The following is a 57,175-nucleotide window of genomic DNA, read 5'->3' as shown; positions in this document are numbered from 1 at the left end:
CAGCCGCCGCACCCGATGCGGCTCGGCGAGAACGAGCAGGACTACTACGTGAACGGCCCGCAGCTCGAAGCACGCTTCTCCGCTGAGAGCTCATCGACACAGCTGGCTCGCGGGGAGGGCGTCAAGTGATCACCGCCCTCTTGGCCGCGGCGCCGAACGCGTCCGCGGGTGTCTCCACCGGCGAAGCGATCGCGTTCTGGGTCCTCGGCCCGGTCTCGCTGCTCGGCGCGCTCGGCATGATCTTCTCCCGCAACGCCGTCCACTCGGCGCTGTGGCTGGTGCTGACCATGCTGAGCCTGGGCGCGCTGTACATGATCCAGTCGGCGCCGTTCCTGGGCTTCACGCAGATCATCGTCTACACCGGCGCGATCATGATGCTGTTCCTGTTCGTGCTGATGCTGGTCGGCCGGGAGAGCTCGGACTCGGTCGTCGAAGTCCTGCGTGGACAGCGGCTCGCCGCGACGGTGCTCGGCATCGGGCTCGCCGCGCTGCTGGCCACCGGCATCTACCGGGCCATGGAGAACGTCACCCCGGCCATCCCGCTCGACTCGGCCACCCCGGCGGGCGGCGGGCCGAAGGGCCTCGGCCGGCTGATCTTCACCGACTACCTGTTCCCGTTCGAGCTGACGTCGGCGCTGCTCATCACCGCCGCCATCGGCACGATGGTGCTGGCCTTCACCGACCGGCACGGCAAGGGCGGCAAGCTCACGCAGAAGGAGCTCGTCCTGCTGCGCTTCCGCGGCGAGCACGACCGGCCGTCGCCGCTGCCCGGCCCGGGTGTCTTCGCCACCGCCAACTCGGTGGCCACCCCGGCGCTGCTGCCGGACGGCTCGATCGCGCCGGAGTCGCTGTCGGCGATCATCGAGTCGACCTCGGCGATCGAGCTGGCGAAGGAACGCAAGCTCGTCGCCGACGAGGGTCCGCACGCGGACGCGCACGCGCTGGTCGGCTCCGAGGGTGCTTCGAAAGCCCCGGAAGCCTCGGAAGGGGAGAAGGCATGACCCCCACGTACTACCTGCTGCTGTCGGCGCTGCTGTTCGCGCTCGGCGCGGTCGGCGTGCTGGTGCGGCGCAACGCGATCGTCGTGTTCATGTGCATCGAGCTGATGCTCAACGCCGTGAACCTGTCGCTGGTCACCTTCGCCCGGATCAACGGCGGGCTCGACGGCCAGATCATGGCGTTCTTCGTCATGGTCGTCGCGGCCGCCGAGGTCGTGGTCGGCCTGGCGATCATCATGGCCATCTTCCGCACCCGGCGCTCGGCCTCGGTCGACGACACCAACCTGCTGAAGTACTGAGGGAGAGACCGAGTGACCGCATCATCGTGGCTGCTGGTGGCCCTCCCCGGCCTCGGCGCGCTGATCCTGCTGCTGGCGGGTAAGCGGGCCAAGGCCTGGGGGCATCTGCTCGGCTGTGCCACCGTCACCCTCGCCTTCGTCTACGGCCTGATCCTGTTCTTCACCGCCGACACGGGCACCACGACCGACACCAAGGTGTACTCGTGGATCCCGGTCGGCCAGCTGCAGGTGGACTTCGGGCTGCGGATCGACGCGCTGTCGCTGACGTTCGTGCTGCTCATCACCGGCGTCGGCATGCTGATCCACTACTACTCGATCGGCTACATGGCCGACGACGAGGGCCGGTACCGCTTCTTCGCGTACCTGAACCTTTTCGTCGCCTCGATGCTGATCCTGGTGCTGGGCAACAGCTTCGTGACGCTGTACCTCGGCTGGGAAGGCGTGGGTCTCGCCTCCTACCTGCTCATCGGCTGGTACCAGGGCCGCCCGTCCGCCGCGACCGCGGCGAAGAAGGCGTTCCTGATGAACCGCGTCGGCGACGTCGGGCTCGCGCTGGCCATCTTCATCATGTTCAAGTACGCCGGCTCCACCGGCTACGCGCAGGTCTTCCAGGCGGTTGCCGACGGCAAGTTCTCGACGGGCGCGATCACCGCGATGGCGATCCTGCTCCTGCTGGGCGCCTGCGGTAAGTCCGGCCAGTTCCCGCTGCAGGCGTGGCTCCCGGACGCGATGGAGGGCCCGACCCCGGTGTCGGCCCTGATCCACGCGGCGACGATGGTGACCGCGGGTGTCTACCTGGTGGCCCGCTCGAAGGACATCTTCAACGCCACCGAAGACGGCCGCCTGATCGTCACGCTGGTCGGCACGGTGACCCTGCTGCTCGGGTGCATCATCGGCTGCGCGTACGACGACATCAAGAAGGTCCTCGCGTACTCCACGGTCAGCCAGATCGGCTACATGATGCTGGCCGTCGGGCTCGGGCCCATCGCCTACGCGCTGGGCATCATGCACCTGGTCGCGCACGGCTTCTTCAAAGCCGGGCTGTTCCTCGGGGCCGGGTCGGTCATGCACGGCATGAACGACGAGGTCGACATGCGGAAGTTCGGCGGGCTGCGCAAGCACATGCCGATCACCTTCATCACCTTCGGGCTCGGCTACCTGGCCCTGATCGGCATCCCGCCGCTGTCGGGCTTCTTCACCAAGGACGCGATCATCGAAGCGGCGTTCGGCCAGGGCGGCTGGCGCGGCTGGGTGATGGGCGGCGCGGCGCTGCTCGGCGCCGGGCTCACCGCCTTCTACATGACCCGCCTGATGATGATGACGTTCTTCGGCAAGGAGCGCTGGAAGGACATCAAGTCCTCCGACGGCCGGGACTTCCACCCGCACGAGTCGAAGGCGATCATGTGGATCCCGATGGCGGTCCTGGCGGTCGGCTCGGTCGGCGCCGGCGCGTTCTTCGCCCTCGGCGATCGCTTCTCCGAGTGGCTGACTCCCTCGGTCGGCAAGCTGGAGGAAGCGCACCACGCGCCGTTCGACGCCTGGGTGATCTCCGTCGCCGCGATCGTGTTCTCGGTGCTGGGTGTGCTGATCGCGGCCCTGATCTTCCGCCGTGACGTCCCGGTCGAGCAGCCCCAGCGGGTCTCGTTCGTCACCCGGGCCGCGCGCAAGGACCTGTACGGCAACACCCTCAACGAGACGCTGGTCGCCCGCCCGGGCACCTGGCTCTCGCGAGCGCTGGTGTTCGTCGACAACCGCGGCGTCGACGGCGCGGTCAACGGCCTGGCCGCCTCCCTCGGCGGCGGCTCCGGCCGGCTGAGGCGGCTCCAGACCGGGTTCGTCCGGTCCTACGCCCTGTCGATGCTGGGCGGCACGTTCCTGCTTCTGGCGGCTCTCCTGCTGGTGAGGTTCTCCTGATGACCTGGTTGCTCATCCTCATCCTGGTGCCGCTCGCCGGCTCCCTGGTGCTGGCGTTCCTCAAGGGGAACGACCGCGCCGCGGTGCTGGCCGCGCTGGCGTTCTCGATCCTCGAGTTCCTGCTGATCATCCCGTTCTGGCTCAGCTACTCGCCTTCGGGCGCGCGGCTGCAGATGACGTCGAGCTTCGACTGGATCCCCAGCTTCGGCGTGCACATCGCGTTCGGCACCGACGGCATCTCGCTGATCATGATCGCGGTGATCGCGCTCCTGGTGCCGATCGTCGTCGGCGGGCTCGGCACGCTGGACAAGCTCCCGGCGGGCCGCAGCGCGGGCGGGTTCCTCTCGCTGATCCTGCTGCAGGAGGCGCTCACGATCGGCGTGTTCGCCGCGACCGACGTCTTCCTGTTCTACGTGCTGTTCGAGATCATGCTGATCCCGATGTACTTCCTGATCGGCGGCTACGGCGGCGCGAACCGGCAGTACGCGGCGGTGAAGTTCTTCCTCTACTCGTTCCTCGGCGGCCTGATCATGCTGGCGTCGGCGATCGGGGCTTACTCGCTGGCGGCGGACAAGCTCGGCAAGGGCACGTTCGACTGGGCCACGCTGGTGACGGTGGTGCGCGACGCGCCGCTGTCCACGCAGATCTGGCTGTTCCTCGGGTTCTTCCTGGCGTTCGCGATCAAGGCGCCGCTGGTGCCGTTCCACACCTGGCTGCCGGACGCGGCGGGGGAGGCGCCGATCGGCGTCGCCGTCCTGCTGGTCGGCGTGCTGGACAAGGTCGGCACCTTCGGGTTCCTGCGCTACTGCCTGCCGATGTTCCCGGACGCGAGCCGGACCCTGGCGCCGCTGGTGCTGGTGCTCTCGGTGATCGGCGTCCTCTACGGATCGATCCTCGCCGCGGGGCAGCGGGACATGAAGCGGTTCATCGCCTACGTCTCCATCGCGCACTTCGGCTTCATCTCGCTGGGCATCTTCGCGTTCAACGAGCAGGCGATGGTCGGCTCGGCGACGTACATGCTGAACCACAGCCTCGCCACCGGCATGCTGATCGTGGTGATCGGCCTGGTGATCGCGCGCGGCGGGTCGTCCCGCATCTCGGACTACGGCGGCATGGCGAAGGTGACCCCGCTGCTGGCGGGCCTGTTCCTCCTCGCGGGACTGTCCACGCTTTCGCTGCCGGGTACCAACTCCTTCGTCTCGGAGTTCCTGGTGCTCATCGGATCCTTTGTGGACCAGCCGGTGTACACGATCCTCGCCACGGTGGGCATGGTCCTGGCCGCGGCGTACGTCCTGTGGCTCTACCAGCGGGTCTTCCAGGGACCGGTTCGCGGTGACGCTCTCGTGGGTGTCGGCGGCGGCCCGGGCACGGCGATCGCGCCGGAGCTGGGTGCGAAGAAAGCCATCCGCGACCTGAACGGCCGGGAGATCGCGATCCTCGCGCCGCTGGTCGTGCTGATCCTCGTTCTCGGCTTCTACCCGAAGCCGGTGCTCGACACAGTCACCCCGACGGTGCAGCAGACGCTGTCCGCGGTCCAGGGAGGCAAGTAAAAGTGCTCGACATCCTCCTGACCCAGGCACCGGAGCCGCCGGTGCAGGTGCCGTCGGTCGACTACAACGCCGTGCTCCCGGTGCTGATCATCTTCGGCGCGGCGTGCGTCAGCGTGCTGGTCGAGGCGTTCGCCTCGAAGCGCTCGCGGTTCGGCGTGCAGGTCGGGCTGAGCTTGCTGGCGATCGTCGCCGCGGGCGCCTGGCTGATCAAGTACGCGGTCTCCGACTCGCCGGCGGGCGGCGTGACGACGTTCAGCGGCGCGATCTCGATCGACCGGCCGGCGCTGTTCCTCTGGGGCACGCTGCTGGCGCTGGCGGTCGGCGCGGTGCTGCTCATTTCGGATCGGGTGGTCGAACCGGGCGGCGCGCTCGTCGCCCAGGCCGGCATCCGTCCCGGCACGGTCCAGGACCGCGCCCAGACGGCGACGGTCATGCAGACTGAAGTGTTCCCGCTGACGCTGTTCGCGCTCGGCGGCATGATGGCGTTCTGCGCGGCGAACGACCTGCTGACGATGTTCATCGCGCTGGAAGTGCTTTCCCTGCCGCTGTACCTGATGTGCGGCCTCGCGCGTCGCCGCCGCCTGCTGTCCCAGGAAGCGGCGGTCAAGTACTTCCTGCTGGGTGCGTTCTCCTCGGCGTTCTTCCTGTACGGCCTGGCGCTGCTGTACGGCTACGCGAACTCGGTGAAGCTGGGCGACATCGCGGCCGCGGCGGCGGGTTCGGACCGGTCGGACACGCTGCTGTTCGCCGGGCTGGGACTGCTGGTGGTCGGCCTGCTGTTCAAGGGTTCGGTCGGCCCGTTCCACACGTGGACCCCGGACGTGTACCAGGGAGCGCCGACGCCGGTGACGGCGTTCATGGCGGCGTGCACGAAGGTCGCGGCGTTCGGCGGGATCCTGCGGGTGCTGTCGGTGGCGTTCTCGTCGACTTCGTGGGAGTGGCGAGGGGTCCTCTGGGGCGTGGCGATCATCTCGATGGTGATCGGCGCGGTGCTGGGCCTGACGCAGACGGACGTCAAGCGCATGGTGGCGTACTCGTCGATCGCCCACGCGGGCTTCCTGCTGGTGGGTGCGATCGCGATGACCAAGGACGGGTTGTCGAGCACGCTGTTCTATCTGCTGGCGTACGGCTTCACGACGCTGGCGGCCTTCGGCGTGATCAGCCTGGTCCGGGATTCCTCGGGCGAAGCAACGCACCTCTCGGCGTGGGCCGGGCTGGCCAAGCGGTCGCCCCTGGTGGCGGGCGTCTTCACGTTCTTGCTGCTGGCCTTGGCCGGGATTCCGCTCACGTCCGGGTTCGTGGGGAAGTTCGTGGTGTTCTCGGCGGCGCTGTCGGACGGCATGGCCCCGCTGGTGGTGATCGCCCTGGTGTTCAGCGCGGTGGCAGCGTTCTTCTACTTGCGGGTGATCGTCCTGATGTACTTCTCCGAGCCGGCCGCTGACGGTCCCACGGTCACCATCCCGGGCTTCGGCACGGGAACGGCGATCTTCCTGGGCACGGCGGTGACGCTGGTGCTGGGCCTGGTCCCGGCGTTCGCGCTCGGCTGGGCCGGTTCGGGCGGGTTCGCTTTCTGAGTCTGTCTTTCTTGGGTTTTCTTTCTTCGGGCCGCCACTCTCTCGTTTTCCGGGGGAGTGGCGGCCCTATTTCAGTTTCTGGCTCAGTGTTTTGGGCTCACCGGGCAGAACGCTGATGTAGCCGTCGGCGAGGGCGATCCCGACGCGCCCGGCGGCCAGATCGAGGTAGCTGACGGTCTTGTCTCCGGTGTGGAGCTGCCCAACGCCGTAGTGCGGCTGCTGGAAGAGGGCGTCGAGTTCCTGCGCTTCCCGGCTGCGGGCGGGAGCGTCGTCGAAGACGTCGCTCTCCGGTTGTTTCCGGAAGTCTTCTTGGGGGAGCGAGAAGGGCTTGATGTCCGCGGGCCGGTACCGGGGCAGCTGCGCGACGAGGGCGTCGGCGGGGTGGGTGCCGACGTCGGTGAGTTCGACCTGGTCGTCCCGGCAGACAACGCACACCTTGTCCCGGCCGTTGACGGCTACGAGGACGCCGATTTGTTCGGTGGTGTCCCGGGCGTAGGCGAAGTATTCCTGGGCGGGGTGGCCGATGAGGCGCAGGCGCTCTTCGAAGTCGGGCGTGAAGCCGTCACCTTGGACGAACCCGTAGGGGCTGAGCTCTTCGAAGGCATCCCGGTCGACCCGTTTCGCGGCGGACGGCGGGACGTAGCGCAGTCCTTTGGCCAGGACGGGGTGCGGATCACCGCACCCGACGGAGCGCATGGCGGTGAGGAGGGTGGTCAGCGAGAAGGCGGCCATTATTGTTTTCTGTTCCGGTTTTCCCCGATGACGGGCGGCATGGGCTTTTCGATAAAGCCGCCGAAGGTTTCGTCGGGATCGGGGTTTTGCAAGTAGGGAGCCTTTTTCTTTTCCCGGTCTTCTTCTTTGCCGCCGCGGCCCGCAAGGGGGCCGCCCATGGGCAGGCCGTTGGCGCCACGGGCGCCGGCAGAGCCGCGGCCGGGGTTGGCGCCGGGAAGGCGTTCTTCGGGGAGCCGCGCCCCGGTGCTGCTTCCGGGGCCGGGCTGGTTCACTCGGCTTCCGAGTCCCGAGGTGGGTCCTGGCGTCCCGGGGCGTGCTCCGGTCCCCGTGCCGGTCCCCGTGCCGGTCCCCGTGCCGGTCCCTGTGCCGGTCCCTGTGCCGATTCCTGGAGTTCCGCTTCCGGGCTGGTATCCACCGCTGGCGTATGGCCCGGTCCCCGGCCCGAACCCGCCGGGAAAGTTCGTCCCGGTGCCGGTCAGGTTGCTGACGGGCTGTCCGGTAGGCCCGAACTCGTACCCGCCCTGGGCGGCGGGGAGGACGGGCTTGGGGACGTAGCTGTTGGCGTGGGTGTTCTCGGGGTTCGTGGTGCCGGGCCGAACCTGGTTCTGCTGGTTCTGCTGGGGTTGCGGGTCCTGTTGATGCTGTTGGTCCTGCTGGGTTGCCGCCTGCGTCCGGTTCCCATCCGTGCCGCGGGTTTGTCCGGGCTGAACGGTCTGCCGATCCTGAGCGGGAACCTGCGTCTGCCGGGGATTCCGGGCCCATTCCCCGGTATCGGTGGGCTCGGCTTTCCGTTCGGTGGAGGTGCTCATCGAGACGGGACCGCCGGTGTCGGCGAGCTGCGCGTATTGGGCGGGCATTTGGCCGCCATTGGTTGAGCTGGCGGAGTGGTAGGCGCTGAAGGCATCGATGTTGGCCTGGCTGTCAGCCTGCCACCCGGCAACTTTGGTGTGGTAGGAATCCCAACCCTTGTCACTGATGGCGTGCAGAACATCATCAACCCCCAACGCCGGCGGCTGCGCGGCAACAGGCTTGACGGAGTTCTTGGCAGTACCAAAGGCATCCATCTGAGCCCCAACGGCACTTTGAGCATTGTGAAGATGAACAGCATCATCAGCGGCGGCTTGCACAAGAGGCCGAGTGGCGTCGGCAGCGGCCTCCCCGGCGTCTCCGCGCCAGCCGGACATGGTTTTGGCCCGGAGGGCGCTGATCCGCTGGGCCCGTTCCACCATCCGAGTGGTCAGCTGGCTGGCACCATCATGGGCTGCATCCAGTGACTGAGTGCCTTTCCCGCCGGTGATCTGCTCATAGATCTGGGCGGCGGTCAACGGTCCTTCGGTAACCATAAATTCACCTGGCCCGGAGATTGTTCAACACGGTTGCCGTGACTTCGTGCGCCGCGGCACAAGGGTCCTTCTTACCGACATTGCCTTCGGAGAGGGCTACTGATACATCGACGACCTGCTGATCGCTGGTTCCCAGTGCAATCGCGCAACTGCCCTTAGATCGAAGATCGGCCTGCCCGTACGCGACCGTCGGATACCCATCGATCGGTTCCATCGGAACGAACAGGGGGAAGGATGTCCCCTGCTTCTCGTAAATCGCAGTGAGGCCGCGTTGGTTCTTGGTGTTGTAGATGACCGAGACGGTGGCCTGTGTCACTGATGTCGGATGCCAGAAACAGCTCGGGCCGGCCAGGTCGTTCGGATCTTCCTTCGGTTTCACGTCTGGACCGAGTAGTTCAGCTATCTGTGCGGCGGTGAGAGTGGCACAGGGCTTCTGCTGGAAGTCGGTTGTGTCGATCGGGGTCGCCACCTCGGGCGCGCCTGCATCGGGGAGCCCTGAATGTGGGCCGCCGGTCGGGGAGGTGATCGCCCCTGTGGACGAAGGCGAGGCTGTGCCGTTTTGAGGTGAAGTGCAAGCAGCTACGACGAGCAGTGTCGCACCTAACCCGACCAGGAAGGGGCGCTTCACAGACTGCCTCCGGCTTGCTTGATCTCTATCGAGTGCCTGTCTTCGGCGGTAGCGTATTTGCCAAGCGCTGCCTCGAATTTCGCAGCCATAGCCCGGCAGAACGCCGCGCGTTCATAGAGTGTGGTCGTGAGCGCCGAGCCAGACTGCCGAATCAGCTCAGCGTTGCCTCCGCTCGCGTACTCAAGGCCTGGGCCTTCGGCAGTGGCGATCAGGCGTGCTCGGCTCAGGTCGTCCTGGAACTCATTGGCCAGCTCGTTCCACTCGTGCATCAGCTCACGAAGGGTCTCCTCGTCATACTCGAACCCCGCACCCACATCACCCCCACCCCCGTAAGCCCCGGCAACCGGAACCCCGTTCGGCCCAGGTAGCCGCCAATCCCCGTCCGGGTCGTAAACCGGTCCCTCAACCACGACACACGTCCGTCGTCATCAGCTCTCCCCTAGCTTGCAGTGCGCTCCACCCCGAGCACCCTGCGTATCCGACGCTCCGCACCCTACCAGGGTTCCCACCACGGAAAACCAAGGTCACAAGGGCCGCGGCGGCCCTCTCGGTGCTCTCCCAAGCCGCGGCCCTCGTGACGTCTACGGGGTCGGGGAACAGCTGGTGCGGCCCAATTCCACCGCTCCGCTGAGGCCCGATTCGGGGAGGAAATCAATGCGCAGCATCGTCAAGCCGACACTTCCGTCGCCCGGGAGGTCCTGGATGTTGAACACCGCGTTCGCCAGGACCGTTCCGTCCGGTTTCCGGAGCGGCGACACGTAGCCCACCGGTACCGGGCTCGGCGGGTTCGCGATTCCCGACATCCCGCCGTACGTCCAGTTCGCGCTCGTCTGCCCCGGCGCCCTCTCGCACGTCACCGTGAAGCTCGACAGCCTCACCCGGGGCCCTCCCGCGCGCAGCAGCGCCGACAGCTCGAAGTCCTTGCCCGTCGCCGTCACCTTCGTGTCCGTGCAGGACGACGTGCCGCCGCCGAAGGTGATTTCCGGCTTCGAGACGATCTGGGCCGTTGCGGTTGCCGGGCCGCCGATCGCGCAGTGGCCCTGGGGTGGGATCTCGGCCGTCGTGAACGAAGCCGAGCCGATCTCCGCCGCGCCGGGTTGGGATGCCGAAGCAGCCGAAGTGGCCGTGACTGCCAGGCCCGTCACCACCACCGCCGTGACGATCGTGCTGCGCATCTCGCTGTCCTCCTCGCCGCCGGGAGCGGCCGTGGCCGGCGGCTCCTCCACGGTTGAATATCCGCCCGGCGGGGACGTCCGTTGCGCCCGGAATCTCCGATCACCCTTCCGAGGATCGCGAACCACCCGGTGGGTGACCGTGGCCGGTGTCATGTTCGTCACCGTTTCCGCAGGACAGCGGGTAAACGACCGCGCGGCGTAGCCACTACGCTCAAGGGGCAACCGACCGGTGCACGAGTAGAGCGGAGCCGACGTGTCTGTGCCTTCCCCAGCCCCCGGGGCGGGATCCCTCCCCGCTGCGCCGGGCGGCGCCCTCGACGACCTGCGGGCGTCGGTCGGGCTGCAGATCGCCGACGAAACCCTGCTGCGCTCGATCGCCGGCGGGCTGACCGAGGTCGAGAAGCTGCTGCGCGAGGTCGTCCGCAGTGACGTCCAGGCCGTCAACGACGCCGCGTTGCACCTGGTCGAGGCCGGGGGCAAACGCTTCCGTCCGCTGTTCACCCTCCTGTCGGCGCAGTTCGGGCCGAAGCAGGACGACCACGTGGTGATCGCCGCCGCCGCGGTCGAGCTGGTGCACCTGGCCACGCTCTACCACGACGACGTCATGGACGAGGCCGACATGCGGCGGGGCGCCGAGAGCGTCAACGCCCGCTGGGACAACACCATCGCCATCCTCACCGGCGACTTCCTCTTCGCCCACGCTTCGCGCCTCGTCGCCGACCTCGGCACGGACGCCGCGCGGATCATCGCCGAGACCTTCGGCGAGCTGGTCACCGGCCAGATGCGCGAGACCGTCGGCCCCGGACCGGGTGACGACGCCGTCGCGCACTACCTCACCGTGATCGCGCAGAAGACCGGCTCGCTGATCGCCACCGCCGGCCGCTTCGGCGGCATGATGTCCGGCGCCGCCGAGGAGCACATCCAGGCGCTGCGCCGGTTCGGCGACATCATCGGCACCGCCTTCCAGATCTCCGACGACATCATCGACATCGCGTCGCCGTCCGACGAGCTCGGCAAGGCGCAGGGCACCGACCTGCGCGAAGGCGTCCGGACGCTGCCCATGCTGTACGCGCTGGCCGACCCGGGCACCGACCCCCGCCTGGTGGAGCTGCTGTCCGGCCCGATCGCCGACGACGCGCTCGTGCAGGAGGCGCTGGAGCTGCTGCGCGTCAGTAGCGGACTCGATCGAGCACGCGTCACCCTTTCCGACTACGCTCAGCGCGCGCGAGCCGAGCTCACCGCGCTGCCCGCATCACCCGCCCGGGACGCGTGCGAGTCGGTCGCCGACTACTTGGTTGCGCGGACGCGCTGAGCACTTAACAGGGGCAGGAAAAGATGTCCATATTCGGACAGGTCTGGCTGTGGAGCCTCGCCGCGTTCTTCGTCGGCGTCCTCCTCACCTGGCTGGTGCTCGTGCTGCCGCTCCGCAAGAGCGTCCGCCGGCTGGAGAGCTCGCTGGCGCAGGCCCACGCTGACGCCGCGCGCACCCCCGCGAACGCGGCCGCGATGAGCGGCACCGAGACGTTCCGGCGACCGGAGCCGCGGCCCGAGCCGGAGCCCTCCCGCCAGGAGACGTCCTACCCGGGCACCCTGGTCGCCGCGCCGCCGATCCACCGCGACGACATCCACGACGACATCGACGAGGACTTCGCGGAGCTGGACGCGCAGGTGCCGTTGCGGATGCCGCCGACCGAGCCGTTCGTTCCCCCGCCGGGATCAGAGCTCGCGGAAGACGACTCGTACCGGAGCGCGGCCACTCAGTTCCTGACGACGGACGACGAGCCGGAGCCGGAGCCGGAGCCGGACAGCGCCACCGCGACCCAGTACCTGGCCCCGGTCGGGAATTCGTTCGACGACGACGAGGAGCCCGAGTCGCCGGCGTTGTCGCGGCTCGAGCAGAAGCTCGACCCGGGCCCGGGCTCGCTGTTCCAGCCGCCGTCCGGCGAGGCGACGCCGGACTGGTTCGACCACGAGCCGCCGTCCGAGCGGTCGGCGTTCGAAGAGCCGGTGGAGCGCACGCGCTACATCGGCGAGCACCCCGGTTCGGTGCGTGACGAGGAACCCGACGCCGAGCCGCCGCAGTACGCGTTCGGCGGCGACATCGCCGAAAGCGAGCTGGACGTGCCACCGGAGACCCCCGCCGAAGCAACGCAGGTGCTGCCGAAGCGGCAGCCGCGGGAAGCGGTGCGCGGCGGGTTCGACGCGCCGCAGCCGATCCAGCCGTCGATGCGCACGGTCGAGCGCCGCGAGCCCGACCTGTCCGGCGGCCACAGCGGCTCGCTGTTCGAGCCGTCGGTGCAGCCGAACCAGGCGGCGGCCACCGGCGTCGTGGCGCCGGAGCCGCCCCCGGCCCGTCAGGCGGCGGGCGACTCGGTCCCGCCGGGCCCGTTCGGCCCCGGTTCGGCGATGCCGCGCCCGGGTGGCGGGGCACCCAGCGACGGCTTCGCGGTGAAGGCCAGCGTCACGGCTTTGCGGTACTGCACCGAGGAATCGGCGCAGTTCCCGAAGATGGTCGCCGAGGTCTGGTTCCGGACGGCGGAGGACGCCGAACGCGTCGGGTTCCGGCCGCTCAGCTGAGTTCCTGGAACAGGACGAGCGCGGCGCCGCCGGGATCGGTGACCACCACCAGGGAGCCGAACGGCAGGTCGGTGCGCTCGCGCACGAGCGTTCCGCCCAGCTCCAGCGCTTTCGCCGCGGCGGCGTCCACATCGGACACCGGCGCGTAGGGCAGCCACTGCGGGGCCCGGTCGTCGCCCGGGGCCAGCTCGGTGAGGCCGCCCCAGGGTGCGCCGCCGGCCGTCAGCAGCGGGCCGTCCGCCTCCCAGCCCAGCAACTCGGCGAAGAACCGCTTGCTGCCCGCCGCGTCGGCGGTGCGGACGTCGAAGAACACGAAGGGTGATTCAGGTCGCATGGCCTAAAACTTAGGACAAGTGTCCCAACGAAGGCAACCCCGAAAACGCCGAAGGCCGCCATGCACCGGGCATGGCGGCCTTCGGGAGCAGCGGGGTTACGCGACCGTCCAGGTGTCCTTGCCGCGCAGCAGGCCCTGCAGGTCCGGCGTGCGGGCCGCGCGGGCCTCCTCGACCTGGGCGCGGGCGCCGTCGTCGTACGTCGGGCGCTCGACCTGGCGGAGGATGCCCGTCGGGACGTGGTTGAGGTTCTGGTCGCCCAGGCGCGACAGCGCGAACGCGTACGACGTGTCCGTGATCGCCGGGTCGTGCACCACGATGTTGTCTTCGCCGATGTCCGCGACCTTGGCGACGTCCAGGCCGCCCCAGTCGCCGCGCTTGACGCCGAACTCCTGGTTCGGGCCGAAGCGGATCGGCTCGCCGGCGCGCAACGGGATCAGCCGGGCGGCGGCCTCGTCGGCGTCCTTGAGGACGTCGAACGCACCGTCGTTGAAGATCGGGCAGTTCTGGTAGATCTCGACCAGCGCCGAGCCGCGGTGCTGCGCCGCCGCCTGCAGGACCTCGGTCAGGCCCTTGCGGTCGGAGTCCATCGCCCGGCCCACGAACGACGCCTCCGCGCCGATCGCCAGCGACAGCGGGTTGAACGGCGTGTCCACCGAACCCATCGGGGTCGACTTGGTGACCATGCCCTGCCCGGACGTCGGGGAGTACTGGCCCTTGGTCAGCCCGTAGATCCGGTTGTTGAACAGCAGGATCTTGATGTTCACGTTGCGGCGCAACGCGTGGATCAGGTGGTTGCCGCCGATGGACAGCGCGTCGCCGTCACCGGTGACGACCCACACCGACAGGTCCGGCCGCGTGGTGGCCAGCCCGGTCGCGATCGACGGCGCGCGGCCGTGGATCGAGTGCATGCCGTAGGTGTTGAGGTAGTACGGGAACCGCGACGAGCAGCCGATGCCCGAGATGAACACGATGTTTTCGCGCTTGAGGCCGAGGGTCGGCAGGAAGGACTGGACCGCGTTGAGGACGACGTAGTCGCCGCAACCGGGACACCAGCGGACTTCCTGGTCCGACTTGTAGTCCTTGGCCTTCTGCGGCTCGTCGGTGGTGGGCACAAGGTCCAGGCCGCCGAGGTTGGGTGTCCCCAAGTCGATTGCGGTCATTCTGCCGCCTCCGTAGTAACGCCGGTGATGATCTCCGAGAACAGGTTCTGCAGCTCTTCGGCCTTGAACGCCATTCCGGCGACCTTGGTGTGCGAGTGGATGTCCACCAGGTACTTCGCCCGCAGCAGCATCGACAGCTGGCCGAGGTTCATCTCCGGCACCACGACCTTGTCGTAGCTGCGCAGGATGTCGCCGAGGTTGGCCGGCAGCGGGTTGAGGTGCCGCAGGTGCGCCTGCGCGATCGGCAGGCCGAGCTTGCGCACGCGACGGCAGGCCGCGCCGATCGGGCCGAACGAGCTGCCCCAGCCGAGCGCGAGCACGCGGGCCTTGCCGCCGCTCGGGTCGTCCACGACGAGATCGGGGACGTCGATGCCGTCGACCTTCGCCTGCCGCAGCCGGACCATCTTGTCGTGGTTGACCGGGTCGTAGGAGATGTGGCCGGTCTTGTCGGCCTTCTCCAGCCCGCCGATCCGGTGCTGCAGCCCGGGGGTGCCCGGAACCGCCCACGCGCGGGCGAGGGTTTCGGGGTCGCGGACATACGGCCAGAACTCGCCGGAGTCGTTGTCCGCGTTGGGTTCGGTCGCGAACTCGACCCGCAGGTCGGGCAGGTCGTCGACGTCCGGAATGAGCCACGGCTCGGAGCCGTTCGCGATGGCGCCGTCCGAGAGCAGCAGCACCGGGGTGCGGTACTTCAGCGCGATCCGGGTCGCTTCGACGGCCGCGTCGAAGCAGTCCGCCGGCGACAGCGGCGCGACGATCGGGACGGGCGATTCGCCGTTGCGGCCGAACATCGCCTGCAGCAGGTCCGCCTGCTCGGTCTTGGTCGGCAGGCCGGTGGACGGGCCGCCGCGCTGGACGTCGATGACGACCAGCGGCAGCTCCACCATCACGCCGAGGCCGACGGCTTCGGACTTCAGCGCGACACCCGGCCCGGACGTCGAGGTGACGCCGAGCGCGCCGCCGTAGGACGCGCCGAGCGCGGCGCCGATGCCGGCGATCTCGTCTTCGGCCTGGAAGGTGATGATGCCGAAGTTCTTGTGCTTGGACAGCTCGTGGAGGATGTCCGACGCCGGGGTGATCGGGTACGTGCCGAGCAGGATCTGCAGCCCGGACCGCTGTCCGGCAGCGACCAGCCCATAGGCGAGCGCGGTGTTGCCGGTGATCTGCCGGTAGGTGCCCTGCTTCAGCTTCGCCGGGGCGACCTGGAACGTCGTCGCGAACGATTCGGTGGTCTCGCCGTAGTTCCAGCCCGCGCGGAAGGCCAGGATGTTCGCCTCGGCGATGTCCGGCTTCTTCGCGAACTTCTCGCGCAGGAACCGCTCGGTGCCCTCGGTCGGCCGGTGGTACATCCACGACAGCAGGCCGAGCGCGAACATGTTCTTGCAGCGCTCGGCGTCCTTCTTGCCGAGGCCGGTCTCCGCGAGCGCGCCCTGGGTCAGGGTCGACATGGCGACCCGGTGCACCTGGTACGCCTCGAGCGTGTCGTCCTCCAGCGGGTCGCTCGCGTAGCCGACCTTGGTGAGGTTGCGCTTGATGAAGTCGTCGGTGTTGAGGATGATCGTGCCGCCGTGCGGGACGTCGGCGAGGTTCGCCTTGAGCGCGGCCGGGTTCATCGCCACCAGCACGTCCGGCCGGTCGCCGGGGGTGAGGATGTCGTAGTCGGCGAAGTGCACCTGGAAGCTGGAGACGCCGGGGATGGTGCCCTGTGGCGCGCGGATCTCGGCGGGGAAGTTGGGCATCGTCGACAGGTCGTTGCCGAACGCGGCGGCTTCGGACGTGAAGCGGTCGCCGGTCAGCTGCATGCCGTCACCGGAGTCGCCGGCGAACCGGATGACCACCCGGTCCAGCTTGCTGACCTCGGTCGGCCTGGTTGCGGCGAGCGAGCCGTGACCAGCGCCGTTGCCGTTCGCACTCGTGCTCATGGGTCAGGGATTCCCTCTCTCCCGACGGTACGGCTTCCGTTCGCCTGCCGGTGCCGCGGCTGCGTTCACCAGGTCTACTCCCGAGGTTAGCTCGCCCTCAACACCGATGTTGGCGGTGTCCCGGCTGTTGGGCGACCTCATTGATGCTCTTCAATGTCTCTTCGCAGCTCCCTCAGATACCTGTAACTGATGGTAACGGGTAGCTGCCACGCGGCGTTGTGATGCGCGTCTCCCGGACGGTAGAGCGCTCCGGTCGAGTCACGGCCGAGAACGGATCCGGTCCCGCACCAGGGAAAGCCGTTCGGCGAACTCCGGTGACGCCAGCGAGGCCAGCTGCGGCCGCAGCTCCACGTCGACGGCGGCACTGTGCTCGGCCAGGCCCGCGGTGGTGCGGAGGCTGCGCTTGGTGTCGACCAGTGCCGCACGCGGCGCGGCGACGGCGGGGTGAGCGAGCTCACGCGCGGCCGTCAGTAGTTCGTCATGGCCGCCGTCGACCACGCGCAGCGCCAGCCCGGCGCGCACCGCGGCTTCGGCGTCCAGGGGTTGCCCGAACAACGTCAGGGCGGCGGCCTGCTGCGGGCCGGCGAGCCGCTGCGTCATCCAGGTCATCCCGCCGCCCGGGTGCAGGCCGAGTTCGAGGAACCGGGCGACGAACTTCGCCCGCGGCCCGGCCAGCCGGACGTCGGCGGCGAGGGCGAGGTTCAGCCCGGCCCCGACGGCGGCGCCCCCGACGGCGGCGATGGTCGGCAGCGCGCACCGCGCCACGGCGAGGAAGCCTTCGTAGATGGCCCGCAGGCCGGGCTCGTCGGCCGCGGCGAGCGCGGACAGATCGGCACCGGCGCAGAAGGCGGGCGGCGTCCCGGTGACGACGACGGCGTGCACGGACTCGTCCTGTTCCGCGGCCTCGACGGCGGCGGCGAGCTGCGCGGAGAGGTCGAGCGTCAGCGCGTTCCGGCTGCCGGGAGCGTCGACGGTCAGCAGGGCGACGCCGCCGGAGTGCTCGCTGACGATGCTGTCGGTCATGGGCCCAGGGTGGCACGGTGCGGTACGGGTGGACGCGTGGGGGAACGAGGCGTCACTGCTCCGGCGTCGGCGGCCGTTCCAGCAGCCGCGAGAGCACCACGGTCGACACCGTCCGGTCCACGATCTCGAGCCCGCGCAGCCGCTCCAGCGCCGTCTCCAGGTGGTGGATGTCGGCGGCCCGCAGGTGCACGATCGCGTCCGCCGCACCCGACACCGTGTACGCCGCCACGACCTCCGGCAGCGGCTCCAGCCGCGCCCGGATCCGGGCCGGCGTGATGTTCCCCTGGCACGTGACCTCGACGAACGCCTCCGTTCCCCAGCCCAGCGCCTCCGGGTCGACGACCGCCGTGAAGCCCCGCAGGATGCCCGTTTCGAGCAGCCGGTCGACCCGCCGTTTCACCGCCGGCGCCGACAGGCCGACCACCTTGCCGATCTCCGCGTAGCTCGAGCGCGCGTTCGCCACTAGGCACGAAACGATTCGCTGGTCGATGGTGTTCACACGCAACATGTAGCACAGATACGCGCAGCGAACAGCGATTGATTGCGATATTAGGCGCGCCTTACCCTGCAATCATGCAGGGATCACTGGCCACCCGCGTACCGACCACCCGCCGATACCTGATGTGCCCGCCGCGCTTCTTCGCGGTGGACTACGTGATCAACCCCTGGATGGACCCGACCCAGCCGGTCAGCGCCGACGTCGCCGTCGCGCAGTGGACCGAGCTGCGCGACACCTACCGCCGCCTCGGCCACACCGTCGAGGAGATCGAGCCCCAGCCCGGCCTGCCCGACATGGTCTTCGCCGCCAACTCCGGCACCGTCGTCGACGGCCGGGTGCTCGGCTCGCGGTTCCGTGCTCCGCAGCGCGCCGCCGAGGCCGAGCACTTCCGCCGCTGGTTCGTCGAACACGGCTACCGCGACATCACCATGCCGGAGAAGATCAACGAGGCCGAAGGCGACTTCGCCTGGACCGGCGCCCTGCTGCTCGCCGGCACCGGCTTCCGCACCGACCCGGCCGCGCACGCCGAGGCGCAGGAGGTCCTCGGCGTCCCGGTCGTCTCGCTGCAGCTGGTCGACCCGCGCTACTACCACCTCGACACCGCGCTGTTCGTGCTGGCCGAGGCGACGGACTCGACCCGTGCGCAGATCGTCTACCACCCCGAGGCCTTCTCCGCCGGCTCGCGCCGCGTGCTGGAGCGGGTGTTCCCGGACGCGGTGCTCGCCACCAAGGAAGACGCGGAGTGTTTCGGCCTCAACGGCGTCTCCGACGGCCGCAATGTCGTCCTCCCGGTGGAGGCCACCCGATTGGGTGAACTTCTGTCGGCTCGGGGGTACGAACCGGTCTACGTCGACATCTCTGAGCTGCGGAAAGCCGGCGGCGGCCCGAAGTGCTGCACGCTGGAGATCCGCAAAGGCTAATTGACGGCAAAAAAGTGTAACTCCCCCGTTTGCCATCGCGATTAATCGAAGTAACAAATCGACTACTCGCGGTGGCAGGCGGTGAGAGTGGTGACGGTGATCCTCGCCGTGCACGGGGTGGGCCGGCCGGCGCGCCAGCTCGACCCCGGGGAAGACGAGCGCTGGCTGACCGTGGAGCAGTTCGAACGCGTCCTCGACGTCGCCGCGGAGCGCGAAGACGTCCGCCTCACCTTCGACGACGGCAACGAATCCGACGTCGAGATCGTGCTGCCGCGGCTGGCCGACCGCGGGCTGACGGCGGAGTTCTTCCCCCTCGCCGGCCGGCTCGGGCAGCGCGGCTACCTCGATCGCGACGGGCTGCGCGAGCTCACGCGCGCCGGGATGGAGATCGGCTCGCACGGCTGGGAACCCCGGGACTGGCGGCGGCTCGACGACCGGCACGCCGACCGCGAGCTGAAGGACGCACCGAAGCTGCTCGGCGACCTGTGCGGCCGGCCGGTGCGGCGGTATTCGCTGCCGTTCGGCGCCTACGACCGGCGCGTGCTCGCGCGGCTGCGGCAGGCGGGCGCCACCCGCGTCTACTCGAGCGACGGCGGGGCGGCCCACCGCGACGGCTGGCTGCAGGCACGCACCGAGCTCCCGCACGACCTCGACGGCGACTGGCTCGACGGCGTGCTCGCCGGGTCCCGCCGGGCCGCCCACTGGGCGAACCGCTTGTTCCGCCGCGCTCTCCGCTAGGGCACCTCGCAGTCGCGAACCGCCTCGTTCGGCGCTCTCCGTCGGAGCGCGGTCCGTCAGGCCGCATTCGCCGGATCCGGTCCGGCCGGCGCCGTCCCGGCGACCGGGACACCGCCAGAACCGGTTCCGGCGGGTTCCGGACCGGTGAGCAGCGTTTTCGTCAACTCCGGCCATCTGATGGGAAATTCCCGGACCCGGAGGTCTTGAACGCCGCCGCGCCCGGGTGCATCCTGATGCCCCGCCGCCGTAAGGAAAGTTTCCTAACTAAAGGGAGCCCCAGGAATGCGGAAACTGATCCTGCTCGCGACCCTCGCGCTGGCGTCGGCCGTGATGCCGTCGGCCCTCGCGTCGGCGTCGCCGGCCCCGGCCGCTCAGCCGGCCACCGCCGAAGCCGCCCCCACCGCGGCCCAGCTGCTCGCCAAGACCTCCGGCTGCAAGCAGGTCTCGAACGGCAAGTACAAGACCGACGAAGACGTTTCGGGCAAGACGGTCGCGATCTGCGACGCCAACGGCGCGGTCTTCTGGAAAGCCGACATGGACATCGACTGCGACGGCCAGCGCAGCTCGCAGTGCAACGAGAACACCGACTGCTGCTACCAGGACGACACGGCGTTCCACCAGTCCGACGGCAAGCCGCTCAACGCCGCGAAGCTGCCCTACATCGTCGTGCCGAGCTCCAGCAGCATCTGGAAGTACTCCTCCTCCGGCCTCAAGGGCGGCGGCTCCTGCGCGGTGATCTACAACGGCAAGGTCGAGTACGCCGTCATCGGGGACACCGGCCCGTCGCAGATCATCGGCGAAGCGTCCTACGCGACGGCGAAGGACCTCGGCATCAACCCGGACCCGTCCAACGGCGGCACCGACTCCGGCGTCACGTACATCTGCTTCAAGAACTCGACCGTCTCGCCGATCGAGAACCACTCCAACGCGGTGAGCAAGGGCCAGAGCCTGGCCACCACCTTCGTGAACAACAACTGACACCTATTTTCCGCCCGGCGGCGAATCGTGGTTCCCGGCCACGGTCCGCCGCCGGTCCGCGTACCGGATCGAGACGCGATTCTCACTTGAATCCCTTGCGTCTCACCGTGGTCTCACGCCGTCCCCCGTTCGCCGCCCTCGTGGTAACGATCCAGGGGCGCCCGCCGACCAACTTGAGGGTCGCGCGGAATAGCGGAGGTTTTGGCGTGAAGATCAGTGTCTTCGGGCTCGGTTACGTCGGCTGTGTCTCCGCCGCGTGCCTGGCGGGGCAGGGACACCGGGTGGTCGGCGTGGACGTCAACCCGGTGAAGATCGACCTCATCACGCAGGGCAACGCCCCGGTGGTCGAGGAGCGGATCGGCGAGCTGACCGCCGAGGTCGTCGCGAGCGGCGCGCTGAGAGCCACGACCGACGTCGCCGAAGCCGTCGCCGACAGCGAGATCTCGCTGGTCTGCGTCGGTACGCCGTCGGCGCCGAACGGCAGTCTTTCCACGGTCTACCTGGAGCGCGTGGCCGAGGAGATCGGCGAGGCGATCGCCGGGAAGGCCGAGCGCCACACGGTCGTCTTCCGCAGCACGATGCTGCCCGGCACCTGCCTCGACCTGCTGGTCCCGATCCTGGAGAAGGCTTCGGGCCGCACGGCCGGGGCCGACTTCGGCGTCGCGGTGAACCCGGAGTTCCTGCGCGAGGGCACCAGCGTCCGCGACTTCTTCGACCCGCCGAAGACGGTGATCGGCGAGATCGACGAGGCCAGCGGCGACGCCGTCGCGGCGTTGTACGAAGGCCTGCCCGGCCCCGTTTTCCGGGTGCCGATCCCGGTCGCGGAAATGACGAAGTACGCCGACAACTCCTTCCACGGCCTGAAGATCGGCTTCGCGAACGAGCTCGGGTCGATCTGCCGGGCGCTCGGCCTCGACTCGCACCAGGTGATCGACGTCTTCCTCGCCGACACCAAGCTCAACATCAGCCCCGCCTACCTCAAGCCCGGGTTCGCCTTCGGCGGCTCGTGCCTGCCGAAGGACCTGCGCGGGCTCGTCTACGCCGCGCACCGCGCCGACGTCAGCGTGCCGATCCTGTCGCACGTGCTCGCGTCGAACGCCGAGCACCTGCAGCGGGCCTTCGACCTGGTCGCCCGCACCGGCAAGCGCAAGGTCGGGCTGTTCGGGCTGTCGTTCAAGCCGGGCACCGACGACCTGCGCGAGTCGCCGCTGGTCGAGCTGGCCGAGAAGCTGCTCGGCAAGGGGTACGACCTGAAGATCCACGACGCCAACGTCAGCCTCTCGCGGCTGATGGGCGCCAACCGCGAGTACATCGAGGGCCGGCTGCCGCACCTCGGCCAGCTGCTCGCCGGGACCGTCGAAGAAGTCATGGACCACGCCGAAGTCCTGCTCGTCGGCACCAAGGACCCGGACGTGCTGGCGGCCCTGCCGCACAGTGGCGACCGGGCGCTCATCGACCTCGTCCGCCTGCCCGACGCCGCGACGCGTCGCCTTGAAGAGGGATACGCCGGCCTTGCCTGGTAAAGCGCTCATCCTCGTCGAAAACCTCTCCGTCCCGTTCGACCGGCGGGTCTGGCAGGAGGCCACGACCCTGCGCGACGCCGGGTGGGAAGTCCACGTGATCTGCCCGCAGGGCACGAAACGCGACACCGAAGCCGAAGCCGTCGTCGACGGCGTCCACATCTACCGGTACCCGCTGAAGGCGGCGACCGGCGGGCCCGCCGGCTACCTGCAGGAGTACGGCAGCGCGCTGTGGCACACGCTGCGGCTGGCCCGCAAGGTCGGGCCGGTCGACGTCGTGCACGCCTGCAACCCGCCGGACCTGCTCTACCTGGTCGCGAAGTACCTGAAGCGCCACGGCGCGAAGTTCGTCTTCGACCAGCACGACCTGTGCCCGGAGCTGTACCTTTCGCGGTTCGACCGCGGGCAGGACCTCCTCTACCGCGGTGTCTGCGCGCTCGAACGCGCCACCTACCGCGCCGCCGACGTCGTGATCTCGACGAACGAGAGCTACAAGCAGGTCGCCCGGATCCGCGGCGGCAAGAAGCCCGAGGACGTCTTCGTGGTGCGCAGCGCCCCGGTCGTCGAGCGGTTCCACGAGGTGCCGGCCGAGCCCGAGCTGAAGAAGGGCAAGCCGTACCTGCTCGCCTACCTGGGTGTGATGGGTCCGCAGGACGGCGTCGACTACGCCCTGCGCGCGCTGGCGAAGCTGCGTGACGACGTCGGGCGCACCGACTGGCACGCGGTGTTCGTCGGCTCGGGCGACGCGTTCGACGACATGGTCGCCTTGTCGGCGAAGCTCGGGCTGGCCAACCAGGTCGAGTTCACCGGCCGGATCTCCGACGAGGACCTGGTCCGCTACCTGTCCACCGCCGACGTCTGCCTGTCGCCGGACCCGCTGAACCCGCTCAACGACGTCTCCACGATGAACAAGGTCATGGAGTACATGGCGATGAGCAAGCCGATCGTCTCGTTCGAGCTGCGGGAGGCGCGGGTGTCCGCGGGGGACGCGGCCGTCTACGCCCCGGCGAACGACGAGACGGAGTTCGCGGCGCTGGTGTCCCGGCTGCTCGACGACCCGGAGGAGCGGATCCGGATGGGCAAGCTCGGCCAGGCCCGGGTGGCCGGTCCGCTCTCGTGGGCGAACTCGGCGAAGAACTTGCTCGCCGCATATGAGCACGCTGTGAAGTCTTGATCGCCTTCCGGTCAAGAACCCACCGAACGTGTAACCAAAGCTCCCGGTCCGACGACGGTTGGGGTAACCGGCCGATCCACTGAACCCGTTCGGCGTACCCGTCTCAGGAATGGAGATCTGCCGTTGACTGACGACACGGTGCGCCTGGCCCTGGTCGGGCAGGTCCTGAGACGACGGTGGCGGCTGCTGGCCGCCCTCGCCGTCCTGGGCGCGCTGGTCGGCGCCGGAGCGTCGATCCTGTTCTCGCCCGGCTACAAGACGACCTCGGGCGTGTTGCTCCAGGGCCCGCGCCAGGCCGACGAGCTGCTGACCCAGGCCGAGATCGCGACGGCTTCGGTCGTCCTCGACCGGGCGGCCGCGGTGCTGCCGTGGCGGCCCAGCGGCATCGACCTGAAGAAGCAGGTCAGCGCGTCGGTGGCGCAGAGCAACGTCGTGACGATCACCGTCTCCGCCGACACCGCCGAGCACGCCCAGCAGCTCGCCGACCAGGTCGCGCAGCAGTACGTCAAGTACTCCACGCAGCTGGCGAGCAACTCCGCCGACGCTTCGGTGCAGCTCGCCCAGGAGCAGCGCGAGTCGCTGCGCCAGCAGGTCAAGCTGACCACCGACAAGATCAGCGACCTGGCCAAGACCGTCGGTGGCGGCCTGACCGTGGAGAGCGTGCAGGTCCGCACCCAGCTCGAGGGCCTGAAGACGTCGCTGGAGCAGGCGATCAACGACCTGAACCAGGCCGACCTGGCGACCGGCGTCGGCAACACCGTGGTGCTCGGGCCGTCCCAGCGTCCGACGTCGCCGGCGGCCCCGACGATGACGCAGTTCGTCGCCGGGGGCGCGGTGCTGTTCTTCCTCGTCGGCGTGTTCGGCCACCTGTTCACCGCCCGCACCGACCGGCGCCTGCGGGGCGAGCCGGAGATCGCGTCCGCGCTCGGCGCGCCGATCCTCGCCGGCGTCGACGTCACCACCCCGCCGGGCGAGCGCGCCCCGGCCACCGGCGTCCTCGGCAAGGTGCGCCACCTGCTCGGTGGGGACCGGCCGTGGGTGCTGCCGCCGGTCGCCACCTCGGCCGACGAGGTCAACCGCGACATCCGCTACCGCCGGGTGCTGGCCCGGCTGGCCACCGGCCCCGCCGACGTCCTGCTGCTGGTGGCCGACGACGACGAGACCGGCCGCCTGGCCGCCGCGCAGCTCGCCGAGCTGGCCGACCGGCTGTCGGTGCCGCTGCGGGTCTTCGAGTTCTCGCCCGACCGGCCGACGGTGCCGGACGCCACGGCGAGCTCGGGGGTCCTGGTCGTGCTCGGCGCCGGCACGCGCACCGCGTGGCAGCTCGTCCAGCTCGCCGAGGCCTGCGCCGACGGCGGCCAGGAGATCGTCGGCGCCGTCCTGACCCACGCCGTCCGGCCGCTCGAGCCGGAGAAAACCGGACCCGCGGCGGAAGCCCCCGAGAAAGCCCTGGCAGGTTCGGCGTGACGACTCCTCCCTCGCAGGCCCAGGCCGCCCCGCTCGTCGACCTGCAGCGGTTGTTCGTCGCGATCCGCCGCCGCAAGCGGGTCTGGCTGGCCACCGCGCTGCTCGGGCTCATCGCCGGCGCGGCGCTGGCCTTCGTGCTGCCCGCGCCGCCGACCGCGGTCGCCAAGGTCATCGTGGTCCACCAGGACGACTCACCGACCGACAGCGGCACGCTGATGCGCACCGACGTCGCCGTGCTGCAGACGGCCCCGATCGCCGAAGGCGCGCTGAAGAAGCTGGGCAGCACCGATTCGCCCGAAGACTTCATGAAGAACTACGCGGGGCTCGGGCTGACCAACAACGTCCTGCAGATCACCGTCAAGGCCAAGAGCAACCAAGAGGCCGTGGCGCGGGCCCAGGCGCTGGCCGAGACGTTCATCGCCGACCACGTCAAGCGCAGCCAGGCGGCCGCGGCCGCCCAGTCGCAGGCCATCCTCGACCAGCGCAAGAACGCCCAGGACGAGCTGAGCAGGGTCGAGCAGCAGATCGTCGCCGAGGAGGGCAAGGGCCGCCAGGCCAGCCAGCCCGCCCTCGAAAACCTCTACAGCCGCCGGGCCGCGCTCACCGCGCAGATCACGGACTTCACCTCGCGCGCCCAGCAGGCCGGCATCGGCAGCCCGCAGGTCACCGCGGGCACCCAGATCGTCGACGCGGCTCGCGCGCTGCCCAAGGCGTTCCTCAAGACCACCGCGACCAACGCCGGCATCGGGTTCGCCCTCGGCCTGGCCATCGGGCTCGCGCTCGTCGCCGTCGGCGCGGTCTCGCGCGACCGGCCGGTGCTGCGCCGCGAAATCTCGACGCACCTCGGTGCGTCCGTGGTCGCGCAGCTGCCGTCGAAGCTGCGCGGGCCCGCACGGCTGTGGCGGCGCTCGCGCGCGGTCTCCGAACGCGAGCGCGTCGCCACGACGCTGGTCCGCTTGATCAAGCAGGAGCCGCGCGGGGTGTCGCTGCTGGAGCTCGGCGCCCCGGAGGTCGCCGCCGCGCTCGGCCTGGACATCGCCGCGGAGCTGGCCGCCGAGGGCGCCGCGAGCGTCGTCGACGACCTGCCGGGCGAGGACGTCCGCAAGCTCGGGCAGGAGACCAAGAGCGACGTCTCCGTGGTCGGCGCCGGCGACCCGGCCGGCACGCCGGAGGAGCGCCGCGTCGGCATCGGCACGGTTTCGCCGGGCACGGCGTGGACCGACCTGGAGCACCTCGGCAAGGAGACCGTGCTGGTCGTGAAGGCCGGGCACGCGAACACGCTGTGGCTGCACACGGTCGCGCGGCAGCTGGCCGACCAGGAGATCCCGATCATCGGCATCGTGCTGGTCGACCCGGACCCGCGCGACAAGTCCGACGGCACGCTGTGGGACGGCCTGCACACGGCCCTGCGCGGCCGTGGCCGTCCGTCCGCCGCGGTGCAAGCCGCCCCGGCCGAGCGCGAAGACCGCCTGGACGAGCTGGTCGCCCGCGTCGCCGAGCGCGTCGCCACGACCGAGCAGCCGACGCGCCGGTTCACCCCGGTCCGGCAGGTGCTCCCACCGGCACTGGCCACCCCGAGGCCACCGGCCTCGCCGCTGCCACCGCCCGGCAGCGTGAGCGTTCCGGACCACCTGAACGCGCCGACGAAGAAATTCGCCCCGGTCAAGCCCCCGAAGCGGCCGACGCCGTTCAAGCGCGACCACGGCGAACCGACCCACCAGGGCGAACTCGACGCCGACCTCGAACCCGAAAAGAGCACTGTGACAACCGGGGCTTTGCCCCGGGCCGGGGGCTCCGCCACCCAGACCCCCGAAAAGAGTGCTGTGACAACCGGGGCTTTGCCCCGGGCCGGGGGCTCCGCCACCCAGACCCCCGAAAAGAGTGCGTGAGTCTCCTGACCCGCGCCGCGACCGAAGGGGAACGCACCCGAGATGTGCGGCATCGCAGGCACCTACCTCTGGCCGGACGGCGGGCCGCTCACCGACCGGCTGACCAAGACGCTGGCCCACCGCGGTCCGGACGGCTCCGGCCGCTACGAGCACCGCGCCGGCCCCGGTGAAGTCCACTTGGGACACCGGCGGCTCTCGATCATCGACCTGTCCGAGACCGGCGCCCAGCCGATGGTCCTGGACGGGCTCGCGCTGAGCTACAACGGCGAGCTGTACAACGCGCCTGAGCTGCGGGCCGAGCTTGCCGCGGCCGGTGTGCGCTTCCGCGGGACGTCCGACACCGAGGTGCTGCTGCAGGCGTGGCGGCGCTGGGGCACGGACTGCCTGCCCAAGCTGCGCGGGATGTTCGCCTTCGCGCTGTTCGAAGAGGGCACCGGCGAGCTGTTCCTGGTCCGCGACCAGCTGGGCATCAAGCCGCTGTTCTTCGTCCAGCGGAACGGCGGGGTCGCCTTCGCCTCCGAGCTGAAGGCGCTGGCCGGAGAGCTGGGCGGGTCCCTGCGGATCGACAACGCGGCGCTGATCGCGTCGATGCTCTACTACTGGGTGCCGGACAGCCGGTGCGCCTACCAGGGGGCGGAGAAGCTGCAGCCGGGCACGTGGCTGCGTTGCCGCCCCGACGGCCAGGTCGACCGCGGCCGGTTCTGGTCGCTGCGGGAGGTCGCCGAGGAGGGTGCGGCTTTCGACGGCGAGGTCGACCTGCACGCCGTGATCGCCGAGTCGACGGCCAAGCACCTGCTCTCGGACGTCCCGGTGGCGACGTTCCTCTCGGGCGGCCTGGACTCCAGCTACCTGACGGCGCTGGCCGCGCGGTCGCAGCCCGGGATCTCCGCCTACACCATCGGGTTCCGGGCCGAGGACGCCAAGTTCGAGGCCATGCCGGACGACCTCAAGTACGCCCGGATCGTCGCGCAGCAGTTCGGCGTCGACCTGCACGAGATCGAAATCGCGCCGCAGGTGCTCGACCTGCTGCCGAAGATGACCTACCACCTCGACGAGCCGATCGGCGACCCGGCGGCGATCAACTCGTTCCTGATCTGCTCGGCCGCGCGCGAGGCCGGCGTCAAGGTCATGTTGTCCGGGATGGGCGCCGACGAGCTGTTCGCGGGGTACCGCAAGCACCTCGCGAACCTGATCGCGCTGCGCTACCACAAGGTGCCGGGCGCGGTCCGGCGTCCAGTCGAGTCCCTTGTGGACCGCCTGCCGGTGGCGTCGGCCAAGCGCGGCTACCGGTCGGTGCGGTTCGCCAAGCGGTTCCTGTCCTTCGCGGGCCTGCCCGAGGAGACGGCGTTCCGGCGCAGCTACACGATGTACGACCGCGCGGAGCTGGTTTCGCTGCTGAACCCGGACTTCGCCCCGCTGGTCGACGACGTCCTGACCGAGCACGCCGACACCTACAACGACCAGGCTTTGGACGACTTCGTCAACCGGATGTGCCTGGCCGACTCGCGGATGTTCCTGCCGGGGCTGAACCTGGCCTACACCGACCGGTCGACCATGGCGGCGTCCACCGAGGTGCGGACGCCGTTCGTCGACGTCGAGGTCGTGCGGGCCGCCTTCAAGATCCCGGGGAACAAGAAGATCGTCGGCCGCGCCGGCAAGGTGGCGCTGAAGAACGCGGCGCTGAACATCCTGCCGAGCGAGATCGTGCACCGGCCGAAGGGCCTGTTCAGCGCGCCGCTGCGGGCCTGGATGAGCCGCGACCTGGCGCCGCTGGTGCGCGAAGTCGTCAACGAAGGGGTGCTCGTCCAATCCGGCTTCCTGCAGCGCGAGGCGCTGCAGCGCATGGTCGCCGAGGACGCCGCCGGCCAGGAGGACCGCGGCAAGCACCTCTGGCACGTCTTGACTCTTGAGTATTGGTACCGGAACGCGATGTCTGGAGCGGGAGCGAAGTGAAGCAGGTAGTCCAGAACTACAAGAGCGGGGAACTGGCGCTCCTCGAGGTCCCCGAGCCCGCCTGCAAGCCGGGTGGCGTGCTGGTGCGGACGGTGTACTCGCTGATCTCGACCGGCACCGAGATGATGAAGGTGTCCGAGGCCAGCCTGTCCCTGGTGGGCAAGGCGAAGGCCCGCCCGGACCAGGTCGCGAAGGTCATGCAGAGCGTGGCCACCAACGGCCTTTCGGCGACCTACCGCAAGGTGACGTCCAAACTGGACTCCTACACCCCGCTCGGCTACTCGCTGTGCGGCATCGTCGAGCAGGTCGGCGACGGCATCACCGACGTCTCGGTCGGCGACCTGGTGGCCTGCGCGGGCAACGAGCACGCCCTGCACTCCGAGCTGAACTGGGTGCCCAAGAACCTCTACTCGCGCGTGCCCGACGGCGTCGACCCGCGGCACGCCGCGTTCGGCACCGTTGGCTCGATCGCCATGCAGGGTGTGCGCCGCGGCGAGCCGCAGATCGGCGAGGTCGCCCTGGTCATCGGCCTCGGCCTGATCGGCCAGCTGGTCGTGCAGCTGCTGGCGTCGTCCGGCGTGCGCGTCGTCGGCGTCGACCCCGACCCGGAGCGCTGCAAGCTGGCCGAGAGCCTCGGCGCGCTGACCTGCGCGCACCCGGCGTCCGGCATCGTGGACACGGCCGTGGCCGAGCTGACGCACGGCGCGGGCGTCGACCAGACCTACCTCGCCGCCGGCGGCAACACGAACGACCCGGTGGAGCTGGCCGCGAAGCTCTCGCGCGACCGCGGCCGCGTGATCGACATCGGCAAGTGCAAGCTCGACCTGCCGTGGAACGCCTACTACGAGAAGGAACTGGACGTCCGGTTCTCGCGCTCCTACGGGCCGGGCCGCTACGACCCGTCGTACGAGCTCGAAGGCCGCGACTACCCGATCGGCCAGGTCCGCTGGACCGAGCGCCGCAACCTGGAGTGCGTCCTCGACCTGATCGCGCGTGACCGCCTCGACGTCGAGCCGCTGATCACGCACGTGTCGGACTTTTCTTCCGCGGTCGAGACGTACCAGTCGCTGAACGAGGGATCGCTGAAGGCGGTCGCGGTGCTGTTCCGCTACCCGGACGCGGTCGCTCGGACGGAGCCCGTGGTCACGTCCGCGCGGGTCGGGCTGGTTTCGTCTTCGCCCTCCGCGCTGCCGGCGGGGCAGCCGGTACGGCTGGGCTTCATCGGCGCCGGCAACTACGCGTCCTCGATGCTGCTGCCGCACCTGGTCGAGCGCGACGACGTGCAGCTCGAGCACGTCGCGACGACGTCGGCGCTGTCCGGCGCCAACGCGCGGCGCAAGTTCGGCTTCGCGGCGGCGTCGACCGACATCGACAACGTCCTCGGCGACTCGTCGATCGACGCGGTGTTCGTGGTGACGCGGCACAGCTCGCACGCCGAGCTGACCCGCCAGGCGTTGCTGGCGGGCAAGGCGGTGTTCGTCGAGAAGCCCCTGGCGCTGTCGGCTTCGGAGCTGCAGACGGTCCTGGACGCGATCGAGGAGTCCGGCAACGACCGCCTGCAGGTCGGCTTCAACCGCCGGTTCGCGCCCCTGCTGCACGAGGCCCGCGAGCAGTTCGGCCCGCGCGTCGGCCCGGCGAGCGTGCGGTACCTGGTCAACGCCGGCCGCCTCGACCACGGCAGCTGGTACAACCAGACGGATTCGGAAGGTTCCCGCTTCGCCGGCGAGGGCGGGCATTTCATCGACACGGTGAGCTGGCTCCTCGACGCCGACCCGGTGACGGTGTACGCCACCGGAGACCTCCAGGTGACCCTCGGCTACGCCGACGGCTCGACGGCGGTGATCACCTACGCCGAGACCGGCGCGTCGGGCTTCCCCAAGGAGACCCTGGACATCGTCGCCGACGGCAAGGTCCTCAAGTTCGACGACTTCGTCCGCGCGTCGGTGTACTCGCGGAAGAAGTGGGCCAGCTCCCGCATCCCGAAGGGCCGCGACAAGGGCCAGGCCGCCGAGGTCGACGCGTTCCTGTCGGCGGTGCGGACGGGCTCGCCGATGCCGATCTCGATCGCTTCCCTGGCCGCGACGACACTGGCGACTTTGGCCGCGCAGACGAGCGTCGCGAACGCGGCGCCGGTGCGGATCGAGCTGCCGCGAAAGGCGGGTGCCCCGGCATGACGAGCCACGCGCCGATCCGGTTGAGCCCGCCGCGCCCGGGCGTGCAAAGCGTGGCGCCGAAACGGCCCGCGTTGCTGCCGCCGCGCTCGGGCAAGCGGAGCATGGCACCGATTCGGTTGGGGCCGCCGTGCTCGGGCGTGCAGAGTCTGGCGCCGATTCGGTTGAGGCCGCCGCGCCCGGGCATGCCGAGCGTTGCGCCGATCCGGCCCGCGTTGCTGCCGAAGGCAGGTGCCCGCCCATGATGGGTCCCGGCTGGTACCTGCGCCGGCTGTCCCGGATGGGCCTGGCGGAGGTCGCCGGCCGCGCGCGGCACGCCGTCGTCCAGCGGCAGTGGCGGTCCGCGCTGCCGACGCCGCCGGACTGGCCTGCGCACCCGCGCTTCACCGCGGCGCTGCCCGCCGGGGTGCTGGGCAAGGTCTCCGGCGAGGCGGTCAAGCGGCTGCTCGCCACGGCCGACGAGCTGATGGCGGGCCGTGCGGAGTACTTCGGCGTGGAGCGCACGGATTTCGAGGCGCCCGACTGGTTCCTCGACCCGAAGACCGGGCGCCGCGCGCCCTCGGACGTGTACGCGTTCGACGTGCCGTACCGGTCGGAGGACACGGTCGGCGACATCAAGCAGATCTGGGAGCCGTCGCGCCACCAGCACCTCACCGTGCTGGCCGCGGCGTACGCCCTGACCGGTTCTCCGGCGTACGCCGCGCGCGTGGCGGAACACCTGCGGTCGTGGTGGGCGGCGAATCCGCCGTTGCGGGGGCCGCACTGGGTGAGCGGCATCGAGCTGGGCATCCGGCTCCTGTCGTGGGTCTGGACGCGCCGCCTGCTCGACGGCTGGCCGGGCGCCGCGGAACTGTTCGAGGAGAACCCGGACTTCCAGCTCCAGCTGTGGCACCACCAGAACTGGCTCGCGACGCTGCGCAGCCACGGTTCGTCGGCGAACAACCACGTGATCGCCGAGGACGCCGGGCTGCTGGCCGCGGCGTGCGCGTTCGGCTGGTTCCCGGAGTCGGCGTCCTGGCGCGCCGCGGCGATGCGCTCGCTGGACGTCCAGCTGGGGCGCAACACGTTCCCGTCCGGTCTCAACGCGGAGCTGGCGTCCGAGTACCACGGCTTGGTGCTGGAGCTCGGCTTGGCGGCGGCGATCGAGGCCGACGCCGCGGGCACACCGGTGCCGGCTTCGACGTGGGACGTCCTGCTCCGCATGACCGACACCTTGGCGTCCATAGTGGACAACCGGTTGCGGCCGCCCCGCCAGGGCGACGCCGACGACGGCTTCGGCCTGATCGTCGACGGCGCGTCGACCGACCGCTGGGCCTCCCTGCTGGGTTCGGGTGAGGCGCTGTTCGGCCGCCTGGACTGGTGGCCGCCGATCCCGGGCGAGGACGTCCGGACACCCCTGCTGGCGTCGTTGGTCTCGCGGACTCCGCGGGCTTCGGGCGTCCGCCCCGGCCGCCGTCCGGCACACCTGCGCGACGCGGGGATGACGATCCTGCGGTCGGGCCCGCTGTGGGTCCGCTGCGACGGAGGTCCCCACGGATTCCTGTCGATCGCGGCGCACGCCCACGCGGACGCGCTGTCGCTGGAGGTCCGCCACGACGGAGTGGATGTCCTGGCCGACCCGGGCACGTTCTGCTACCACGGCGAGCCCCAGTGGCGGTCCTACTTCCGGTCGACGCTGGGCCACAACACGCTCGAGCTCGCGGGCCGCGACCAGTCGATTTCGGGTGGCCCGTTCCTGTGGACCCGCCACGCGGTGACGAAGGTCTTGGAGGTCCACACCCCGGACAGCGGCCCGGCACGCTGGTCGGCCGCTCACGACGGCTACGCCCCGGCGGTCCACCGCCGCACGGTCGAGCTGGACGGCGAGGTGCTGAAGATCGTCGACGAGGTGCTGGGCGAGGGTCCGCCGGGCGCCGCGCGCTTGGCGTTCCACTTCGGCCCCTCGGTGACGGTCATGCTCGACGGCACCACGGCCCGCCTCCGCTGGACGGCCGCCCCGGAAGGGGCCGATTCGTTTGCGGGGCAGGGGAGGAGTGCCGCTTCCCCGGTAGTCCGCGGCGGGCGTGCGGCCGATTCGGCCGCTGCCGGGGGCCGGACCGGTTCGCTGACCGGTGGCGGGGACGAGCGCGGTACCGCCCCCGTCGAGGGGGAGGGTCGGACCGGTTCGCTGACCGGCGGGAATGAGCGCGGTACCGCTGCTGCCGGTGGTGGGCGTTCCGGTTCCCAGGTTGCCGACCCGCTTGTCGGGCGGGTTTCCGGTTCGCTCGCCGGTGTCGTGCGGACCGCCGTCATGGAGCTGCCCGCCGGACTCTCTTGGACTGTGCACCGCGGTGCTGCCGAGCCCCCGTTGGGCTGGTACTCCGCGGGGTTCGGGCGGAAGGAACCCGCCACCACCCTTGTCGGCTCCGGGTCGCCCGGTCACCTCACCACCCTGCTCCGCTTCAGTTAGGACCCGCCCGTGACAGCCCGCCGCTTCCGACTCGGCCGTGCAGCTCCGCTGCTCGGCGTCCTGCTCACGGTCGCGGCGTGCTCGAGTGGCCCCGACACCGACGGTGGTCCGGCCCGGGCCACCGCGGCCCCCAGCGGGTCGGTCGCCGCCGTGTGTGACAAGCAGCCGGCGGGACCGGCCGCCGCGCCGGCGGGGGCCGTCGTCGTCGATCCCGCCGTGCCCGGGGACCTGGCGGCGAAGACGCGCTCGGCCGGGCCGGGCACCACCTTCTGGCTCAAGCCCGGCAAGCACATCCTCGGCGACGACAAGTACGACCAGGTGTCCCCCAAGGACGGCGACGTCTACATCGGTGCCGCCGGTGCGGTCGTCGACGGCCGGAAGATCAACCAGTACGCCTTCACCGGCCACGCGGTCGACGTCAAGATCACCTACGTGACCGTGCAGGGCTTCGCCGCGCCGCGCGACGAAGGCGTCGTCAACCACGACTCCGGCGACGGCTGGCTGATCGAGCACTCCACCATCCAGGACAACGACGGTGCCGGCCTCATGGCGGGCGCGCGCCAGCAGGTGCGCGGCAACTGCCTGCGCCGCAACGGCCAGTACGGGATGAACGCCTACTCCGGCGGCACCCCGATCACCGCTCTCGTCGTCGAAGGCAACGAGATCGCCGGCAACAACACCGGCGACTGGGAAGCGAAGATCGACGGCTGCGGCTGCAGCGGCGGGGTCAAGTTCTGGGACGTCGACGGTGCGGATGTGCGCGGCAACTGGGTGCACGACAACCACGGCACCGGGCTGTGGGCCGACACGAACAACAACGACTTCCTCATCGAGGGCAACCTCATCGAGAACAACGACAGCGCCGCGCTGATCTACGAGATCAGCTACAACGCCGTCATCCGGGACAACACGATCCGCAAGAACAACTGGGCCGACGGCCGCCGGTACGCCGACAAGAGCGACAACTTCCCGACGTCGGCGGTCTACATCTCCGAGTCCGGCGGCGAGCCGCGGATCAAGGCCCGTACCGCGAAGATCGAGATCTCCCGCAACTACCTGGAGAACAACTGGTCCGGGATCACGCTGTGGGAGAACGCCGACCGGTTCTGCAACAGCCCGGCCAACACCTCCTCGGGCGACTGCACCCGGCTGGTGCCGGCCGTCAAGCAGTGCGCGGACCCGGCGATCACCAGCGGCGCGCTCCTGGCCGACTGCCGCTGGAAGACCCAGCACGTCGACATCCACGACAACAAGTTCGTCCTCGACCCGGCGGTCGTGGGCTGCCAGGCCTCCTGCGGCCGGATGGGCCTGCTGTCGAACTTCGGCAGCTACCCGGACTGGTCGCCGTACCGCGGCGACGACGTCCAGGAATCGATCACGTTCAAGCAGGACAACCGCTGGCACGACAACAGCTACGCCGGCCCGTGGACCTTCATCGCCTACTCGGCCGACCGCGTCCTCGAGATCGGCGAATGGCAAGGCGCGCCGTATTCGCAGGACAGCGGGAGCACCTTCATCGCGCAGGGCGGGGGCTGACATGACGGCGCACGCCGGAACGGCCGGCCTCCGCGGCGACGCCGCGCCCGAACCCACGTCCTCGACGCCGAAGTGGGCGGGCGTGGCGTGGGCGCTGCTGATCCTGAACACGCTCGGCTCGACCGGCGCGAAGACGGTCATCCCGCTGCCCCGGTCGGCCAGCCAGCTGGTCACCATGGGCTCGCTGATGACGGCGTTCGTGATCGCGCTGGCGTTGAACAAGCACCTGCGCATCCGTCCGAGCGCGTACCTGCTGCTGCTGACGGCACTGCTGGGATTGAGCATCCTGTCCAGCGCCGACCTGCAGGAGGGCGCCGGAGCGTTGTTCCGGTGTTTCCGGCTCACGGTGTTCGTCTCCACGCTCTGGTTGCTGACCCGCTGGTGGGACGGCGGCTTCACCTTCGTCCGGTCCCACATCCGTACCTACGTGGTCGTGCTCGCGTCGGTGGCGGTCGGCCTGGTGATCTCACCCGGCAACGCCATGCCGGAGGAGTACGGCGGCCGGCTTTCGGGCGCGATCTGGCCGCTGACCCCGCCGCAGGTCGGCCAGTACGCGGCGGTCATCTCCGGGCTCACGCTCCTGCTCTGGTTCGGGCGCCGCACGACGTGGCGCAGCGCGCTGGTGATCGTGGTGCCGTCGGTGGCGCTGCTGCTGCTCACGCACACCCGCACGGCGACGCTCGGTCTCGTCGCCGGCCTGGCCGTGGCCTTCCTGTCGATGGTGCTGACCAGCGCCCGCGCGCGGAAGGTGTTCACGTGGACGATCGGTGTGGGCGGGGTCGCCGGCGTGGTGCTCGCCGGTGCGCTGCAGGCGTGGTTCCTCCGCGGGCAGAGCGCGGACAACTTCTCCAGCCTGACCGGCCGGGCGAAGGTGTGGGACGCGCTGCTGGAGGCCCCGCGCTCGACGGCTGAGTACCTTTTCGGGGTCGGTTTGACGGACAAGTCCTACGACGGCCTCCCGATCGACAACAGCTGGCTCGCGATCTACCACGAGCAGGGGTTCCTCGGGATCGCACTGGTCGCCGCGTTCCTGCTGACGCTGGTCGTGGTGGCCGTGCTGCGGCCACCGTCACTGGCTCGCGCGTGCGCGATCTTCCTGATCACCTATTGCATTTCGGCCTCCTACACCGAAGCGGGGCTCGGCGACGCGTCGCCGTACCTGCTGCACCTGGCGGTCGCCGCGTCGCTGCTGGTCCGCGGGGTGCCGCAGTCCGACGAACAGGCATTCATCCCGGCGAAGGGGGCAGACGTGCGAGGTGCAGGCGCGTGAAGGTGCTCGTGGTGCACAACCGGTACCGGTCCGAGCAGCCGAGCGGCGAGAACAACGTCGTCGACGCCGAGGTGACGCTGCTCGCCGAGGGCGGCCACCAGGTGTCGTTGTTCGAACGCCGCAGCGACGACATCGCGGCGATGCCGCTGCCCCGCAAGGCCGCGGTGCCGCTGATGGTGCCGTGGAACCCGGCGGTGCGGAAAGAGCTCGCCGCCCGGTTGCGGGCTTGGCGCCCGGACGTCGTGCACATCCACAACACGTTCCCGCTGCTGTCGCCGTCGGTGGTCGCCGCCTGCGCGGACGCGGGGGTGCCCGCGGTCGCGACGCTGCACAACTACACGATGGTCTGCCCGCCCGGCACGCTCCACCGCGACGGCCGCATCTGCACCGAGTGCGTCGGCGGCTCACCGCTGCCGGCGGTGAAGCACGGCTGCTACCGCGGCTCGAGCGCGGCCACGCTCCCGATGGCGGCGAGCATGGTCGCGAACCGGCGCCGGTGGTGGACGGGCGTTTCCCGGTTCTTCTGCATTTCGGCGGCTCAACGTGACCTCCTGGTGTCGGCCGGGATGCCCGGCGAGCGGATGGCGGTGAAGCACAACTTCGTCACCGACCCCGGCGTCCGCCGCACCGGCGCCGGCAAGCACGTGCTGTTCCTCGGCCGCGTCACCGAGGAGAAGGGGGTCGGCCTGCTGATGCGGGCTTGGGAGCGTCTCGGCGGTGCCCTGGGCGTGCCGCTGGTCATCGCGGGCACCGGCCCGATGCAGGACGAGGTCGCGACCTGGGCGGCCGGACGCCCCGATGTCTCGTACGTCGGCCTCCAGAACAAGGCGGAGTGCCGTGCGTTGACCGCCGACGCGATCGCGGTGGTCGCGCCGTCGACGTGGCTGGAGGCCTTCGGCCTGGTGGTGGTGGAGGCGATGGCCGCCGGCGTACCGACGGTCGCGGCCGCGCACGGCGCGTTCCCCGAGCTGGTCGACGACGGTGTCACGGGTCTCCTGCACGTGCCCAACGACGAGGCCTCGCTCGCGGACCGCCTTCGCGCGGTCGTCGGCGACCGCAATGGCGACATGGGCGACGCGGCCCGCGTCCGATACGAGAAGGACTTCACGCCCGCTGTCGGCCTGGACCGCTTGATCGCCGGGTACGAGGCGGCGATCGAGGCGTGAGGCAGCTGGTCCGGACGGCGCCCGCGGCCCTGCCGGTCGTGCTGCGCGCCCCGCTGGCGATGTCGGCTGCCCTGGCGACGGCGGTCCTGGTCGCGCTCGGCATCCTCCACTTCCACGACTCGGGTTTGACCGGCATCGACGCCGCGCTCCTGCCGCCGATCGACGGGGTCCAGCCGCCGTGGCGGTACGTCGCCCTGGTCTTCGACTTCGGTGGCGAGCCGGTGGGGTCGGTGATCCTGGTCGCGCTCCTTGCGGGGGTGTGCTGGCTGGTCCACCGGGTCCGGACCGCCGTGCTGACGGTGCTGGGCGTCGTCGTCACGGTGGCGGTGACGACGGTGCTGAAGCCGCTGGTCGGCCGGACCATCCACGGCGAGTTCCTCTCGTACCCGAGCGGGCACACGGCCATGGCGACGGCGCTCGCGCTGGTCATCGGGCTGTTGCTCACCGACCGGCTGGCGCTCGGGCGGGCGGCCGCGGTCGCGCTCGCCCTGGGGCTGGCCCTGGTCGCCGGCGTCGCGATGGGGTGGGCCGAGGTGGCCTTGGGCGCGCACTACCCGACGGATGCTGCCGGGGGGTTCTGCGCCGCGCTCGCGGCGGTCCCGGGGACCGCGTGGGTGCTGGACCGCGTCGCCGACCGGCTCTGAGCATCGGCCGGGCCGGTCTGCCGGTGTCGTGACCGGGGCGCCGGGCGAGGAGACCGCGTCTCCGGCCGGTTGCCGGGTGGTGTCGGTCCCTGGTGGGTTCGTTCGTCGGTGGGGTGACCTACCTGTGAAGGAGACCCCCATGGTCCAGGAGCTGATCGCCGCCGAACGGCGGGAACTGGCCGCACTCCTCGATGAACTGCCGCCGTCCGCGTGGGTGACGCCGAGCTTGTGCGCCGGCTGGCGTGTTGCCGAGGTGGTGGCCCACATGACCATGCCGTTCCGGTTCTCGACCGGCCGGTTCGTGCGGGAACTGGCGAAGTCCGGCGGACGCTTCAACGTCATGGCTGACCGAGTCGCCCGCCGGGAGGCGGCCGAGCTTTCCCGAGAGACGCTGATCGCCTCGCTGCGGGACAACGCCGACCACCCGTGGCGACCGCCGGGCGGGGGCGCGGAAGGCGCTCTGAGCCACGACGTGATCCACGGCCTGGACATCACGACCGCCCTGCAGCTGGAGCGGCGGGTTCCCCTGGAACGCCTGAAGGTCATCTTCGCCGCGATGAAAGCCAAGCAGGTCAAGTACTTCGGTACCGAGCTGACCGGCGTCGCCCTGCGTGCCGACGACCTCGACTGGTCGTACGGCACCGGCACACCACTCACCGGTGCGGCCCAGGATCTGCTGCTCGTCCTCTGTAACCGGCGGTTGCCCGCCGGCCGTCTTCGCGGGGAGGCGAGCGCGCGCTTCACCATGGTCTGAGCTCCTGTCTCAGCTGGTCCATTGTGGACAATGCAGGACTGCCGAACCGCAGGGCTTGGAGACCGGCAGTGCGGGCCGCGTCGACGTTCGCCTCCCGGTCGTCGATGAGCAGGATCCGTTCGGGAATCACGTCGAGCCGCCGGGACAGCGTGGCGAACGCTTCGGGAACGGGCTTGCGCACCCCGATGTCTCCCCTGATGAACCAGTCGGTGATGTACTCGCTGAGCCCGAAGCGCTCGCGAAGCAGCTTGGACCACTCGCTGACGTCGTTGCTCAGGCAGGCGAGCCGCACTCCGGTGGCGTCGAGTTCGGCGAGCAGGGCCACCACGCCCTCGGTGAGGCGGTGGTGGCGGCAGTACTCCTCGTCCGACGCACCGGAAGCGCCGGCCGCGGCCCAGAAGTCCGTGGACGACAAGGTGCCGAGGCTGCATTCCTCGTACAGCCGGGCGATTTCGCCACGATCCAGCACGCAGCCGTGATCGCGGAGGTAGGGGGCGAGGAGCTCGCCGACGTCGTCGGCGCTCGAGTAGAGGACGCCCATGGCGTCGAACACGACGACGTCGATCGCATCGCGTTCGAGGGCGGTGGGAGTGAGGGACATGTCTCCGACAGTACCGAACAAACGTGCGAACGCCATCGCTGGAAAGGGTGAACCCGGTGCTGTCCGAAACTCTCCGCTTGCGACTTTTTCCTTTGGCGGCAATGGAAATCGGGAGCGGCGACGTGCGGTCGATCAAAAACTGTCGGACCTTGTCGGCAAGCTTTGATCAGCAGCCGGCGGACCCACCGCCGAACGAAGAGCACTCGTCCTGCGAGTAGGGCTTTGCCTGCCAGCCCGCAGCGTCGACCGTCTTGGAGGTGTCATGCGCCACGAAAGTCCACGGCCCGGAGTAGGAGTTGTCGTGCCACCGGTTGGCCTGGCGGAAGGTGATGGCCTCTTCGACCACCGTTCCCTTGTAGGGCGACCAATCCGGGAACGTCCCGAAGTTCGACAGCAGGGCCATCCGCCCGCACAGGCTCGTGCAGCCGAGGCGGCCGGCGTCGAAGCGGAAGGTGTTGCCGTGGACCTCCACCCGCTGCGTCTTCCAGCGGCAGTCGTCGTACGCCGGCGCCTGCTCGATCTTGCCCGCGGCGCACGAAGACTTTGCCGCCGCCTTGGTGCAGTAGCCCGTCGAGGTGTTCGCCGGGCTGTTGCAGAAGCGGTCGGCGTTCTCCCACAACGTGATCCCGGCCCAGTTGTCCTCGAACGTGTTCCCGCTGATGTCGACGGCCGACGTCCGGGCCCGCACGCGCGGATCGCCGCCCGATTCCGACAGGTACACCGTCGCCACCGGGAAGTTGTCGCCGCGCGACGCGAACGCCCGGCCCTGGACCAGGGTGTTGCCGCGGAAGGTGTTGCCGCGCAACACCAGGTTGTAGCTGGTTTCGTAGAACAGCGCCTCGGCGTCGTTGGCCTCGAACAGGTTGTCCTCGACCAGGAAGTCGTTGTTGTTCGTGTCGGCCCACAGCCCGGCGCCGTGGTTGCCGTGGACCCAGTTGCCGCGGATGTCGGCCCCGTTCACGGCCCAGAACTTGGCGCCGCCGCTGCACCCGCAGCCCGGCACCTTGGCCTCCCAGTCGCCGGTGTTGTTGCCGGTGATCTCGTTGCCCTCCAGCACGAGCCCGGTGATGCCGTCGCCCTCCTGGTAGGCGTTGAGCCCGTACTGGCCGTTGTCGCGCAGGCAGCTGTGCCGCACGACCTGGCCGGCGCCGGCCATCAGCGCCGCGCCCGCGTTGTCCTCGATGGTGCTGTTCTCGATCAGCCAGCCGTCGCCGGAGTCGTGGTTGACCACGCCCTGGTCCTGCAGTGCGGCGAACCCGCGGATGGTCAGGCCGCGGATCTCCACGTTGCGGGCCCGCTGGGTGAAGGCCGCCCGGTTGACGCCGCGGCCGTCGACGACCGAGCCCGGCGCGCCGAGGTAGACGTCGCCGTCCTTGGGGACGACCTGGCCGAACTCGTCGTTGCCGAGCGTGTGGGTGCCGGGCCGGAGCCAGAAGGTCGTGCCCGCCGGGTTGGCCGCCGTCTTGGCCGCGAGGTCGCCGTCGACGGCCGGCTCGACGGTGACGGCTCCGGACGGTGGTTGCCCGTATCCGGCGGGTTGGTGCCCGCACACCGGACCGGGCCCGTCGGCGGCGCCCGCGACCGCCGGGCACGCCACGGCGATCAGGAGCGAGCAAGCAGCGACGAGTACCGCACGAGATCTGCCCATGGCAGGAAGTTACGCACGAACGGGCCGGAAAACAGTCACCCTCAAGTGTCCTCATCGGACCCAATGGGTGAATCCGGCCCGCCCGTGCGGGGATCAGGCGTATCTGCGGAACACGGGCTGCACCGGGCGCCCGCCCATCCACGGCGCCGGGTCGTTCGCGTCGAGGGCCTTGCGGTACACCGTGCAGGCCTGGGCGACGACGTCGATGGTCTTGTCGATGTCCGCTTCGGTGAGCGCGGCGCTGACCACGAAGGACGGTCCGAGCACCCCGCCGCTGATCAGCTCGCGCAGGAACAGCGTCCGGTACGGCTGCGAGGGGTTGCCCTGCTCGTCGAGCGTGCCGAAGACGAGGTTGCTGGCCCGGCCGCGGACGACGACGTGGTCCGCGACGCCGATCCCGGCCGCCACCTCGCGGACGCCGGCGGCGAGCCGGTCGCCGAGGGCGTGCATGCGGCCGATGACGTCTTCGTCCCGGTAGACGTCCATGACCGCCATCGCGGCGGCCAGCGAGTGGGTCTCCGCGCCGTGCGTGGTCGAGAGCAGGAACACCCGCTCGCGGCCGGTGCGCAGGCCGCCGATCTCCATCAGCTCCCGCTTGCCCGCCAGCGCCGACACCGCGAAGCCGTTGCCGAGCGCCTTGCCGAACGTCGAGAGGTCGGGGGTGACGCCGTAGAGGCCCTGCGCGCCGTGGGCGGACCACCGGAAGCCGGTGATCATCTCGTCGAAGATCAGCACGACGCCGTGCCGGGTGGTGAGCTCGCGCAGGCCCTGCAGGTATCCCGGCGGCGGTTCCACCGCCGCGGCCGCCTCCAGGATCATGCCCGCGATCTCGCCATCGTGGCGCTGCAGCAGCTGCTCCGCGGCCTGCAGGTCGCCGTACGGGAAGGACACGACCGCCTCGGTCGTCTCGTCCGGGATGCCCGCGTTCATCGGCGTGGTGCCGATGAACCAGTCGTCGGTCGAGAAGAAGGCGTGGTCGGCGCACTTGGCGACGAGCCTGCGGCCGGTGGCGGCGCGGGCCAGCCGGACCGCGGCGGTCGTCGCGTCCGAGCCGTTCTTGGTGAACTTCACCATGTCGGCCGTCGGCACGTTCTCGAGGAACCGCTCGGCGGCCTCGGCTTCGATGATCGACGGCCGGATGAAGTTGCTGCCCTTCTCGAGCTCGCCGCGCACCGCCTCGATGACCCGAGGGTGGGCGTGGCCGAGGCTGACCGCTCTCAGCCCCGCGCCGTACTCGACGTACTCGTTGCCGTCGACGTCCCAGACGTGCCCGCCGCGGCCGTGCGAGATGACCGGGGCCATCCCTTCGGGATACTGGTCCGAGCCCTTGGCGTAGGTGTGCGCACCACCCGGGATGACCCGGTGCAGCCGCTCGTCCGCCTTCGTGGAGAGGGGCAGGTTCGTTCCCATGTCGTGGTTCACCTCGTTGGTTTCAACGCCTCTCCGAGAGACGGCGCCCGTTCGTCCCGGTCACTGACCATTGTGACCGACAGTGGCCACGAAATGTCCAATTCAGGGTCTTTGTACGAAATCGTAATGTCTTCTTCAGGATCGTGCGCCCGATCGATACGGTACGAAACATCGGAGGGATCCGTGAGTGACTGGAATCCGTGCGCGCACCCCGCCGGGATGTACACGGAAACCTGCGTCTCACCGGACAGTTCGAATGTTTTCACATTCCGGTATGTCGGCGAATCCGGTCGGAGATCCACCACGACGTCGAAGATCGCGCCGTGCGAACACCGCACCAGCTTCGCCTCGCCGGCGCGGCCGCGCAGGTGCATCCCGCGGACGACTCCCTTGCGGGAGCGGGAAAGGCTGTCCTGGACGAAGCCGTCCGGGTCGATGCCCACCGACGCTACGACGTCGCGGTCGAACGTCCGGCTGAAGAAGCCGCGCTGGTCCGTGTGCGGTGTGGGTTCGAACAGATACGCGCCGTCGATCTCGGGCACCGGAATGGCCTTCATCGCCCACCCCCGAAGAGGGCCGCCGAAAGAGCGGCGAACTGGTCCTTGAGCCGTTGCGCGTTCATCTCGTTCCGTTCCAGGAGCGTCTGGCGAAGTTCCGCCGAACGGTTCTCCAGTTCGGTGAATTGTTCGACGAGCCGGTCGAAGTCGACGGTCTTCGCCCGCTGGGTGAAGCCATCGAGGCCCATCTCCGCCATGAGGACGTCGTTCTTCGGCGCGTAGCCGATCGCCACGGTCGGTTTCGCGACCTTCAGGGCGCAGAGCACGTTGTGGTAGCGCGTGGCCACCACGCTGTCCACCGCCGCCATCTCGTGCATCAGTTCGTCCAGGGTCTCCGCCGGAGCCGCCGTCACCAGCGGGGAAGCGGTCTTCTCGATGATCTCGTCGACGACCTGCCGGTCGATCCGGTCGCCGATGAACAGCCGGACGGGTCTGTCCTGGTCAACGAGCCAGGCGACGAAACGGTTCATCGTGTCCACGTAGTGGCGGTAGATGCGGTCGGCCTCGGCGCGGTCGTCGTTGCCGCCGTAGTAGGCCATCACGCCGACACCGACGGTCCCCGGCTCGCCGCCGGCGGCCGGCGTGGGAAGGGAGAACGCGAGGTCGGGGTAGACCTGGTCGGCACTCGTGTCGACGCCCATGGCGCGCATGGCGTCGCGCGAGATGTCGTCGCGGTAGGAGCGGTAGGCGGCGAGCCGGCCGGACCAGCGGACCAGCGTCCGCGTCGCCCGGGCGCTGATGTGGTTCGCACCCACGCAGACGAGCGCCACCTTGGTACCGAAGAGGCGGCCGGTGGCGGAGAGGAGGAAGAGCGAATACGGGAAACCCCAGGGACGCAGCGGAAGCGTCGCTTCGAGCACGCCCATGCCGGGCACGATGACGACGTCCTGCTTCCGGACCCAGGCCGCGGTGCGCGCGATGTCCACCAGCTTGCCGAAGCCCTTGAGGGCGACCGAGCGCAGGCCGGACGCCGTCTCGTACTCGGACTGGTTCCAGTGCAGGGGCGTCGCGTCGAGGCCGTACCGCTCGCGGACGAGTTCCGGGCCGCCGACCAGGGCGCTCAGCACGGCGTCCGGGTACTCGGCGCGCAGGTAGCCGAGCACGGCTTCGAGGGAACCGTCGTTGCCGAGGTTCCCCGAGCCGAGCAGGCCGAACACGCCGACGCGGGGCGCACGCTTCACGCGAGCCTGCCTTCCCGGCCGGCCACGATCTCGTTGACCGTGGCGACGTCGGAGGCGGTCGGCGCGCGGTCCTCGACGCGCTCGCCGTGGCCGGAGCGGGCCCGGTTGGTCAGCCAGGCGCCGAGGTGGCCGAAGCACTCGCGCTTGTCGGCCGACGAGATCGGCGCGCGGCGGATCAGGTCGGCGAACCCGAAGACGTACTCGCCGAGCAAGCGGACGGTGGGATTCCGGAGCCGGTTCGCGCGCCGCGGGTCCAGATTCGCGCACCGGCTCCGGATGGTCGGGTTGGCCCGTTCCGCGCGGCCGGGGTGGTCGCGGCGGAAGTAGAGCAGCTCGGGCACCTGGTAGAACGGGCCGTGCAGGGCCATCTCCGCCGAGTACGTGCGGTCGGCGTGGTGGTAGCTGTCGAGCGGCTTGACGCGGCGGAGGACGTCGGCGCGGATGACGCCGTAGAAGTCGTCGCCGCCCGGCTCGAACAGGATGCTGCGGAAGCGGTCCGGCGCGTGCCGGGAGCCGGTGTCCAGGGTGTACTCGAGCGGCTGGACGATGCGGCCGTCGCCGTCGATGATCGCCTGGTCGCAGTGGGCGAGGATGACGTCCGGGCGCTCGTCGAGGGCTTCGACGCACCGCTTGAGCAGGTCGCGGGCGTACAGGTCGTCGTGGGAGACCCACTTGAACAGCTCGGTGCGGGAGACGTCGAACACGAAGTTGTGGTTCGGCGTCGCGCCGATGTTCTTCGGCTGGCGGACGTAGCGGATCCGCGAGTCCTTCTCGGCGTAGCGGCGGCAGATCTCGTCGGTGCCGTCGGTGGAGGCGTTGTCCGAGATGATCAGCTCGAAGTCTTCGAAGGTCTGGCCGAGCAGGGCGTCCAGCGACTCGGCGAGGTACTCCTCGCCGTTGTACACCGGGAGGCCGAGGCTCAGCCGCGGGACGGTGGTCATGGAGTCCTCATTCCTTGATCGGCTCTTTGATCGGCTCGAACACCACGGTGGGCTCGTCGGCCCCCGGCGGCACGTAGTCGCGCAGCCCCATCCGCAGTTGCAGCCACCAGACGACGGATCCGCTGAGCGTCGCGGTCGCGACGCCCCACGCGGACCCGGCCGCATCACCGAGGAAGGCGCCGGTGATGCCGAACGTGACGTAGAACAGGGAGGCGATCAGCTGCGACCGCAGGCTCCGCTTGGCGGCGCCCAAAGCCCGGAGCCCGGCTGCGGCGCCGGTGGCGAAGCTCGCGCCGACCACGGCGAGGGTGACCGGGAGGATCAGCGGGGACGACGAGTCCCACACCGAGCCCATCACCCAGCGGCCGGCGCTGTCGGGCACGAGGAGCAGCAGGCCGAGGCCCCAGCACAGCGCGGCGGCGGCCTGCCCGCCACCGAGGATCACGCAGAAGTGCTTCAGCCGGTGCGGCGCCCGCTGAAGCACCCGCGCGCCCTCGGCGACGGTGACCAGGGACAGCCCCATGAGCAGGGCCAGGAACGGGCCGAGGAGCTGCTCGGCACCGCGGACCGCGCCGACGGCGGTGATCCCGGCGATGGCGCCGAGGCCGTACGCGCGCAGCTGCGACGCCCCACTGTTGCTGACGTTCTCGACGAGGTACCGGATGCTGAGGTCGCGCTGCGTCCGGAGCCAGCCCGCCATCTCCCGCGGGTGCGGGAGGATCCCGGTCTGGAACCCGCCGTAGAGGGCCGCGACCGCGCCGGAAAGGCCCCAGGCCAGCACGAACGCGACCACCGTGTGGATCTGCGCGGCGACGTAGAGCGCCGGGAGCAGCGCCACGCCCCACACGCAGTCGTTGACGAACGCTTTCTTGCCCGCGCCGCGCGCGAAGAACGCGAAGCGCCAGGCGTCCTGCAGGAGCAAGCCCGGCAGGACGACGGCGAGCGCGACGAACGCGTTGCCGAGCGGGCCGCCCGCGGCCAGCCCGGCCACGAGACTGACCACCCCGGTCACGCAGCCGACGCCGATCGCGGTGCCGGACGCGCTCGCCACGCCCGACCGCCACCGGTCCTCCGGCACGGCGCTGAACCGCACCATCAGCGGGTCGGTGGCGAGGCCGCGCGAGATGTTGAGCACCACGCCGTAGGTGACCCAGGCGAGGCTGAAGATGCCGAACGCGAACGTGCCGAGCGAGCGGGCCACGTACAGCCCGACGGCGAAGTTGGTCAGGCTGGACACGGCCTGGTCGCCGAGGCCCCAGCTCAACCGTCCGGCCATCGCGCGCGCCGCGCCCGACCGGAAGATCGAGCGCGGCACCCGGCGATGGTTGGCCACGTCGCTCACTCCTTGACCAGACCGGCGGCGTGCAGGGCACGGGCCGCGACGTCGACGATGTCGAAGGGCAGCCCGGCGCGCTCGGCGATGTCCAGGAGCGAGTGCTCGCCGTCCGAGAGGTTGAGCACCCACAGCATCGCCATCTGGGCCTGCTTGGCGTCGCTGCGGCCGCCGAGGGAGTCGTACAGCCCGCGCTTGCCGAGCTGCGGCTCGCCGTACGGGCTGAGGTTGACGTACCGGCGGTTGCGGTCCAGGACGCCGAACGCGTCCTTCAAGACACCGAGCGTGTCTTCCATGGCCGCGGGCGAAACGAAGCCCGGGTTGTCCGCGGAGGTGTGGTACTCGGGGTAGCCCGCGTACGGCGTGCGCGTCAGCGAGCCGACGCCGAGGTTGAAGCCCGGCGAGCAGAACTGGCGCTCGTCGTAGCCGTATGGCGAGAAGTCGACAACGCGGTGCTCACGCGAGCGCAGCACGTGCTGCATGACGCGGTCGATCTCGGCGTCGTCGCGGCGGGACTTCTTGTACGTCAACGAGCCCGGGTCGCCCGCGCACGCCAGCACCAGCCCGTGCCGGACCTTCTCGATCCGTGAGGCGTTGCGGGCCAGCCAGGTGATCGAGCCGATCGTGCCCGGCATGAACAGGAAGCGGTACGTGTAGTGCGGCTGCGCCGACGCCAGCTGCTGGGCCAGCGAGACGGCCACCGCGATGCCGGCGAGGTTGTCGTTCGCCAGCGACGGGTGGCACACGTGGCAGGACACGATGACCTCGTCGGTGACGCGCCCCGGGACGACGTGCTCGCCGTAGGTCAGCGAGCCGTCGGCAAGGGTCGAGTCGATGACGACGTCGTAGTCGCCGTCGGGCAGCGCGTCGAGCTTCTCCTGCGCGAGGCAGAATCCCCAGGCCGGGGCGTAGTAGCTGGTCCGGTAGGGCACCCACGACGGCTGCTCGGGCAGCGTGTGGAGGTGTTCCCGCAGCTCGCTCAGCGGCATCCGCCGCGACACCGGGACGCTGTACCCGACGACGTGCAGGTTCAGCTCCTGGAAGTCGATGACGCGCTCACCCGATGGCGAAGCGACGTACGCGTCCCGGATGTTCCACTCCTGCGGGATCGTCCAGTCCAGCACCTGCGTACCGGTCGGGACTTCGTGCCGCTCCAGCGCGATGTGCTCGCCGATGATGTCCAGGGTCTGCCGCACACCGTCGCCGGTGATGCTGCGGCAGATCGGGTACAGCCGCTCGACCAGGGCGTGCAGCTCCGCCCCGGTCCGCAGCTGCGGGCCCGCCACTACTTCCGCCGCATGGTGGCGTCGACGCGGCCGGCTTCGCCCTCGCTCTTGAGCCAGGCCAGCCGGGTGAACAGCTGCTGGAACGACTCCCGGGTGAGGCCGAACTTGCGGTAGGCCTCGATGAGCTCGACGGCGCCGTCCTTGACCGACCAGTCGCAGGCGAAGCCGGGGATCGCCGCGCGGAAGCGGGAGAAGTCGACCCGGTACGAGCGCGGGTCGGCGCCCGCCTCGCCGGTGATGTTCAGCGTCGAGCCCGGCACGGCCTCGACGACCTCCTGCGCGATCTCGGCGACGGTGACGTTGTTCTCCTCGGTGCCGATGTTGAAGGCCTTGTTGTGCACGGCCTCCTTCGGTGCCGTCAGGGCCGCCGTGAACGCGCGCGCGATGTCCTGGGCGTGCACCAGCGGCCGCCACGGCGTGCCGTCGGAGAGCACCAGCACCTCGCCGGACAGGTGGGCGTGCGCGGTCAGGTTGTTCAGCACGATGTCGCCGCGCAGGCGAGGCGAGTAGCCGAACGCGGTCGCGTTGCGCATGTAGACCGGCGTGAAGTCGTCGTCGGCGAGTTCGTGGACGTCGGCTTCGACGCGCACCTTCGACTCCGCGTACGGCGTCACCGGCCGCAGCGGCGCGTCCTCGTCGACGAGGTTGTCGCCGCCGGCGCCGTACACCGAGCAGGTCGACGCGTAGAGGTACCGCTGGACGCCGGCGTCCTTCGCCAGCTTCGCGAGCTTCACCGACGCGTGGTGGTTGATGTCGTAGGTCAGCTCCGGCGCGAGCGAACCCAGCGGGTCGTTCGACAGCGCGGCCAGGTGGATCACCGCGTCGAAGCCCTCGACGTGGGAAGCGGTCACGTCCCGCAGGTCGACGGCGTGCCCGGCCGGGTCGGCGGGGGCGGGCCCGAGCAGGCAGTCCTCGAACAGCCCGGAGTCCAGGCCGGTGACTTCGTGGCCGGCGGCGGCGAGCACCGGGGCCATCACCGTCCCCAGGTAGCCCTTGTGCCCCGTCAGCAACACCCGCATCGGATTCAGCCCTTCAGATCGAGAGTGAGTTTCTTGACGAAAAACGCCTCGGCGTACTTCGCGGCGGCTTCGATGCCGCGGATCCTGGCCAACCCGAGGAAGGCCTCGCGGTCGTACCAGCCGCGGTGCCGTTGCGACGCGTAGTGCTCCTGGAGCAGCCGGACCTTCGACTCGGCGACGTCGTCGTCGAGCGGCTGGTACACCGATGGGGCGCCGAGGTCGCCGTCCCATTTGACGATCTCGTAGCCGAGCGCCAGGTGGTCGCGGAACGCCGTCGGGACGAGCTTGGCCAGCCCCCGGTGGTCCTGGTGGGCGTCGTCGGTCCGGGGCGCCAGGATGACGTCCGGGTCGGTCCGCCGCCGCAGCTCCTCCAGGGCGTTCTTGGCCTCTTCCCAGTGCGCCGGGAACCGGCCGTCCGGCAGCTTCAGCACCGTGACGTCGAGCTCGGCGCCCGGGCAGAACGCCGCGAGCGCCGCCCGCTCCTCGTCCTCGCGGGGCGTGCCGCCGCCGGAGAGGACCAGCGCGTCGACCTTCAGGCCCGGCCGCGACGCGCACAGCGTCAGCAGCGTGCCGCCGGCGCCGATCGCGATGTCGTCGCAGTGCGCGCCGAGGGCGACGACGCCGGCGAGCCGGTCCGGCCGGAGCCCGATCACGCGATGCTCGCCGCGGTGCGCTCCCAGAGCGCCCAGGGCCGCTCACCGTGGGTGTAGGCGTTGTCGAGGGCCGCGCGCTCCTTGACCGTGTCCGTCGGCTTCCAGAAGCCGCGGTACGGGTAGGCCAGCAGGCGGCCGCGCTTGGCGAGCTCGCCGCAGCCGTCGGCGACCAGGTCGCCGTTCTCCGGGATGTGGTCGAACACTTCCTGCCGCAGCACGAAGTAACCACCGTTCTCCCACAGCGGCATTTCGCTCACCGCGGTGATCGAGCCGACCTTGCCGCCCTCGTCCATTTCCACGCAGTGGAACGACGACTGCGGCGGCACGACCATCATCGAGGCGCCCGAGTCGGAGTTGGAGAACCGCTCGATCATGTCGGGCAGCGGGACGTCGGACAGGACGTCGGCGTAGTTCGCGAGGAACATTTCGTCGCCGTCGAGGTACGGGCGCACCCGGCGCAGCCGCTCGCCGATCGGCGACTCGATGCCGGTCTGCACGAAGGTGATCGTCCAGTCCGCGATGTCGGTCGACAGCAGCTCCGCCTGCCCGTTGCGGAGGACGAAGTCGTTGGAAATGGTTTCCTGGTAGTTCAGGAAGAAGTTCTTGATGTGCGCCGCGCCGTAGCCGAGGCACAGGATGAATTCGGTGTGGCCGAAATGCGCGTAGTAGCGCATCACGTGCCAGATGAGCGGTCTCGGACCGACCATCGCCATCGGCTTCGGGATGTCGTCGGCCGCGCCGTTGCGCATCCGCATCCCGTAACCACCGCAGAAGAGGACGACCTTCACTTCACTGCACCTCGACGATTTCCAGGTGGGGGATCGGGAACACGAGCTTTCCGCCCCAGGCCCCGATGTGGGAGAGCTGTTCGGTCAGTTCCTCCCGGAGGTTCCACGGGAGGACGAGCACGTAGTCGGGCCGGTCCGCTTCGATCCGTTCCGGCGGCAGCACCGGGATGCGCGTGCCGGGGGTGAACCGGCCGTGCTTGTACGGATTGCGATCGACCGTGTACTGCAGCAGGTCCGTCCGGATGCCGCAGTGGTTCAGCAGGGTGTTGCCCTTGCCCGGGGCGCCGTAACCGACGACGGTCTTGCCGTCGTTGCGCGCCTCGATGAGGAACTTCAGCAGGTCCAGCCGCACGCGGGTGACGCGCTCGGCGAACTCGGTGTACCCGGACAGCTCGTGCAGCCCGGCGGCCTTTTCGCGCTCCAGCACGTCGGTCATCCGCTCGCTGGGCTCGCCCGCGACTGTGCCAACCGGCGCTCCGTCCTGGGCCGGGGGCTCCGCCACCCGGAACCCCCCAAAAGCCTCGGTGGGACGCGCCCAGAGCCGGATCGACCCGCCGTGCGTCGGCAGCAGTTCGACGTCGACCACGGTCAGCCCGCCGGTCGCGAGGGCCCGGCGCGCGGATTCGACGGTGTAGTACTGGAAGTGCTCGTGGTAGATCGTGTCGTACTGGTTCTTCTCGATCAGCGTGAGCAGGTGCTGGACCTCGATGGAGACCCAGCCGTCGTCGGCGACGAGCGCCCGCAGGCCCTTGGTGAAGCCGAGGACGTCGGGGATGTGCGCGTAGACGTTGTTCGCGGCCACCAGATCGGCCGGCCCGTGCTCCTCGCGCACCTTCAGGCCGGTTTCCTCGGAGAGGAACGCGGTCAGCGTGGGCACGCCGGCGTCGCGCGCCGCTTGCCCGACGTTCACCGAAGGTTCCACGCCCAGACACCGGATCCCGTGCCCGACGACGTGCTGGAGCAGGTACCCGTCGTTGCTCGCCACCTCGACGACGAACGATTTCTCGTCGAGTTCGAGCCGCTCGACCGCGCCGTCGACGAACCGCTTCGCGTGCTCGACCCACGACGTCGAGAAGGACGAGAAGTACGCGTACTCGGTGAAGGTGTCGTCGGGGTCGATCAGCGGCGGGATCTGCGCGAGCCAGCAGTCGGTGCAGACCTTCAGGTGGAGCGGGAAGGTGGCTTCCGGCTCGTCGAGCTGCTCCGCCGCCAAAAATCGCTCACACGGGGGAGTCGCGCCGAGGTCGACGACACTGGCCGTGTTTGTCGAACCGCAGAGTCGACATGTGGTCATCTACCAGGCTCCTTGGCTCGCGGTCGCGATGTGCGTTTAACACGTCGACCGGCGCCGGAAGGTCGTTACAGTGACGCGGGAGCCGCTGGTGGACCGATTCGGAACCGCAACCTGAATGGCGTAACTGTGGCGGGAATCACGAACCGTACCCGACCGGACCCGTAACGTCCACAGTGGACCTGCTCCTAGGCTGGCCGGATGACTTCCCAGCCGACTCCCCGCCTGAGCGGGTTCACGGGCGTGGTGCTGACGGTCCGCTTCCTGACCGAGCTGGCGCTCCTGGGCGGGTTGGCCCTGGCGGGCACCCAGCTCGGCAGCGGTGTCGCGCTGGCCATCGTCGACGCCGTCCTGCTGCCGGTGGCGGCGGCCGCGCTGTGGGGTCTGTTCATCGCGCCGCGGGCGCGCCGCCGCCTCCCGGAACCGGCCCGCTTCCTGCTGGAATTCGCCCTCTTCGCGGTCACCGGCGTGGTGCTCGCCCTGGTGGGCTGGCTGGTCGCGGGCATCGCCGTGGCGGTGGCCGGGATCGGCGTCGCGGCCCTGACCCGGGTGGTCGCCAAAGACGGCTGAGCCCTCCCCGCCGCTCGGCGGAGAGGGCTCCGGCAGCCGCTCAGCCGAGCTTTTCGGCGGCCGGGACGACGTCGGTGGCGAACTTCTCCAGCACCACGGGCCGGTGGACGTGCGGCACCATCCCGAGCGCGACCTGGATGCCGAGCCCGTTCAGCCGCTCCAGCTCGGCCAGCAGCTCGTCGGACTTCTCACCGTTCTCGCCGACGTCGAGGATGTGGTAGACGGTCTTGGTGATCGAGTCGTAGTCGCGGCCCTCGGTCTCGCAGTGCTGCCGCAGCACGTCGAGCTTGCGCTCCAGGTCCGGCCCGTTGAAGAGGTTGCAGGCGTCGGCGTACTTCGCGACGAGCTTCAGGGTCTTCTTCTCGCCGCCGCCCCCGATCATGATCAGCGGACGCGGCTTCTGCAGCGCCTGGGGCACGTTCAGCAGCCGTCCGGCGTCGAAGTGCTTGCTCTTGAACGGCGCGTCGCCGTCGGCCCACATCTGCAGCACGTACTGGAGGTTCTCCTCCAGCAGCTCGAAGCGCTCGGCCACGGACGGGAACGGGAAGCCCAGCCCGCGGGACTCCTCCTCGTTCCAGCCCGCGCCGATGCCGAGGATCGCACGGCCGCCGGAGAGCACGTCCAGCGTCGTGACGGCCTTGGCCAGCAGGCCGGGGTGCCGGTAGAGGACGCCGGTGACCACGGTGAGCAGCTTGGCGTGCTCGGTGTGCGCGGCGATGAAGCCGAGGGTCGTGTACGCCTCGAGCATGTCGTTCTCGACGGGCCCGACGGCGCCGATCTGGAAGAAGTGGTCCATCACGGCGATGGAGTCGAAGCCCGCCTGGTCGCCCGCGCGGACGACGGCGGCCAGGTCGGCGCCCAGCGCGGACGCCCCGTTCGGCCAGGTGAAGTCGGGGATCTGCAGTCCGAGTTTCATAATTTCCGACCGTATACCTGGAGTTGCCCCAGCTGCCCGGTCAGAAATCGCGGACCAGGAAGACCCGGCCGTGCAGGGGATCGGTGACCCACACCGTGCGCGTCCGCTGGTCGACGGCGACGTCACCGGGGTTGACGCCCAGCGACAGCTCGCCGCTCAGCGTGCCCGCCGTGCCGTCGACGCGGGCGAGCCCGTTCTGGCCGCCGTTGGTGAACACCGTGTTCGTGCCCTGGTGCACGGCCAGCGCCGAGGATTCGCTGCGCAGCAAGACGGTCTTGCGCTCGGTGCGCGTGACGGCATCCACAATGGACATGTGGTGGATGCCGGAGTTCGCGACGTAGACCGTGCCGCTCGCGTGGTGCACCGCGACCCCGGTCGGGTTGCGCCCGACCTTCACCGAAGCGACGAACTTCCCGCTGTCGATCGAGAACACCTCGACCGAATCGGTGGCGGTGCTCGCGCAGTAGGCCAGCTTGCGGCCGGGGTCGACGCCGATGCCGGCGAACCCCTGCTGCGGGCCCGGCACGAGCGCGGCCAGCGTGCAGCTGACGCCGTCGAGCACGGCGAGCGTCCCGGTGGTGCCGCTGGCCGCGTAGACGCGGTTGGCCTCCTCGTCGACCGCCAGCGCCGAGGCGCCGGCTCCCGCGCCGATCACGCTCACCAGGTCGTGGGTCCGGCTGTCGAGCACCACCACGGTGCCCGCCGGGGGGTTCGCGACGTAGATCCGGCCGGCCTCCGGGTCGGCCGCGACGTCGCCGGGCTCGCCGCCGACGTGGATCACGTCGACGACCGACGCGCTGCGCGGATCCACCACGGAGACCGTCCCGGCCTGGGCGTCGGTGACGTACCCGAGGCCGGTGACCGGGTTCACCGCGACCCCGGCCGGGGCGCCGCCGAGGTCGAGGGACCGGACGTCCTCCGCGCGCGCCGTCCCAGGCAGGAAGAGGGCGCCGGCACCCGCTGTGAACAGGGCGAACAGGGTCCGCCGGGGTAGCCGCCCACCACGCATCGGCGCCTCCGCTCCTGATCATCCCGCCGCCCGAGCGTAACCCGCGCCATCCCCACCTGAAGGAACTTCGCGTCCCCCGATCGCGTTGTTTCCACTGGGTAACCCACTTCCAGAGCGGACGGAGGCGAGCGCGTGCACGGGCACCAGAACGGACTCAAGACGGCATTGCTGCTCGGCCTGCTGTCGGCGATCATCATCGCGCTCAGCGGGCTCTTCGGCCGGGGCGCGCTGCTGATCGGGCTGGTCATCGCCCTCGGGATGAACGCGTTCGCCTACTTCAGCTCCGACAAGCTGGCGTTGCGCGCGATGCGGGCGCGGCCGGTGTCGGAGGTCGAGCAGCCCGCGATGTACCGGATCGTGCGCGAGCTCGCGCAGGTCGCCCGGCAGCCGATGCCGCAGCTGTACATCAGCCCGACGGTCGCGCCCAACGCGTTCGCGACCGGCCGCAGCCCGCGGCACGCGGCGGTGTGCTGCACCACCGGCATCCTCGACCTGCTCGACGAGCGCGAGCTGCGGGCCGTGCTCGGCCACGAGCTCTCGCACGTCTACAACCGCGACATCCTGATCTCGTGCGTGGCCGGCGCGCTGGCCAGCGTGATCAGCGTGCTCGCGAACATCGCGCTGTTCTTCGGCAGCAACAACCGCGACGGCAATCCCCTGCTCAGCCTGCTGCTGATCTTCGTCGGGCCGATCGCCGCGGCCATCATCCGGATGGGTGTCAGCCGATCGCGGGAGTACCAGGCCGACGCGTCCGGGGCCGAGCTGACCGGTGACCCGCTGGGCCTGGCCTCGGCGCTGCGGAAGCTGGACGCCGGTACGCGGGCGCGGCCGCTGGTCGCCGAGCCGCAGCTGGTGTCGCAGTCGCACCTGATGATCGCGAACCCGTTCCGCCCCGGCGAGGGCCTGAGCAAGCTGTTCTCGACCCACCCACCGATCGCCGACCGCATCGCCCGGCTCGAAGAGCTGGCCCGCCGCCCGTTCTGATCCCAGCCGGTGGGAGGGGGAATCCCGGGCCCGCGGCCCGAGTTGCGCAGGCATGGTTTCCGCACAGCTGCACCTGGGCGTCGCCATCGACGGGGCCGGCTACCACCCGGCCGCGTGGCGGATCTCCGCGGTCGAGCCCGCCGCCCTGTTCGCCGCCGGCCACTACCTGAAGTACGCGAAGCTCGCCGAAGCCGCTTCGCTCGACTTCGTCACCCTCGACGACTCGCTTGCGCTACAGCCCGGGGGTGAAGGGGTCGTGCGCGGGCGGCTCGACGCGCTGCTCACGCTGTCCGCGATCGCGCCGGTGACCAGCCGGATCGGCCTGGTCCCGACCGTCACCACCACGCACACCGAGCCGTTCCACGTCTCGACGTCGGTCGCGACGCTGGACTACGCGAGCCGGGGCCGCGCCGGCGTCCTCGCGGTGCCGTCGCTGACGGCCGCCGAGGCCGCGCACTTCGGCCGCCGCCTCGCTCCTTCGCCGGCGGACGGCGACGCCGAGACGGCCGAGGTCCTCGACGTCAGCACCCGGCTGTGGGACAGCTGGGAGGACGACGCGATCGTCCGCGACGCGGCGACCGGCCGGTTCATCGACCGCGACAAGCTGCACTACGTCGACTTCGAGGGCCGGTTCTTCAGCGTGAAGGGACCGTCGATCACGCCACGGCCGCCGCAGGGCCACCCGGTGACCGCGGTCTACGGCGACTCGCCGCACGCGAGCGCCGCCGACGTGGTCGTGACCAGGGCGGACCACCTGGACGCGGTCCGCGCCACGGCCGCCCGGTTCCCGGGCGCGAAGGTCCTGGCGACGGTGTCGATCGTGCTGGCCGAGACCGAGCAGGGGGCCCGCGACCGGCAACGCGAACTCGACGCCCTGGTCCCGTTCGAACCCGCGGGCCTGTCGTTCGCCGGCACGCCCGCGCAGCTGGCCGCCGAGCTGCCGCGCTGGGCGGCCGAGACCGGCGTCGCCGGGTTCCACCTGCGGCCCGCCGTCCTGCCCGACGACCTCGACCTGCTCGCCGGGGAGGCCGTGCCCGCCCTGCGTGCCGCGGGCGCGTTCCGGAGCGGCTACGCGGGGACCACCCTGCGCGAGCACCTCGGTCTCGGCGTCGCCGTCAACCAGTACCAGGGGGCGTGAGATGACCAAGCAGATCAAGCTCGCCGCGCACCTCCCCGGCGTCAACAACACGACGGTGTGGAGCGACCCCGCCTCGGGCAGCCAGATCGACTTCGCGTCGTTCGAGCACCTGGCCCGCACGACCACCGTGCTGGCCGCGCTGTCCGCCGTCACGACCCACCTCGGCCTGGCCGGGACGCTGTCGTCGACGTTCAACGAGCCTTACGAGGTGGCCCGCCAGGTCGCGAGCATCGACCACCTCTCCGGTGGGCGCGCGGCGTGGAACGTCGTGACGTCGCCGGACGCCTTCACCGGGCAGAACTTCCGGCGCGGCGGCTTCCTCGAGCGGGAGGACCGGTACGCGCGCGCCGAGGAGTTCCTGGCCACCGTGCGCGAGCTTGGGACAGCTGGGCGCCCGGAACCCTGGTGGGGGACAAGGAGAACGGCGTCTTCGCGCGCGACCCGGGCCGATTCGTCCACAGTGGAGCCAGTTCGACATCGCCGGCGAGTTCACCTTGCCGCGGACGCCGCAGGGACAACCGATCGTCATCCAGGCCGGCGACTCCGACGAAGGCCGTGAGTTCGCCGCGAAGGCCGCGGACGTCATCTTCAGCAGGCACGGCACCCTCGAAGACGGCCAGCGTTCTTCCACGACGTCAAGCGCCGCCTGGCCACGTACGGCCGTGAGCACGGCGAGCTGCTGATCATGCCGGCCGCGACGTTCGTCCTCGGCGACACCGACGCCGAAGCCGAGGAGAACGCCCGCGAGATCCGGCTCCAGCAGGTGCGCCCGGCCACCGCGATCCAGTTCCTCGAGCAGGTGTGGAGCCGCGACCTGGCGGAGTACGACGTCGACGGGCCGCTGCCCGAGGTCGACCCCGACCCGGACGCCGAGCCGCTGACCTGGGGCCGCGTCCGCCACGAGAAGGACCCGCTGGAAACGGCGCGCCGGTGGCGGGCCATCGCGGAGGAGAAGAAGCTCTCGATCCGCGAGCTGGTGATCGAGGTCACCGCGCGCCGGCAGTTCGTCGGCACGCCGTCGACGGTGGCCGACGCGATCGACGAATACGTCCAGTCGGACGCGGCCGACGGGTTCGTGCTCGTGCCGCACCTGACCCCGGGCGGGCTCGACGAGTTCGTCGACAAAGTCGTCCCCCACCTGCAGGAACGTGGGGTCTTCCGCACCGAGTACGCCGGATCGACGCTGCGCGAGCAGCTCTTCTAGGCCGAAGCTCCCGCCGCTACGGCGACTGCCTTCACGTAGTCGCCGTAGCCGGACTTCGCCAGCTTCTCGCCGAGCGCGTAGCACTCGTCGGCGTCGATGAAGCCCATGCGCAGCGCGATTTCCTCGAGACACGCGATGCGCACGCCGGTGCGGTGCTCCAGTACCTGCACGAACTGGCCGGCCTCGAGCAGCGAGTCGTGCGTGCCGGTGTCGAGCCAGGCGAAGCCGCGGCTGAGCTCGATCAGCGTGGCGCGGTCCTGGCGCAGGTAGGTCAGGTTGACGTCGGTG

General features: G+C 70.1%; 51 protein-coding genes and 1 pseudogene (2 of these 52 cut by a window edge). 27 read left to right on the top strand and 25 right to left on the bottom strand.

Features of this window, described 5'->3' with window-relative positions; all coding sequences use genetic code 11:
* The 6 genes in view from nuoI to nuoN are tightly spaced (at most 12 nt apart) and all read left to right on the top strand, a layout consistent with a single transcriptional unit that may run on beyond the window.
* A protein-coding gene (gene nuoI, locus AB0F52_RS29145) for an NADH-quinone oxidoreductase subunit NuoI (protein WP_103351837.1) crosses the window boundary here: on the top strand, positions 1-129 show its 3' end. Its footprint begins 435 nt before the window's first position; 129 of the gene's 564 nt are visible here — the last part of the coding sequence; its start codon lies beyond the left edge, outside the window; the stop codon is at positions 127-129.
* Entirely contained in the window at positions 126-1,001 is an 876-nt protein-coding gene (locus AB0F52_RS29140; protein WP_360177808.1) for an NADH-quinone oxidoreductase subunit J, read from the top strand. Before nuoI ends, AB0F52_RS29140 begins: the two co-directional genes overlap by 4 nt.
* Positions 998-1,297 carry an NADH-quinone oxidoreductase subunit NuoK gene (nuoK, locus tag AB0F52_RS29135; protein ID WP_003081840.1) on the top strand — a complete coding sequence of 100 codons (300 nt, stop codon included), beginning with the start codon at positions 998-1,000 and terminating at the stop codon, positions 1,295-1,297. The genes AB0F52_RS29140 and nuoK overlap by 4 nt, the downstream gene beginning before the upstream one ends.
* A gap of 12 nt (positions 1,298-1,309) precedes the next feature.
* The gene (nuoL, locus tag AB0F52_RS29130) at positions 1,310-3,211 is read left to right on the top strand and encodes an NADH-quinone oxidoreductase subunit L (RefSeq protein WP_360177805.1); all 1,902 of its coding nucleotides are present in this window, start codon (positions 1,310-1,312) and stop codon (positions 3,209-3,211) included.
* Positions 3,211-4,761, top strand: a complete 1,551-nt coding sequence (locus tag AB0F52_RS29125) for an NADH-quinone oxidoreductase subunit M (RefSeq protein WP_360177802.1) — start codon at positions 3,211-3,213, stop codon at positions 4,759-4,761. The genes nuoL and AB0F52_RS29125 overlap by 1 nt, the downstream gene beginning before the upstream one ends.
* A gap of 2 nt (positions 4,762-4,763) precedes the next feature.
* On the top strand, positions 4,764-6,335 hold the full coding sequence (gene nuoN, locus AB0F52_RS29120; RefSeq protein WP_360177799.1) for an NADH-quinone oxidoreductase subunit NuoN: 1,572 nt from the start codon (positions 4,764-4,766) through the stop codon (positions 6,333-6,335).
* Positions 6,336-6,401: 66 nt separating this feature from the next.
* Here nuoN and AB0F52_RS29115 read toward each other — a convergent pair whose 3' ends face one another.
* The 5 genes from AB0F52_RS29115 to AB0F52_RS29095 all read right to left on the bottom strand — a co-directional run bounded on the left by AB0F52_RS29115 (position 6,402) and on the right by AB0F52_RS29095 (position 10,366).
* Entirely contained in the window at positions 6,402-7,067 is a 666-nt protein-coding gene (locus AB0F52_RS29115; protein ID WP_360177796.1) for an ESX secretion-associated protein EspG, read from the bottom strand.
* Positions 7,067-8,410, bottom strand: coding sequence for a hypothetical protein (locus tag AB0F52_RS29110; protein ID WP_360177793.1), 1,344 nt, complete (start codon positions 8,408-8,410; stop codon positions 7,067-7,069). Before AB0F52_RS29110 ends, AB0F52_RS29115 begins: the two co-directional genes overlap by 1 nt.
* A gap of 4 nt (positions 8,411-8,414) precedes the next feature.
* Positions 8,415-9,038 carry a DUF3558 domain-containing protein gene (locus tag AB0F52_RS29105; RefSeq protein WP_360177790.1) on the bottom strand — a complete coding sequence of 208 codons (624 nt, stop codon included), beginning with the start codon at positions 9,036-9,038 and terminating at the stop codon, positions 8,415-8,417.
* Entirely contained in the window at positions 9,035-9,352 is a 318-nt protein-coding gene (locus tag AB0F52_RS29100; protein WP_360177787.1) for a hypothetical protein, read from the bottom strand. The genes AB0F52_RS29105 and AB0F52_RS29100 overlap by 4 nt, the downstream gene beginning before the upstream one ends.
* Positions 9,353-9,619: 267 nt before the next feature.
* On the bottom strand, positions 9,620-10,366 hold the full coding sequence (locus tag AB0F52_RS29095; RefSeq protein ID WP_360177784.1) for a hypothetical protein: 747 nt from the start codon (positions 10,364-10,366) through the stop codon (positions 9,620-9,622).
* Positions 10,367-10,472: 106 nt separating this feature from the next.
* Between AB0F52_RS29095 and AB0F52_RS29090 the strand changes: the two genes are divergently transcribed.
* Together AB0F52_RS29090 and AB0F52_RS29085 are read left to right on the top strand one after the other, a co-directional pair.
* Positions 10,473-11,525: a polyprenyl synthetase family protein gene (locus tag AB0F52_RS29090; RefSeq protein WP_103337340.1), complete on the top strand. Its 1,053-nt coding sequence runs from the start codon at positions 10,473-10,475 to the stop codon at positions 11,523-11,525.
* A 23-nt stretch (positions 11,526-11,548) separates the two neighbouring features.
* Entirely contained in the window at positions 11,549-12,790 is a 1,242-nt protein-coding gene (locus AB0F52_RS29085) for a hypothetical protein (protein WP_360177781.1), read from the top strand.
* Here AB0F52_RS29085 and AB0F52_RS29080 read toward each other — a convergent pair.
* The 5 genes from AB0F52_RS29080 to AB0F52_RS29060 form a co-directional block, all read right to left on the bottom strand.
* The gene (locus tag AB0F52_RS29080; RefSeq protein ID WP_233225660.1) at positions 12,783-13,124 is read right to left on the bottom strand and encodes a VOC family protein; all 342 of its coding nucleotides are present in this window, start codon (positions 13,122-13,124) and stop codon (positions 12,783-12,785) included. The genes AB0F52_RS29085 and AB0F52_RS29080 overlap by 8 nt on opposite strands.
* Positions 13,125-13,220: 96 nt before the next feature.
* Positions 13,221-14,285 (bottom strand): 2-oxoacid:ferredoxin oxidoreductase subunit beta, encoded by a 1,065-nt coding sequence (locus AB0F52_RS29075; protein ID WP_360177778.1) that lies wholly within the window; start codon positions 14,283-14,285, stop codon positions 13,221-13,223.
* Positions 14,282-16,207 carry a 2-oxoacid:acceptor oxidoreductase subunit alpha gene (locus AB0F52_RS29070; RefSeq protein ID WP_360177775.1) on the bottom strand — a complete coding sequence of 642 codons (1,926 nt, stop codon included), beginning with the start codon at positions 16,205-16,207 and terminating at the stop codon, positions 14,282-14,284. Before AB0F52_RS29070 ends, AB0F52_RS29075 begins: the two co-directional genes overlap by 4 nt.
* A gap of 258 nt (positions 16,208-16,465) precedes the next feature.
* Positions 16,466-17,230 (bottom strand): enoyl-CoA hydratase, encoded by a 765-nt coding sequence (locus AB0F52_RS29065; protein WP_360177772.1) that lies wholly within the window; start codon positions 17,228-17,230, stop codon positions 16,466-16,468.
* 52 nt (positions 17,231-17,282) lie between these two features.
* The gene (locus AB0F52_RS29060) at positions 17,283-17,729 is read right to left on the bottom strand and encodes an Lrp/AsnC family transcriptional regulator (protein WP_033261465.1); all 447 of its coding nucleotides are present in this window, start codon (positions 17,727-17,729) and stop codon (positions 17,283-17,285) included.
* Between the two features lie 74 nt (positions 17,730-17,803).
* Here AB0F52_RS29060 and ddaH point away from each other — a divergent pair, with 74 nt between their 5' ends.
* From ddaH to AB0F52_RS28985, 15 genes are all read left to right on the top strand, one after another.
* A complete protein-coding gene (gene ddaH, locus AB0F52_RS29055; protein ID WP_360177769.1) occupies positions 17,804-18,649 on the top strand; it encodes a dimethylargininase in 846 nt (281 codons plus the stop codon).
* Between the two features lie 81 nt (positions 18,650-18,730).
* Complete coding sequence (locus tag AB0F52_RS29050) at positions 18,731-19,387, top strand: polysaccharide deacetylase family protein (RefSeq protein ID WP_360177766.1); 657 nt, start codon at positions 18,731-18,733, stop codon at positions 19,385-19,387.
* A 282-nt stretch (positions 19,388-19,669) separates the two neighbouring features.
* On the top strand, positions 19,670-20,365 hold the full coding sequence (locus AB0F52_RS29045) for a glycoside hydrolase family 75 protein (protein ID WP_360177763.1): 696 nt from the start codon (positions 19,670-19,672) through the stop codon (positions 20,363-20,365).
* A 206-nt stretch (positions 20,366-20,571) separates the two neighbouring features.
* Positions 20,572-21,888 carry a nucleotide sugar dehydrogenase gene (locus AB0F52_RS29040; protein WP_360177760.1) on the top strand — a complete coding sequence of 439 codons (1,317 nt, stop codon included), beginning with the start codon at positions 20,572-20,574 and terminating at the stop codon, positions 21,886-21,888.
* Complete coding sequence (locus tag AB0F52_RS29035; RefSeq protein ID WP_360177757.1) at positions 21,878-23,059, top strand: glycosyltransferase family 4 protein; 1,182 nt, start codon at positions 21,878-21,880, stop codon at positions 23,057-23,059. Before AB0F52_RS29040 ends, AB0F52_RS29035 begins: the two co-directional genes overlap by 11 nt.
* A 123-nt stretch (positions 23,060-23,182) precedes the next feature.
* The gene (locus AB0F52_RS29030) at positions 23,183-24,526 is read left to right on the top strand and encodes an exopolysaccharide biosynthesis protein (protein ID WP_360177754.1); all 1,344 of its coding nucleotides are present in this window, start codon (positions 23,183-23,185) and stop codon (positions 24,524-24,526) included.
* Positions 24,523-26,415: a Wzz/FepE/Etk N-terminal domain-containing protein gene (locus tag AB0F52_RS29025; protein ID WP_360177751.1), complete on the top strand. Its 1,893-nt coding sequence runs from the start codon at positions 24,523-24,525 to the stop codon at positions 26,413-26,415. Before AB0F52_RS29030 ends, AB0F52_RS29025 begins: the two co-directional genes overlap by 4 nt.
* A gap of 42 nt (positions 26,416-26,457) precedes the next feature.
* The gene (asnB, locus tag AB0F52_RS29020; RefSeq protein WP_360177748.1) at positions 26,458-28,368 is read left to right on the top strand and encodes an asparagine synthase (glutamine-hydrolyzing); all 1,911 of its coding nucleotides are present in this window, start codon (positions 26,458-26,460) and stop codon (positions 28,366-28,368) included.
* Positions 28,365-30,542 carry a bi-domain-containing oxidoreductase gene (locus AB0F52_RS29015; protein WP_360177745.1) on the top strand — a complete coding sequence of 726 codons (2,178 nt, stop codon included), beginning with the start codon at positions 28,365-28,367 and terminating at the stop codon, positions 30,540-30,542. The genes asnB and AB0F52_RS29015 overlap by 4 nt, the downstream gene beginning before the upstream one ends.
* A 238-nt stretch (positions 30,543-30,780) precedes the next feature.
* Positions 30,781-32,988 carry an alginate lyase family protein gene (locus tag AB0F52_RS29010; protein ID WP_360177742.1) on the top strand — a complete coding sequence of 736 codons (2,208 nt, stop codon included), beginning with the start codon at positions 30,781-30,783 and terminating at the stop codon, positions 32,986-32,988.
* Between the two features lie 9 nt (positions 32,989-32,997).
* The gene (locus AB0F52_RS29005; protein ID WP_360177739.1) at positions 32,998-34,524 is read left to right on the top strand and encodes a right-handed parallel beta-helix repeat-containing protein; all 1,527 of its coding nucleotides are present in this window, start codon (positions 32,998-33,000) and stop codon (positions 34,522-34,524) included.
* A gap of 1 nt (position 34,525) precedes the next feature.
* Positions 34,526-35,794: an O-antigen ligase domain-containing protein gene (locus AB0F52_RS29000; protein ID WP_360177736.1), complete on the top strand. Its 1,269-nt coding sequence runs from the start codon at positions 34,526-34,528 to the stop codon at positions 35,792-35,794.
* Positions 35,791-36,960 carry a glycosyltransferase family 4 protein gene (locus tag AB0F52_RS28995; protein WP_360177733.1) on the top strand — a complete coding sequence of 390 codons (1,170 nt, stop codon included), beginning with the start codon at positions 35,791-35,793 and terminating at the stop codon, positions 36,958-36,960. The genes AB0F52_RS29000 and AB0F52_RS28995 overlap by 4 nt, the downstream gene beginning before the upstream one ends.
* Positions 36,957-37,604, top strand: a complete 648-nt coding sequence (locus AB0F52_RS28990) for a phosphatase PAP2 family protein (protein ID WP_360177730.1) — start codon at positions 36,957-36,959, stop codon at positions 37,602-37,604. Before AB0F52_RS28995 ends, AB0F52_RS28990 begins: the two co-directional genes overlap by 4 nt.
* 139 nt (positions 37,605-37,743) lie before the next feature.
* Positions 37,744-38,358 carry a maleylpyruvate isomerase family mycothiol-dependent enzyme gene (locus AB0F52_RS28985; protein WP_360177727.1) on the top strand — a complete coding sequence of 205 codons (615 nt, stop codon included), beginning with the start codon at positions 37,744-37,746 and terminating at the stop codon, positions 38,356-38,358.
* Here the strand turns inward: AB0F52_RS28985 and AB0F52_RS28980 are convergent.
* The 12 genes from AB0F52_RS28980 to AB0F52_RS28925 all read right to left on the bottom strand — a co-directional run bounded on the left by AB0F52_RS28980 (position 38,345) and on the right by AB0F52_RS28925 (position 51,069).
* Complete coding sequence (locus AB0F52_RS28980) at positions 38,345-38,959, bottom strand: HAD-IA family hydrolase (protein ID WP_360177724.1); 615 nt, start codon at positions 38,957-38,959, stop codon at positions 38,345-38,347. The two genes, AB0F52_RS28985 and AB0F52_RS28980, sit on opposite strands and share 14 nt — an antisense overlap.
* A gap of 166 nt (positions 38,960-39,125) precedes the next feature.
* A complete protein-coding gene (locus AB0F52_RS28975) occupies positions 39,126-40,607 on the bottom strand; it encodes a right-handed parallel beta-helix repeat-containing protein (RefSeq protein ID WP_360177721.1) in 1,482 nt (493 codons plus the stop codon).
* 93 nt (positions 40,608-40,700) lie between these two features.
* Complete coding sequence (locus AB0F52_RS28970; protein WP_360177718.1) at positions 40,701-42,017, bottom strand: glutamate-1-semialdehyde 2,1-aminomutase; 1,317 nt, start codon at positions 42,015-42,017, stop codon at positions 40,701-40,703.
* 8 nt (positions 42,018-42,025) lie between these two features.
* Entirely contained in the window at positions 42,026-42,574 is a 549-nt protein-coding gene (gene rfbC / locus AB0F52_RS28965; RefSeq protein WP_360177715.1) for a dTDP-4-dehydrorhamnose 3,5-epimerase, read from the bottom strand.
* Complete coding sequence (locus AB0F52_RS28960; RefSeq protein ID WP_360177712.1) at positions 42,571-43,755, bottom strand: polysaccharide pyruvyl transferase family protein; 1,185 nt, start codon at positions 43,753-43,755, stop codon at positions 42,571-42,573. The genes rfbC and AB0F52_RS28960 overlap by 4 nt, the downstream gene beginning before the upstream one ends.
* A complete protein-coding gene (locus AB0F52_RS28955) occupies positions 43,752-44,696 on the bottom strand; it encodes a glycosyltransferase family 2 protein (protein WP_360177709.1) in 945 nt (314 codons plus the stop codon). Before AB0F52_RS28955 ends, AB0F52_RS28960 begins: the two co-directional genes overlap by 4 nt.
* A 7-nt stretch (positions 44,697-44,703) precedes the next feature.
* Positions 44,704-46,029, bottom strand: coding sequence for a hypothetical protein (locus AB0F52_RS28950; RefSeq protein ID WP_360177706.1), 1,326 nt, complete (start codon positions 46,027-46,029; stop codon positions 44,704-44,706).
* Positions 46,030-46,034: 5 nt separating this feature from the next.
* Entirely contained in the window at positions 46,035-47,315 is a 1,281-nt protein-coding gene (locus tag AB0F52_RS28945; protein WP_360177703.1) for a DUF4910 domain-containing protein, read from the bottom strand.
* Entirely contained in the window at positions 47,315-48,334 is a 1,020-nt protein-coding gene (locus tag AB0F52_RS28940) for an SDR family oxidoreductase (RefSeq protein WP_360177700.1), read from the bottom strand. The genes AB0F52_RS28945 and AB0F52_RS28940 overlap by 1 nt, the downstream gene beginning before the upstream one ends.
* A gap of 5 nt (positions 48,335-48,339) precedes the next feature.
* Positions 48,340-48,987 carry a PIG-L deacetylase family protein gene (locus AB0F52_RS28935; RefSeq protein ID WP_360177697.1) on the bottom strand — a complete coding sequence of 216 codons (648 nt, stop codon included), beginning with the start codon at positions 48,985-48,987 and terminating at the stop codon, positions 48,340-48,342.
* Positions 48,984-49,775: a glucose-1-phosphate cytidylyltransferase gene (locus AB0F52_RS28930; protein ID WP_360177694.1), complete on the bottom strand. Its 792-nt coding sequence runs from the start codon at positions 49,773-49,775 to the stop codon at positions 48,984-48,986. The genes AB0F52_RS28935 and AB0F52_RS28930 overlap by 4 nt, the downstream gene beginning before the upstream one ends.
* 1 nt (position 49,776) lies before the next feature.
* On the bottom strand, positions 49,777-51,069 hold the full coding sequence (locus tag AB0F52_RS28925; RefSeq protein WP_360177691.1) for a class I SAM-dependent methyltransferase: 1,293 nt from the start codon (positions 51,067-51,069) through the stop codon (positions 49,777-49,779).
* 198 nt (positions 51,070-51,267) lie between these two features.
* Here AB0F52_RS28925 and AB0F52_RS28920 point away from each other — a divergent pair, with 198 nt between their 5' ends.
* Positions 51,268-51,636: a YrdB family protein gene (locus AB0F52_RS28920; RefSeq protein WP_360177688.1), complete on the top strand. Its 369-nt coding sequence runs from the start codon at positions 51,268-51,270 to the stop codon at positions 51,634-51,636.
* Positions 51,637-51,676: 40 nt separating this feature from the next.
* On the opposite strand, the gene AB0F52_RS28915 is transcribed toward AB0F52_RS28920, so the two are convergent.
* Both AB0F52_RS28915 and AB0F52_RS28910 read right to left on the bottom strand, forming a co-directional pair.
* A complete protein-coding gene (locus AB0F52_RS28915; protein WP_360177685.1) occupies positions 51,677-52,552 on the bottom strand; it encodes an LLM class F420-dependent oxidoreductase in 876 nt (291 codons plus the stop codon).
* 40 nt (positions 52,553-52,592) lie between these two features.
* A complete protein-coding gene (locus AB0F52_RS28910; RefSeq protein WP_360177682.1) occupies positions 52,593-53,561 on the bottom strand; it encodes a YncE family protein in 969 nt (322 codons plus the stop codon).
* Positions 53,562-53,693: 132 nt separating this feature from the next.
* Between AB0F52_RS28910 and htpX the strand changes: the two genes are divergently transcribed.
* The 3 genes and pseudogenes from htpX (at position 53,694) to AB0F52_RS28895 (ending at position 56,887) form a co-directional block, all read left to right on the top strand.
* Positions 53,694-54,545 (top strand): zinc metalloprotease HtpX, encoded by an 852-nt coding sequence (htpX, locus tag AB0F52_RS28905; RefSeq protein ID WP_360177679.1) that lies wholly within the window; start codon positions 53,694-53,696, stop codon positions 54,543-54,545.
* Positions 54,546-54,597: 52 nt separating this feature from the next.
* Positions 54,598-55,683 carry an LLM class flavin-dependent oxidoreductase gene (locus AB0F52_RS28900; protein WP_360177676.1) on the top strand — a complete coding sequence of 362 codons (1,086 nt, stop codon included), beginning with the start codon at positions 54,598-54,600 and terminating at the stop codon, positions 55,681-55,683.
* A gap of 1 nt (position 55,684) precedes the next feature.
* Positions 55,685-56,887, top strand: a pseudogene (locus AB0F52_RS28895) (LLM class flavin-dependent oxidoreductase).
* On the opposite strand, the gene rfbA reads toward AB0F52_RS28895, so the two are convergent.
* A protein-coding gene (gene rfbA / locus AB0F52_RS28890) for a glucose-1-phosphate thymidylyltransferase RfbA (RefSeq protein WP_103337371.1) crosses the window boundary here: on the bottom strand, positions 56,884-57,175 show its end. The gene runs 590 nt beyond the window's last position; the window shows 292 of its 882 coding nt (coding positions 591-882); its start codon lies beyond the right edge, outside the window; its stop codon occupies positions 56,884-56,886. The pseudogene AB0F52_RS28895 and the gene rfbA overlap by 4 nt on opposite strands.

Origin of the sequence: Amycolatopsis sp. NPDC024027, from assembly GCF_040638975.1 — a bacterium.
In the GTDB taxonomy this organism is placed as follows: Bacteria; Actinomycetota; Actinomycetes; order Mycobacteriales; family Pseudonocardiaceae; genus Amycolatopsis.
Note: the sequence above shows the minus strand (reverse complement) of the source record. Positions and strands in the feature narration are given on the sequence as shown.

What these genes read in the sequence shown, in the direction of transcription:
- nuoK (WP_003081840.1), top strand. Translation starts at nt 998, where the DNA reads ATGACCCCCACGTACTACCTGCTGCTGTCGGCGCTGCTGTTCGCGCTC.
- AB0F52_RS29125 (WP_360177802.1), top strand. Translation starts at nt 3,211, where the DNA reads ATGACCTGGTTGCTCATCCTCATCCTGGTGCCGCTCGCCGGCTCCCTG.
- AB0F52_RS29115 (WP_360177796.1), bottom strand. Translation starts at nt 7,067, where the DNA reads ATGGCCGCCTTCTCGCTGACCACCCTCCTCACCGCCATGCGCTCCGTC.
- AB0F52_RS29110 (WP_360177793.1), bottom strand. Translation starts at nt 8,410, where the DNA reads ATGGTTACCGAAGGACCGTTGACCGCCGCCCAGATCTATGAGCAGATC.
- AB0F52_RS29095 (WP_360177784.1), bottom strand. Translation starts at nt 10,366, where the DNA reads ATGACACCGGCCACGGTCACCCACCGGGTGGTTCGCGATCCTCGGAAG.
- AB0F52_RS29085 (WP_360177781.1), top strand. Translation starts at nt 11,549, where the DNA reads ATGTCCATATTCGGACAGGTCTGGCTGTGGAGCCTCGCCGCGTTCTTC.
- AB0F52_RS29080 (WP_233225660.1), bottom strand. Translation starts at nt 13,124, where the DNA reads ATGCGACCTGAATCACCCTTCGTGTTCTTCGACGTCCGCACCGCCGAC.
- AB0F52_RS29075 (WP_360177778.1), bottom strand. Translation starts at nt 14,285, where the DNA reads ATGACCGCAATCGACTTGGGGACACCCAACCTCGGCGGCCTGGACCTT.
- AB0F52_RS29070 (WP_360177775.1), bottom strand. Translation starts at nt 16,207, where the DNA reads ATGAGCACGAGTGCGAACGGCAACGGCGCTGGTCACGGCTCGCTCGCC.
- AB0F52_RS29065 (WP_360177772.1), bottom strand. Translation starts at nt 17,230, where the DNA reads ATGACCGACAGCATCGTCAGCGAGCACTCCGGCGGCGTCGCCCTGCTG.
- ddaH (WP_360177769.1), top strand. Translation starts at nt 17,804, where the DNA reads ATGCAGGGATCACTGGCCACCCGCGTACCGACCACCCGCCGATACCTG.
- AB0F52_RS29045 (WP_360177763.1), top strand. Translation starts at nt 19,670, where the DNA reads ATGCGGAAACTGATCCTGCTCGCGACCCTCGCGCTGGCGTCGGCCGTG.
- asnB (WP_360177748.1), top strand. Translation starts at nt 26,458, where the DNA reads ATGTGCGGCATCGCAGGCACCTACCTCTGGCCGGACGGCGGGCCGCTC.
- AB0F52_RS29010 (WP_360177742.1), top strand. Translation starts at nt 30,781, where the DNA reads ATGATGGGTCCCGGCTGGTACCTGCGCCGGCTGTCCCGGATGGGCCTG.
- AB0F52_RS29000 (WP_360177736.1), top strand. Translation starts at nt 34,526, where the DNA reads ATGACGGCGCACGCCGGAACGGCCGGCCTCCGCGGCGACGCCGCGCCC.
- AB0F52_RS28985 (WP_360177727.1), top strand. Translation starts at nt 37,744, where the DNA reads ATGGTCCAGGAGCTGATCGCCGCCGAACGGCGGGAACTGGCCGCACTC.
- AB0F52_RS28980 (WP_360177724.1), bottom strand. Translation starts at nt 38,959, where the DNA reads ATGTCCCTCACTCCCACCGCCCTCGAACGCGATGCGATCGACGTCGTC.
- AB0F52_RS28975 (WP_360177721.1), bottom strand. Translation starts at nt 40,607, where the DNA reads ATGGGCAGATCTCGTGCGGTACTCGTCGCTGCTTGCTCGCTCCTGATC.
- AB0F52_RS28970 (WP_360177718.1), bottom strand. Translation starts at nt 42,017, where the DNA reads ATGGGAACGAACCTGCCCCTCTCCACGAAGGCGGACGAGCGGCTGCAC.
- rfbC (WP_360177715.1), bottom strand. Translation starts at nt 42,574, where the DNA reads ATGAAGGCCATTCCGGTGCCCGAGATCGACGGCGCGTATCTGTTCGAA.
- AB0F52_RS28955 (WP_360177709.1), bottom strand. Translation starts at nt 44,696, where the DNA reads ATGACCACCGTCCCGCGGCTGAGCCTCGGCCTCCCGGTGTACAACGGC.
- AB0F52_RS28940 (WP_360177700.1), bottom strand. Translation starts at nt 48,334, where the DNA reads ATGCGGGTGTTGCTGACGGGGCACAAGGGCTACCTGGGGACGGTGATG.
- AB0F52_RS28925 (WP_360177691.1), bottom strand. Translation starts at nt 51,069, where the DNA reads ATGACCACATGTCGACTCTGCGGTTCGACAAACACGGCCAGTGTCGTC.
- AB0F52_RS28920 (WP_360177688.1), top strand. Translation starts at nt 51,268, where the DNA reads ATGACTTCCCAGCCGACTCCCCGCCTGAGCGGGTTCACGGGCGTGGTG.
- AB0F52_RS28915 (WP_360177685.1), bottom strand. Translation starts at nt 52,552, where the DNA reads ATGAAACTCGGACTGCAGATCCCCGACTTCACCTGGCCGAACGGGGCG.
- AB0F52_RS28910 (WP_360177682.1), bottom strand. Translation starts at nt 53,561, where the DNA reads ATGCGTGGTGGGCGGCTACCCCGGCGGACCCTGTTCGCCCTGTTCACA.
- AB0F52_RS28900 (WP_360177676.1), top strand. Translation starts at nt 54,598, where the DNA reads ATGGTTTCCGCACAGCTGCACCTGGGCGTCGCCATCGACGGGGCCGGC.